Annotated in this window: 57 protein-coding genes and 1 pseudogene (1 of these 58 only partly in view); 27 read left to right on the top strand and 31 right to left on the bottom strand. The window is 66.5% G+C overall.

What is annotated here, in order from left to right:
* From JNJ68_RS12505 to JNJ68_RS12490, 4 genes are all read right to left on the bottom strand, one after another.
* Positions 1–97, bottom strand: the 5' portion of a protein-coding gene (locus JNJ68_RS12505) for an ABC transporter permease (protein WP_294982711.1). Its footprint begins 845 nt before the window's first position; the window shows 97 of its 942 coding nt (coding positions 1–97); the start codon lies at positions 95–97; the stop codon falls past the left edge of the window.
* A gap of 9 nt (positions 98–106) precedes the next feature.
* Complete coding sequence (locus tag JNJ68_RS12500) at positions 107–1,612, bottom strand: sugar ABC transporter ATP-binding protein (RefSeq protein ID WP_294982710.1); 1,506 nt, start codon at positions 1,610–1,612, stop codon at positions 107–109.
* Between the two features lie 11 nt (positions 1,613–1,623).
* Positions 1,624–2,589 (bottom strand): ABC transporter permease, encoded by a 966-nt coding sequence (locus JNJ68_RS12495; protein WP_294982709.1) that lies wholly within the window; start codon positions 2,587–2,589, stop codon positions 1,624–1,626.
* An 81-nt stretch (positions 2,590–2,670) separates the two neighbouring features.
* A complete protein-coding gene (locus tag JNJ68_RS12490) occupies positions 2,671–3,783 on the bottom strand; it encodes a sugar ABC transporter substrate-binding protein (RefSeq protein WP_294982708.1) in 1,113 nt (370 codons plus the stop codon).
* A gap of 137 nt (positions 3,784–3,920) precedes the next feature.
* Between JNJ68_RS12490 and JNJ68_RS12485 the strand changes: the two genes are divergently transcribed.
* The gene (locus tag JNJ68_RS12485) at positions 3,921–4,682 is read left to right on the top strand and encodes a TetR family transcriptional regulator (RefSeq protein WP_294982707.1); all 762 of its coding nucleotides are present in this window, start codon (positions 3,921–3,923) and stop codon (positions 4,680–4,682) included.
* Between the two features lie 77 nt (positions 4,683–4,759).
* Here the strand turns inward: JNJ68_RS12485 and JNJ68_RS12480 are convergent, their stop codons facing one another.
* From JNJ68_RS12480 to JNJ68_RS12445, 8 genes are all read right to left on the bottom strand, one after another.
* Positions 4,760–5,593 carry a 3-methyl-2-oxobutanoate hydroxymethyltransferase gene (locus tag JNJ68_RS12480; RefSeq protein ID WP_294982706.1) on the bottom strand — a complete coding sequence of 278 codons (834 nt, stop codon included), beginning with the start codon at positions 5,591–5,593 and terminating at the stop codon, positions 4,760–4,762.
* 1 nt (position 5,594) lies between these two features.
* Positions 5,595–5,909 carry a MocE family 2Fe-2S type ferredoxin gene (locus JNJ68_RS12475; RefSeq protein ID WP_294982705.1) on the bottom strand — a complete coding sequence of 105 codons (315 nt, stop codon included), beginning with the start codon at positions 5,907–5,909 and terminating at the stop codon, positions 5,595–5,597.
* Positions 5,910–5,914: 5 nt separating this feature from the next.
* Positions 5,915–7,042 carry a fatty acid desaturase family protein gene (locus JNJ68_RS12470; RefSeq protein WP_294982704.1) on the bottom strand — a complete coding sequence of 376 codons (1,128 nt, stop codon included), beginning with the start codon at positions 7,040–7,042 and terminating at the stop codon, positions 5,915–5,917.
* A gap of 12 nt (positions 7,043–7,054) precedes the next feature.
* Complete coding sequence (locus tag JNJ68_RS12465) at positions 7,055–8,242, bottom strand: aldose 1-epimerase family protein (protein ID WP_294982703.1); 1,188 nt, start codon at positions 8,240–8,242, stop codon at positions 7,055–7,057.
* A 4-nt stretch (positions 8,243–8,246) separates the two neighbouring features.
* Entirely contained in the window at positions 8,247–9,275 is a 1,029-nt protein-coding gene (locus JNJ68_RS12460) for a hydroxyacid dehydrogenase (RefSeq protein WP_294982702.1), read from the bottom strand.
* Between the two features lie 47 nt (positions 9,276–9,322).
* The gene (locus JNJ68_RS12455) at positions 9,323–10,075 is read right to left on the bottom strand and encodes an ATP-binding cassette domain-containing protein (RefSeq protein WP_294982701.1); all 753 of its coding nucleotides are present in this window, start codon (positions 10,073–10,075) and stop codon (positions 9,323–9,325) included.
* A gap of 2 nt (positions 10,076–10,077) precedes the next feature.
* A complete protein-coding gene (locus JNJ68_RS12450; RefSeq protein WP_294982700.1) occupies positions 10,078–11,097 on the bottom strand; it encodes an ABC transporter permease in 1,020 nt (339 codons plus the stop codon).
* A gap of 93 nt (positions 11,098–11,190) precedes the next feature.
* Positions 11,191–12,120 carry a substrate-binding domain-containing protein gene (locus JNJ68_RS12445; RefSeq protein WP_294982699.1) on the bottom strand — a complete coding sequence of 310 codons (930 nt, stop codon included), beginning with the start codon at positions 12,118–12,120 and terminating at the stop codon, positions 11,191–11,193.
* A 316-nt stretch (positions 12,121–12,436) separates the two neighbouring features.
* Here JNJ68_RS12445 and JNJ68_RS12440 point away from each other — a divergent pair, with 316 nt between their 5' ends.
* Both JNJ68_RS12440 and JNJ68_RS12435 read left to right on the top strand, forming a co-directional pair.
* The gene (locus JNJ68_RS12440; protein ID WP_294982698.1) at positions 12,437–13,462 is read left to right on the top strand and encodes a LacI family DNA-binding transcriptional regulator; all 1,026 of its coding nucleotides are present in this window, start codon (positions 12,437–12,439) and stop codon (positions 13,460–13,462) included.
* A gap of 163 nt (positions 13,463–13,625) precedes the next feature.
* The gene (locus JNJ68_RS12435) at positions 13,626–14,144 is read left to right on the top strand and encodes a pyridoxamine 5'-phosphate oxidase family protein (RefSeq protein ID WP_294982697.1); all 519 of its coding nucleotides are present in this window, start codon (positions 13,626–13,628) and stop codon (positions 14,142–14,144) included.
* A gap of 103 nt (positions 14,145–14,247) precedes the next feature.
* On the opposite strand, the gene JNJ68_RS12430 is transcribed toward JNJ68_RS12435, so the two are convergent.
* Positions 14,248–14,565: a hypothetical protein gene (locus JNJ68_RS12430; protein ID WP_294982696.1), complete on the bottom strand. Its 318-nt coding sequence runs from the start codon at positions 14,563–14,565 to the stop codon at positions 14,248–14,250.
* A gap of 72 nt (positions 14,566–14,637) precedes the next feature.
* Positions 14,638–15,495: an SDR family oxidoreductase gene (locus JNJ68_RS12425; protein ID WP_294982695.1), complete on the bottom strand. Its 858-nt coding sequence runs from the start codon at positions 15,493–15,495 to the stop codon at positions 14,638–14,640.
* On the opposite strand from JNJ68_RS12425, the gene JNJ68_RS12420 reads away from it, so the two are divergent.
* Positions 15,484–15,666, top strand: a complete 183-nt coding sequence (locus JNJ68_RS12420) for a hypothetical protein (protein WP_294982694.1) — start codon at positions 15,484–15,486, stop codon at positions 15,664–15,666. The genes JNJ68_RS12425 and JNJ68_RS12420 overlap by 12 nt on opposite strands.
* 126 nt (positions 15,667–15,792) lie before the next feature.
* On the opposite strand, the gene JNJ68_RS12415 is transcribed toward JNJ68_RS12420, so the two are convergent.
* Both JNJ68_RS12415 and JNJ68_RS12410 read right to left on the bottom strand, forming a co-directional pair.
* Positions 15,793–16,290, bottom strand: a complete 498-nt coding sequence (locus tag JNJ68_RS12415) for a ferritin-like domain-containing protein (RefSeq protein WP_294982693.1) — start codon at positions 16,288–16,290, stop codon at positions 15,793–15,795.
* Between the two features lie 69 nt (positions 16,291–16,359).
* The gene (locus JNJ68_RS12410; protein WP_294982692.1) at positions 16,360–16,833 is read right to left on the bottom strand and encodes a sigma-70 family RNA polymerase sigma factor; all 474 of its coding nucleotides are present in this window, start codon (positions 16,831–16,833) and stop codon (positions 16,360–16,362) included.
* 192 nt (positions 16,834–17,025) lie between these two features.
* Here JNJ68_RS12410 and JNJ68_RS12405 point away from each other — a divergent pair, with 192 nt between their 5' ends.
* Entirely contained in the window at positions 17,026–17,847 is an 822-nt protein-coding gene (locus JNJ68_RS12405) for a Ku protein (RefSeq protein WP_294982691.1), read from the top strand.
* A 1-nt stretch (position 17,848) separates the two neighbouring features.
* Positions 17,849–20,308 (top strand): DNA ligase D, encoded by a 2,460-nt coding sequence (ligD, locus tag JNJ68_RS12400; RefSeq protein ID WP_294982690.1) that lies wholly within the window; start codon positions 17,849–17,851, stop codon positions 20,306–20,308.
* Here ligD and JNJ68_RS12395 read toward each other — a convergent pair.
* On the bottom strand, positions 20,305–21,114 hold the full coding sequence (locus JNJ68_RS12395) for a Ku protein (RefSeq protein WP_294982689.1): 810 nt from the start codon (positions 21,112–21,114) through the stop codon (positions 20,305–20,307). The genes ligD and JNJ68_RS12395 overlap by 4 nt on opposite strands.
* Before the next feature lie 113 nt (positions 21,115–21,227).
* On the opposite strand from JNJ68_RS12395, the gene JNJ68_RS12390 reads away from it, so the two are divergent.
* On the top strand, positions 21,228–21,401 hold the full coding sequence (locus JNJ68_RS12390) for a hypothetical protein (protein ID WP_294982688.1): 174 nt from the start codon (positions 21,228–21,230) through the stop codon (positions 21,399–21,401).
* Between the two features lie 149 nt (positions 21,402–21,550).
* On the opposite strand, the gene JNJ68_RS12385 is transcribed toward JNJ68_RS12390, so the two are convergent.
* Both JNJ68_RS12385 and JNJ68_RS12380 read right to left on the bottom strand, forming a co-directional pair.
* Positions 21,551–21,772, bottom strand: a complete 222-nt coding sequence (locus JNJ68_RS12385; protein ID WP_294982687.1) for a hypothetical protein — start codon at positions 21,770–21,772, stop codon at positions 21,551–21,553.
* Positions 21,773–21,850: 78 nt separating this feature from the next.
* Positions 21,851–22,192 carry a hypothetical protein gene (locus tag JNJ68_RS12380; protein ID WP_294982686.1) on the bottom strand — a complete coding sequence of 114 codons (342 nt, stop codon included), beginning with the start codon at positions 22,190–22,192 and terminating at the stop codon, positions 21,851–21,853.
* Positions 22,193–22,203: 11 nt separating this feature from the next.
* Here JNJ68_RS12380 and JNJ68_RS12375 point away from each other — a divergent pair, with 11 nt between their 5' ends.
* The 4 genes from JNJ68_RS12375 (at position 22,204) to JNJ68_RS12360 (ending at position 23,803) form a co-directional block, all read left to right on the top strand.
* A complete protein-coding gene (locus tag JNJ68_RS12375) occupies positions 22,204–22,743 on the top strand; it encodes a DNA-3-methyladenine glycosylase (RefSeq protein ID WP_294982685.1) in 540 nt (179 codons plus the stop codon).
* Between the two features lie 226 nt (positions 22,744–22,969).
* Positions 22,970–23,155: a DUF3008 family protein gene (locus JNJ68_RS12370; protein ID WP_294982684.1), complete on the top strand. Its 186-nt coding sequence runs from the start codon at positions 22,970–22,972 to the stop codon at positions 23,153–23,155.
* A 92-nt stretch (positions 23,156–23,247) separates the two neighbouring features.
* Positions 23,248–23,547 (top strand): PRC-barrel domain-containing protein, encoded by a 300-nt coding sequence (locus JNJ68_RS12365; RefSeq protein ID WP_294982683.1) that lies wholly within the window; start codon positions 23,248–23,250, stop codon positions 23,545–23,547.
* Between the two features lie 67 nt (positions 23,548–23,614).
* Positions 23,615–23,803, top strand: a complete 189-nt coding sequence (locus JNJ68_RS12360) for a hypothetical protein (RefSeq protein ID WP_294982682.1) — start codon at positions 23,615–23,617, stop codon at positions 23,801–23,803.
* Between the two features lie 3 nt (positions 23,804–23,806).
* Here JNJ68_RS12360 and JNJ68_RS12355 read toward each other — a convergent pair whose 3' ends face one another.
* Positions 23,807–23,971: a hypothetical protein gene (locus tag JNJ68_RS12355; RefSeq protein ID WP_294982681.1), complete on the bottom strand. Its 165-nt coding sequence runs from the start codon at positions 23,969–23,971 to the stop codon at positions 23,807–23,809.
* Positions 23,972–24,223: 252 nt separating this feature from the next.
* On the opposite strand from JNJ68_RS12355, the gene JNJ68_RS12350 reads away from it, so the two are divergent.
* Positions 24,224–24,673: a hypothetical protein gene (locus JNJ68_RS12350; protein ID WP_294982680.1), complete on the top strand. Its 450-nt coding sequence runs from the start codon at positions 24,224–24,226 to the stop codon at positions 24,671–24,673.
* A gap of 242 nt (positions 24,674–24,915) precedes the next feature.
* Positions 24,916–25,527, top strand: a complete 612-nt coding sequence (locus tag JNJ68_RS12345; protein WP_294982679.1) for a hypothetical protein — start codon at positions 24,916–24,918, stop codon at positions 25,525–25,527.
* Positions 25,528–25,980: 453 nt separating this feature from the next.
* Here the strand turns inward: JNJ68_RS12345 and JNJ68_RS12340 are convergent, their stop codons facing one another.
* From JNJ68_RS12340 to JNJ68_RS12330, 3 genes are read right to left on the bottom strand one after another with little or no spacing between them, the layout of a single operon-like run.
* Complete coding sequence (locus JNJ68_RS12340; RefSeq protein ID WP_294982678.1) at positions 25,981–29,373, bottom strand: error-prone DNA polymerase; 3,393 nt, start codon at positions 29,371–29,373, stop codon at positions 25,981–25,983.
* Positions 29,370–30,851 (bottom strand): DNA polymerase Y family protein, encoded by a 1,482-nt coding sequence (locus JNJ68_RS12335; protein ID WP_294982677.1) that lies wholly within the window; start codon positions 30,849–30,851, stop codon positions 29,370–29,372. Before JNJ68_RS12335 ends, JNJ68_RS12340 begins: the two co-directional genes overlap by 4 nt.
* Positions 30,766–31,356, bottom strand: a complete 591-nt coding sequence (locus JNJ68_RS12330) for a hypothetical protein (protein WP_294982676.1) — start codon at positions 31,354–31,356, stop codon at positions 30,766–30,768. The genes JNJ68_RS12335 and JNJ68_RS12330 overlap by 86 nt, the downstream gene beginning before the upstream one ends.
* 212 nt (positions 31,357–31,568) lie before the next feature.
* Here JNJ68_RS12330 and JNJ68_RS12325 point away from each other — a divergent pair, with 212 nt between their 5' ends.
* The 7 genes from JNJ68_RS12325 to JNJ68_RS12295 are packed head-to-tail and all read left to right on the top strand — an operon-like array spanning position 31,569 to position 40,172.
* Positions 31,569–33,752, top strand: coding sequence for a NosR/NirI family protein (locus tag JNJ68_RS12325; RefSeq protein ID WP_294982675.1), 2,184 nt, complete (start codon positions 31,569–31,571; stop codon positions 33,750–33,752).
* A gap of 12 nt (positions 33,753–33,764) precedes the next feature.
* Complete coding sequence (gene nosZ, locus JNJ68_RS12320; RefSeq protein ID WP_294982674.1) at positions 33,765–35,717, top strand: TAT-dependent nitrous-oxide reductase; 1,953 nt, start codon at positions 33,765–33,767, stop codon at positions 35,715–35,717.
* A gap of 2 nt (positions 35,718–35,719) precedes the next feature.
* Positions 35,720–37,045: a nitrous oxide reductase family maturation protein NosD gene (locus JNJ68_RS12315; protein WP_294982726.1), complete on the top strand. Its 1,326-nt coding sequence runs from the start codon at positions 35,720–35,722 to the stop codon at positions 37,043–37,045.
* The gene (locus JNJ68_RS12310; protein WP_294982673.1) at positions 37,011–37,907 is read left to right on the top strand and encodes an ABC transporter ATP-binding protein; all 897 of its coding nucleotides are present in this window, start codon (positions 37,011–37,013) and stop codon (positions 37,905–37,907) included. The genes JNJ68_RS12315 and JNJ68_RS12310 overlap by 35 nt, the downstream gene beginning before the upstream one ends.
* Complete coding sequence (locus JNJ68_RS12305) at positions 37,904–38,725, top strand: ABC transporter permease subunit (protein WP_294982672.1); 822 nt, start codon at positions 37,904–37,906, stop codon at positions 38,723–38,725. The genes JNJ68_RS12310 and JNJ68_RS12305 overlap by 4 nt, the downstream gene beginning before the upstream one ends.
* On the top strand, positions 38,722–39,273 hold the full coding sequence (locus JNJ68_RS12300; RefSeq protein WP_294982671.1) for a nitrous oxide reductase accessory protein NosL: 552 nt from the start codon (positions 38,722–38,724) through the stop codon (positions 39,271–39,273). Before JNJ68_RS12305 ends, JNJ68_RS12300 begins: the two co-directional genes overlap by 4 nt.
* 2 nt (positions 39,274–39,275) lie before the next feature.
* On the top strand, positions 39,276–40,172 hold the full coding sequence (locus JNJ68_RS12295; RefSeq protein ID WP_294982670.1) for an FAD:protein FMN transferase: 897 nt from the start codon (positions 39,276–39,278) through the stop codon (positions 40,170–40,172).
* 179 nt (positions 40,173–40,351) lie between these two features.
* Here JNJ68_RS12295 and JNJ68_RS12290 read toward each other — a convergent pair whose 3' ends face one another.
* From JNJ68_RS12290 to JNJ68_RS12270, 5 genes are all read right to left on the bottom strand, one after another.
* Complete coding sequence (locus JNJ68_RS12290) at positions 40,352–41,443, bottom strand: flagellar basal body P-ring protein FlgI (RefSeq protein ID WP_294982669.1); 1,092 nt, start codon at positions 41,441–41,443, stop codon at positions 40,352–40,354.
* Complete coding sequence (locus JNJ68_RS12285; protein ID WP_294982668.1) at positions 41,440–42,438, bottom strand: flagellin; 999 nt, start codon at positions 42,436–42,438, stop codon at positions 41,440–41,442. The genes JNJ68_RS12290 and JNJ68_RS12285 overlap by 4 nt, the downstream gene beginning before the upstream one ends.
* Positions 42,435–43,898, bottom strand: coding sequence for a flagellar hook-associated protein FlgK (gene flgK, locus JNJ68_RS12280; RefSeq protein WP_294982667.1), 1,464 nt, complete (start codon positions 43,896–43,898; stop codon positions 42,435–42,437). Before flgK ends, JNJ68_RS12285 begins: the two co-directional genes overlap by 4 nt.
* A 6-nt stretch (positions 43,899–43,904) precedes the next feature.
* A complete protein-coding gene (locus JNJ68_RS12275) occupies positions 43,905–45,212 on the bottom strand; it encodes a flagellar hook-basal body complex protein (RefSeq protein ID WP_294982666.1) in 1,308 nt (435 codons plus the stop codon).
* A 90-nt stretch (positions 45,213–45,302) separates the two neighbouring features.
* Positions 45,303–46,148, bottom strand: a complete 846-nt coding sequence (locus JNJ68_RS12270; RefSeq protein WP_294982665.1) for a flagellar motor protein MotB — start codon at positions 46,146–46,148, stop codon at positions 45,303–45,305.
* Between the two features lie 251 nt (positions 46,149–46,399).
* Between JNJ68_RS12270 and JNJ68_RS12265 the strand changes: the two genes are divergently transcribed.
* The 7 genes from JNJ68_RS12265 to JNJ68_RS12235 all read left to right on the top strand — a co-directional run bounded on the left by JNJ68_RS12265 (position 46,400) and on the right by JNJ68_RS12235 (position 51,116).
* A complete protein-coding gene (locus tag JNJ68_RS12265; RefSeq protein ID WP_294982664.1) occupies positions 46,400–47,014 on the top strand; it encodes a ribonuclease H-like domain-containing protein in 615 nt (204 codons plus the stop codon).
* A complete protein-coding gene (locus JNJ68_RS12260) occupies positions 46,995–47,957 on the top strand; it encodes a KpsF/GutQ family sugar-phosphate isomerase (protein ID WP_294982663.1) in 963 nt (320 codons plus the stop codon). The genes JNJ68_RS12265 and JNJ68_RS12260 overlap by 20 nt, the downstream gene beginning before the upstream one ends.
* Before the next feature lie 2 nt (positions 47,958–47,959).
* Complete coding sequence (gene lptC / locus JNJ68_RS12255) at positions 47,960–48,562, top strand: LPS export ABC transporter periplasmic protein LptC (protein WP_294982725.1); 603 nt, start codon at positions 47,960–47,962, stop codon at positions 48,560–48,562.
* A 22-nt stretch (positions 48,563–48,584) separates the two neighbouring features.
* Complete coding sequence (locus JNJ68_RS12250) at positions 48,585–49,070, top strand: LptA/OstA family protein (protein ID WP_294982662.1); 486 nt, start codon at positions 48,585–48,587, stop codon at positions 49,068–49,070.
* Positions 49,070–49,828, top strand: coding sequence for an LPS export ABC transporter ATP-binding protein (gene lptB, locus JNJ68_RS12245; protein ID WP_294982661.1), 759 nt, complete (start codon positions 49,070–49,072; stop codon positions 49,826–49,828). The genes JNJ68_RS12250 and lptB overlap by 1 nt, the downstream gene beginning before the upstream one ends.
* Positions 49,829–50,044: 216 nt before the next feature.
* On the top strand, positions 50,045–50,620 hold the full coding sequence (gene raiA / locus JNJ68_RS12240) for a ribosome-associated translation inhibitor RaiA (protein WP_294982660.1): 576 nt from the start codon (positions 50,045–50,047) through the stop codon (positions 50,618–50,620).
* A gap of 31 nt (positions 50,621–50,651) precedes the next feature.
* Positions 50,652–51,116: a PTS sugar transporter subunit IIA gene (locus JNJ68_RS12235; RefSeq protein WP_294982659.1), complete on the top strand. Its 465-nt coding sequence runs from the start codon at positions 50,652–50,654 to the stop codon at positions 51,114–51,116.
* A gap of 159 nt (positions 51,117–51,275) precedes the next feature.
* Here the strand turns inward: JNJ68_RS12235 and JNJ68_RS12230 are convergent, their stop codons facing one another.
* The 3 genes and pseudogenes from JNJ68_RS12230 to JNJ68_RS12220 form a co-directional block, all read right to left on the bottom strand.
* Positions 51,276–52,664, bottom strand: coding sequence for a nodulation protein NodH (locus JNJ68_RS12230; RefSeq protein WP_294982658.1), 1,389 nt, complete (start codon positions 52,662–52,664; stop codon positions 51,276–51,278).
* Positions 52,664–54,334 (bottom strand): beta-1,6-N-acetylglucosaminyltransferase, encoded by a 1,671-nt coding sequence (locus tag JNJ68_RS12225; RefSeq protein WP_294982724.1) that lies wholly within the window; start codon positions 54,332–54,334, stop codon positions 52,664–52,666. Before JNJ68_RS12225 ends, JNJ68_RS12230 begins: the two co-directional genes overlap by 1 nt.
* A gap of 29 nt (positions 54,335–54,363) precedes the next feature.
* Positions 54,364–54,501, bottom strand: a pseudogene (locus JNJ68_RS12220) (glycosyltransferase family 2 protein); the annotation flags it as partial.

Below are 54,501 nucleotides of genomic sequence, written 5' to 3'. Positions count from 1 at the left end.
CCGGTTTCAGGAAGTTCGGGTCATTCAGGCCGACGAAGATCACCAGGACCAGCAAGGTGATCCAGGGAAAATGCGGTTTCAGTCGCTGGATATCCATCTCTGTCCCTCAGATCATCGCGTGCAGGAGATCGTAAAGCGAAGGCTTCTTGCCCGGCTCGCAGTCAAAGCGTTTCTGGATGCGGCCGTCCTTGAGGACGATGATCGTGTGAGAAAGCCCGATCGCCTCTTCCAGCGTGTCGGCGACCAGGATGACACCCACTCCGTCGTCGCACATGTCGCGGATCATCTCGTAGACGTCTTCCTTGGCGCCGATGTCGAGGCCGCGCGTCGGGTGATCCAGAAGCATGATGTCCGACCCGCCGGATCGCCACTTTGCCAGTACCACCTTCTGCTGGTTCCCGCCTGAAAGGTTGCCACAATCGGCGTATTCGGAATGCGCCTTGATCGACAGCTTTCCGATCCAGTCGCGCGCCAGCTTGCGCTCTTCGCCGACACGCAGAACGCCGGCGTTCGAGAAATGACCCATCTGCGACAGCGTCATGTTCTCGTAAACGTTCATCCCCGCGACGATGCCCTCGACCTTGCGTTCGCGCGGGACATAGCCGACGCCCTTCGCGACCGCCGCCTGCGGGGTGAAGCGTTCGATCCGCGCGCCCTTCATCGTGACATGCCCGGTCACGGGGGTCCGCATCCCGTAGATCGTGCGCAGGATCGCCTCGCGGCCCGAGCCTTCGGTACCAACCAGACACAATACCTCGCCCGGATGCAGGGTCAGCGAGATGTCGCTGATCCGACCCGGCAGGCCAACGTCCTCCAGCTTCACCAGCTGGCGGCTGTCATCATAGGGTTTCTGGCGCTGCTCACGGTAATATTCCCGGTCGACGTTGCGGCCCACCATCTTGTGCTGGATCTGCTCGACCGTGGCGCCGCCCCGGTTGACCACATCGACCACCGCCCCGTCTTTCATCACATAGATTCGGTCGGAAAGCTCCATCACCTCGTCCATGCGGTGACTGACAAAGATGAAGCTCGCCCGTGCCGTCAGGTCGCGAACGATGCGGAACAGCATCTTGACCTCGTCCTCGGCCAGAACACTGGTGGGCTCGTCCAGAAGGATGACCAGGTCGCCGTCGACCCGCTCCTCAAGCGTGAGCACCTTGGCCAACTCGACCAGCTGGCGCTGCGCAAAGGACAGGCTGGCCGTCACCGTGGCCGGATCGATGTCGAGCTTCACCTTGGCCAGTTGCTTTCGCGCAGCCTCGGCCATGGCCTTCCAGTTGATCACGCCCAGACGCACGAACTGCGCTTCATAACCCAGGAAGATGTTCTCCATGACCGTCAGGTTGGAAATCAGCGACTGTTCCTGGAACACCATGCCGATGCCCTTTTCCATCGCCTGACGCGGGTTCTGGAAGCGCACGGTCTTGCCGTCGATGGTAATGGTGCCGCCGTCGGGCTGATAGGCGCCGTAGATCACCTTCATCAGGGTGGACTTGCCGGCACCGTTCTCGCCGACAAGGCCGACGATCTCACCGCGCTTGACCTGGAAATCCACTGCCTTCAGCGCATGGACACCGGGAAACTTCTTGTCGACCGCCTTGAGTTCGTACATCGCCCGCCCCCCTATTTCACGAAGCTGATGTTGCGCCGGTCGGTCGAGAGGACCACTGCCAGGATCACCAGAAGCCCCAGCATGCCGTCCTGCACATAGTCGGGCAGTCCGATCACGACCATGCCGTTGTTGATGACGTTCACGATCAGCACGCCGACGACCGTGTTCCAGACCCCGCCGATGCCACCCCAGAGCGCGACACCCCCGACCACGACCGAGGTGATCGAGATGAACATGAAATTCGCGCCAGTGACCGATTCCGCCTGGCCCAGCTTGGCGACCTGCAGCATCCCGGCGATGGCATAGAACACGCCCGCGAGCACGAAACCGGTGATCCGAACCCGCCGAACGTTCAGCCCCGAGGCGTGGGCAAGCTCCTCGCCGCCACCCACGGCATAGAAGTTCCGACCCAGCGTGGTGTGGTTCTGGATGAACCAGGCCAGGAAGGCCAGAATGACCACGACATAGACCATCAGCGGAAAGCCCGCGATGCGCCAGGTCAGAAGCGCCCGGAAAGTGTCGTCCTCGATCCGCACGATATCGCCGCCGGTGATCAGCACGGCGGCACCCGTCCCGACAAACCCCATTGCCAGGCTTGCCATGAAGGAGGGGATGCGCAGCTTGACATGAACGAGCCCGTTGATCAGCCCGATCAGTCCTCCGACGATCAGGGCAAGCGGGATGGCCAGCCACCCCCCTGCCGCCAACGTGCCCCCCAGCCACAGGAAGGCGAAGCAGAACAGCACCGCCGTCAGCGAAACCGCGCCCTCCATCGACAGGTCGATCGAGCCCATGACGATGATGAAGGTCACGCCGATCGCCACCATCAGGGCGGGCGCCGCGGCAATCGCAATGCGGGCAAAGTTCCGCTGCGCGAAGAAATCCGGATTGATCGCCGTGAACAGGATCACCAGCGCGATCAGCACCAGCAGGGGCGCCCAGCGGATGGCGGCTTCCCGGGTCAGAAATCGTGTCACGCCACCCTCCCTTGGCGACAGCCCCGCAGGGGCAAAAGGCTGGGGGACCGGACTTGCGCCCGGTTCCCCGTTGGTCAGGCCTTACTTGTAGACAATACCGCCCGCCGACAGGCCCCAACGATCAGTCCAGTCATAGGTCGGGGTCGCGTCCAGGTAGGTCTTCTTGAACTCTTCGGCATCTGCCTGAGTGACAAGGATCGACGGCCCATAGAACTCGCGATGCTCGTTGGGCTCCTCCGAGGGCTTGAAGGCCCCGATGGCGGCCTGGTGCGCCAGGGCCAGCGCGATGCCGCCACCCCAATGCGGGTTGGTGAAGACGGTAGCCAGAAGCTCGCCCTTCATCACCAGATCCACCGCTTCCGGGTTGCCGTCGAAGGCGGTGATCGGCATGCCGGTAATACCTTCCGCCTTCAGCGCCTCGATGACCCCGTAGGCCATGTTGTCGTTGGCGCAGTGCACGCCCTTGATCTTGTCGCCATAGCGGGTCAGGTAGCTCGACATCAGCTCGGCGGCCTTGTTGGTGTCCCAGTCGGCGGACTGTTCGTCCAGAAGCTCGATGTTCGGGAAATCCTTCAGAGCGTTCTTCAGGCCGTTCAGGCGCTCGACCGCCGGGATGTTGGCCGGAATGCCGCCCAGATGGACGACGCCGCCTTCTCCACCCATCTTCTCGAACAGCAGGCGCGCGGCGTCCTCCGAGGGCTTTTCGCCCGACCAGGACAGGTGCGCGACATAGTTGTCGCCGATGTCCCAGGGATGCAGGTCATCGGTCTTGTTCCAGATCGTCGAGACATAGCCGCCAGCGTCCCGCACCGCCTCCACGACCGGACGTGCGTTCGGGCTGTCGTTCGGATCGCTGGCAATGGCGCCCTTGCCGGCATTCTTGGCAAGGAAGGCCTTGATGTCGGCGAGCGACTTTTCGGACGACCCCTCGTTGATCAGGTTCGTCATGTCTTCCTTGGTCAAGCCAAGGCTCTCGACATAGGCCTCACCACCCGAAACGATGGCGTTCCAGTAGGCCGAGGCTCGGTCACGATAGCTCCAGGCCAGCGACCAGCCACCCGCGTCGGCAAACGCCGCGCCGCGACCGAGGATGCCCGGAACTGCCGTGGCCGTCAGGCCGGCAGCCGAGGCGAACAGGAAGTTCCGACGGTTGATCTTCTCGCGTTCGACGAAGTCCTTGATGAACGTGGACATGGATTCCCTCCCTTTTTCCACTCCAATGCCACGGAAGCGTGGCCCTGCCTTCGGCGGGGGCGGACACCTGCGTCATCAGCGCACGCCTCTCCGTTAATGCACTAACTGGTTACTTGACAGCTGACCCCCGAGTCAAGATGTTTGTTGCAACCTGCAACAGTGCGGGCTTTGGTCGCAGGCAGGGGATCAGCGCCGCAGGCGGCAAAAACCGATGCCCTGGGAGTGGATTGATGGACGCCAGTGAGAACACAGCCCAAGGGAAGGCGAAGCCTGCCCAGAAACCGCGCATCCGGGATGCAGAGGCGACAAAGGCCCGCATCCTGGAGGCCGCGAAGCGCGAATTTGCAAAGAGCGGCCTGGGCGGCGCGCGGGTGGACGTGATCGCCGAGAAGGCGCGCGCAAACAAACGGATGATCTATCACTACTTCGATTCGAAAGAACGCTTGTTCCAGACCGTGCTGGAAAACGCTTATCTCGATATCCGCATCGCGGAGCAGAAGCTGAATCTCGACCATCTGGACCCGCGCGAGGCCCTGGAACGCCTGGTCCGATTCACCTGGGACTATTACCTGAAGAACCCGGAATTCATCACACTGGTGAACAGCGAGAACCTGCACCGCGCCAAGCATCTGAAGAAGTCGGAAACGGTGAAGGACTACAGCCGCCGATTCGTCTCGATGGTTCAGTCGATCCTCGAACGCGGTGTTGCCGCGGGCGTCTTCCGCAAGGGCGTCGACCCGGTGCAGTTGAACATCACGGTCGCCGCCATCGGCTATTACTATCTGACGAACCGTTTCACCGGATCCATCGTGTTCGAGCGCGACCTCATGACCAAGGAGGCGCTGGAGGAGCGGCTCCACTTCAACATCGATACGATATTGCGGCTGGTCGCGGCCTGAGCCGACAGAAGCCATATGCGACGCAGCTGAGCATCGGATATGCGGACGAGAAGGTCGTCTCTCCCGCGACGCAAGAGTCAGGTTTCGCCGGTGCTTTCCGCCCCGATACCCTCTTGCTCCAGCGCCGAACTGAACCTTGCCAGTTCCTCGGGCACCATGTGCAGCGTGAAGCGGGCCTCCGGGAAGCGGCCGGTCTCAACATCCGTGCGGAATTCGGTGAAGGCCGCCACCCTCTCGCGCTGGAGGCGGTCGTACTCCGCCGCAAAGTCGCGGTAAACTTTGGAGTGACGGGGCATCTTTCCCCGATGCTCACCCAGGATATCCATGGCAAACAGGTATTGCGCATCGCAGCCTGCCCCGGACCCCATCGACCACAGAAGCAGTTGCTTCATCCGGTGGCTGATTTCGGTTGCGACTTCTTCGGGCACGACCTCGATCTCGACCGCGAACGCACCGGCTGCCTCATAGGCCAGACATTCCCTATAAAGCGCCAGCGCCTGATCCGCCGTCTTGCCCACAGCGCGGAAGCCGCCGGTCCAGGTGGCGCGGCTGGGGACAAGGCCGACATGGCCGACCACCGGGATATGCTCGGACGCCAGATAGCGCACGGTGTCGATGCTGGCCGAGCAATACATCGCGTCGGCCCCGGCGGAGAGCAGCTTGCCGCAAAGCCGCAGGTAATCCTCCCGCGTGCCCGCACCAAGGTGATCCATGCCCGACATCGAGAAGAGCGTGGGTGCAACCTTGCGGTATTCCGGATCCAGCACGAGATCCGGCGGAATCGAGACCAGGTCGATCCCGGCCTCTTCGGCGGCGGCGGCCTCGTCGAGGGTGAAGAGGCGCAGCATGGTCAGCTGCCGCTTGCCCTTCCAGGCGCGCAGGTCGGCAACGGTCGGGCGGGTACGTGCCATGTCAGTCCTCCAGCCCGATCTCGATCATCTCGCCCACCACACGCGCCGGATGGGTCCTGAGCGTGGTCACGCAAGGCAGTCGTTCGGCCTCGCCGGTCTTGTAGTTGAAGCGACCGTTGTGCTTGGGGCATTCGATCTCGTCGCCCATCACCAGCCCGTCGCAGAGATGCACCTGCTCATGCGTGCAAAGCCCATCGGTGGCGAAGACAGCGCCATCCTCATCGCGGTAGATCGCATAGGTCCTGCCGCCGTGGTCGAAGCGGACCAGGTCCTCGGGGTCGATGTCGTCCAGGGCGCAGGCGGAAACCCATTGCATCGCGGTCACTCCTTCAGTCCGTCACGGTGGGGGATGGTCTGGTGCAGCTCCTCGCGGTAGGCGCGCGCGGTCGGCGGCAGGGTCTTTTTCAGGAAATATCCCTTCTCGCGCCGCTGGCGCAGGATCGCGGGCACCATCTCGGCAAAGGCCGCCGGGATCGAGCGGGTCGGCGCAGGCAGGTCGTTCCTGATGACCTCATGCAGGCGCGGCAGCGCATGGTAAGGCACCATCGGGAACATATGATGCTCCACATGGTAGTTCATATTCCAGTAGATCCAGCGGCTGACCGGGTTCATCAGGCAGGTGCGGCTGTTCAGCCGGTGGTCGAGCACATCCTCTGCCAGCCCGCCATGCTGGATCATGCCCGTCATGAACATGTGCCACGCGCCATAGATACGCGGCCCGCCGATCAGCATGAAGGGCAGGATCGTGCGCCAGTAGATCGCCGCCGCCAGGGTCAGGGCATAGATGGCCACATGCACCCGGGCCCAGAAGATCGCCTTGCCGACTTCGGCCTCGGGGATGTAGTCGCGCTCGTCCGGGGTGAGGTGGCCTGCGGCGTTGCGGACCAGCACCTTCATCCACTGCCAGATGTCCACAATCCCGATGAAATGCAGGATGTTCAGCAGGATCGAGGCCGGATGCATGAAGGCGATCTCGGCATCGCGGCCGACGATGATCGTGTCGGTGTGGTGGCGGGCGTGGCTCCAGCGCCAGGACACCGGGTTGCGCATCACCATGAAGCTGGCGATCTGGTAGACCGCATCGTTCATCCAGGGCGTGCGGAAGGCGGTGCCATGGCCGCATTCGTGCCAGCGGCTGTCGCAGGCTGATCCGTACAGCACGCCATAGACTGCCCAGAACGGCACGCACCACCAGCTGCCCCAGAAATATATGCCGCCCGCAGCCGTCAGGGCCAGAAGACCCAGCCAGATCAGCGTGTCGCGGATCGCCGGTCCGTCGCGGCGCTGCATCAACTCTTTCATTACCTTGCGCGGCACATCGGAATGATACCATTCGGCCGAGGCTAGCCCCCGTTCGATCGCCAGCGCCGCGCTTGGCCCGGTCAGCGAATAGTCGCGCCGCTCGACAAGGGGTTCGGGCCGGTCGGCAAGAGTCTGGTCAGTTGGCATGGGTGTCTCCGGTCATCGGATCGTCGCAGGAACGGTCAGCGGGCGGAAATTGCCCGATGGGGTGGGATAAGGATCGTCGGGCTGCCCGATGATGGCGCGGATGCGGGCCTCGGCCTTGCCCAGCGTCGCCGCTCCGTCCAGAACGGTGAAACGGGCGTCGTAGCGGCGCTCCTCGCCCGCTTTCAGCCAGGTCATCTCTCCTCGCTCTCGCGCGGCGTTGTCTCCAAGGACATGGTGGGTCGAGGGTTCGATGCCAAAGCCGTAGGCCCCGGCCTGGAAATGCTGCCATTCGTACAGGCAGGGCAGTTGGTCCTTGCGGGTCGTGACCTGAAGGCCCAGCCCCAGCCGGTCGTTCATCAGCGCCACCGGCACCTCGCCCCCCGCGTCCGGCGCGGTTTCGTGCTGCCAGACCTGCTCCACGAACCGGTCCTGCGGGGCCGGGACCACCGCATAGCCGGTGCCCTGGTCGCGATAGCGCGCCGCATGGGCGGCCCAGACCACATCGGCAATCGGCGCAACATAGCGCGCGCCCTCGGCCAAGAGCGGCGCGCCGAGGTTGACGTGGTAAAAGAACATATGCGGTGTCGGCGCAAAGCCTTCGTTTGTCACACGATCCGTCAGCCGGATTTCGCTGCCATCCAGCTCTGCCTCGATCCGCCGGGTCAGAACGAGGTATTCGCCGAAGGTCGTCGCCTGCCGCACGACGCCCTCGGCCCAGAGGATGCAGCGGTCGCCGTCCCATCTTTCGCCATAGCCGGTCAGCCGGGCCGGGATGTTGGCGATCCGGCCATGCAGCCCGTGCCGCTTGGTCCGGATACCAGGATAGCCGTAATGGCTGGCCTCCACCTCTTCCGGGCCAAGGATATGGTCCAGCCCGCAGGTAACAAGGAAGCCGGTGAAGCTGCGCGCCCAGCCGAAGCCGCCTTCGCCTTCCGGTTCGTGCAGGGCCGCCGACCGCAGCCCCGAAGGCCCGTGCCAGCCCAGCGAGGCACCGCGCCAATCCACCTCGGCAATATCCATCGCACGGTCGACCAGCACCGTGAAGCGCAGGCCCGCCCCGGTGCGGAACTCCAGCAGCCGGATGCCGCGCTCGGTGCCATCGGCCAGCTCCATCAATCGCACGCCACCATAGGCCGCAAGCTGGCCCGACCGCCTCCGGATGTCGTCCCGCGTCAGGGATTCGCCGAACAGCTCCGCCATCGCCTCAGCCCTTTTCGTCTGGCGTGGCGGCGACGGGCATCGAGCGCATGCGGGCCACCGTCTCGGGCTCGGCACGGCGGCAGGCGACCGGCGGCAGGCCGCGGGCGATGAGGTCCATGTCCTCCAGCACCCGCGTCCCGATCTCGCGCAGGGCGAAGGTCAGCGCCCCGGCCCGGTGGGGCGAAAAGAGCATATTCGGCACGGCCCGGATCGGGTCGTCCTTGGGCAGCGGCTCGACCGGGAAGACGTCCGTCGCCACCCGGATGCGCCCCGAGGCAGCCGCTTCGGCCAACGCACCGAAATCGGCCGCTGCCGCGCGTGACATCAGCAGAAGCATTGCGCCGGGCTGCATCAGGCCCAGCGCCCGTGAGTCGATCATCCCGGCATTGTCGGTGGTGATCGTGGCCATGACGAAGACGAAGCGGTTGCCCGCCATCAGTGCATCGAAGCCGACCGGCTCCACCCCAAGCCGCTTCAGATGACCGTGCGGCAGCCAGGGGTCGAACACCTGCACCCGGCAGCCGAAGGGCGCGAGCAGGCGGTAAAGCGACCGGCCCAGATCACCAAAGCCGATGATCCCGACCGTTGATCCTGCCAGAAGCTCGGACTGCTTGTTGCCCTCGAACAACCACTTCTCCTGCCCCGTCAGGAAGGCCGCGTGTTCGCCGTGAATGTTCCGCGCCAGCGACAGCGCCATGCCAAGCGCCATCTCGGCCACCGGGGCGGCGAAGACCGCGCCGGGGGCAAGGACGTGGATGCCGCGCCGGAAGCATTCGGCATAGTCCACGTTCGGCAGGAAGTTTGTCTCGACGTTGAAGATCGCCCGCAGCTTCGGCGCCATTGCCAGCCGCCCCGACTCCATCGGCTGCTGCGAGATCAGGATTTCGGTCTTCGGCAAGTGCTCTGCATAGAAGGCCTCCCGATCCTCGCCCTGCCACTCCGTCACCTCGTAGCGCGACCGCAGAACGGCAAGCTCTTCGGGCGAGAAGATCTCGTCCGTCGCGCGGGGAGCAGGATCGTAGAGCGCGCGCATGTCTTCTCCTTTCCGCTGGCGGACCACCTCGGCCAATCAAAGCAATCTCAGACGAGGATATGGTCCCCGGTGATCACGTCCTCGACATCCTGGATCGAAGAGGTTTTCGGGCTCAGGTCATCCGCCACGACCGTCCCCCGCCGCATCACCACCATGCGGTCCACCACCTGGAAGACGTGGTGGATGTTGTGGGCGATGAAGATGCAGGAATGCCCGGTGTCCCGCGCCTCGCGGACGAAGCGGAGGACGCCCTGGGTCTCGGCCACACCCAGGTTGTTGGTCGGCTCGTCCAGGATGATCAGGTCGCTGTCGAAATACATTGCGCGGGCGATGGCCACCGCCTGCCGCTCGCCACCCGACAGCGAGCCGATGGGCGTGGTGGGCGGGATGTTCTTCGAGATGCCCACCCGCTTCAACAGGTCCGCCGCGACCTCATTCATCCGGTCGAGGTCCAGTCGCCCCAGATGGCCCGAGGTCAGCTCGCGCCCCAAGAACAGGTTCCGCGCGATGGAAAGCTGAGGCACCAGCGCCGAATCCTGGTAGATCGTCTCGATCCCCGCAGCAATGGCATCGTTGGTCGAGGTCATCCTGACCGGCTTGCCCTTGATGCGGATCTCACCCGACGTATAGGGCACCGCACCCGAAAGCACCTTGATCAGCGTGGATTTCCCGGCGCCGTTGTCGCCCAGAAGGCCGACGATCTCGCCCCTCCGGATCGTCAGGTTCACGTCGCGCAAGGCATGGACGCGGCCATAGGACTTTTCGATATGCCGCATCTCGACAAGAGATTCGTCGCTCATGCTCAGGTCCCCGCGTTGTGCCGGCGTTCCAGCGCGGCATGAAGCGCCATCATCCCCAGGATGATCGCACCGATGAAGATGTTGTAGGCCAGCCCGGGAACCCCGATCAGGACGATGCCATTGCGCATCAGCCTCAGGATCAGCACCCCCAGAACCGTGCCGATGATCGTGCCGCGCCCGCCGGTCAGCACCGTGCCGCCGATCACCACCATGGCGATGACCTCCAGCTCGTAGCCGGTGCCGGAGTTCGGGTTCGCCGCCGAGACCCGGATGGACGAGATGATCCCGGCCAGCGCCGCCATGGCCGAGGAGAGCATGAACAGGATCACCTTGACCCGCTGGATCGGCACGCCCCGGTTGCGCGCAGCACCAGGATTGCCGCCCGTCGCCTGGGTCCAGTTGCCGAACCTGGTGCGGGTCAGGACGTAGTGGAAGATCACCGCCAGGACGATGAACCAGATCAGGCTCATGTAGATGCGCAGACCGCCCACGTAGAAGTCACCGACCAGAAGCTTGGCAAGCCACTGGTCGCCCGCGTCCCAGGTGCGCTGCGGGAAGCCCGAGGTCAGCCAAAGGGCCGCGCCGCGCACGACCAGCAGCATCCCCAGCGTAACGAGGAAGGACGGAATGCCCAGCCGGGTGACGAAGAGGCCGGAGAAAAGCCCGATCCCCAGCGCGATCAGCATGGCCACCAGAAAGGCTGCGGGCAGGGGCATCAGCCCGGCGTTGAAGAAGGCCCACATCACCACCGGCGCAAATCCGAAGACCGACCCAACCGACAGGTCGAATTCGCCCGCCGTCATCAGAAGCGTCATCGCCAGCGCGATCAGCCCCAGCTCGACGGTGAAGGTCAGGGCGTTGCCGATGTTGTTCAGTGACATGAACGTCGGGTTGATCGCGGTGAAGACGACAACCATCGCCACCAGAAGCACAAGCGGCCCGAACTCCGGCTTGGCGATGAAGCGCTTCAGGATACCCGGCTCGGCGGGATGGACGGCTGAAACCGTTGACGGGTTGGACATTCTGGTTCCTCGGGGAAAGGGATGCCGGGGCCGCCCGCAATCGCTGCGGGCGGTTTCGGCAAGGTCACGGTCCGACTGTGCAGGAACCCTGCGTCAGTTGCCGCCCATGATCTTGGAATAGACCGGCGCCGTATCCTTTTCGTAGAGCGCGCCAGTGATGATGTTGAAGCCAAGCGGAATGCCGTCGCCTTCCATCTGCAGCGCCGAAAGGCAGAGATACGATGTGGCCTGCGGATCCTGCCACATGCCGGCATTTACATAGCCGTCCATCACCTCTTGCGTGGTGTCGAGCGAGTTGCCCCAGCCGACCACCGGGATTTCACCGGGCTGCACGCCCGCCTGATCCCAGACCCGCTTGACCGATCCGGTCACCATGTCGCCAAGGCCGATCATCGCCTTGATCTTGTCGCGGTTGGCGGTGACGTAGTCGGTCATCCGGGTGATCACCTCGGCCTGGTCCAGCGTCGCGTCGGTGACTTCCCAGGTGATGCCCAGAGGCTCGAAGACCTCCTTGATCCCGGCTTCCTCCTCAACGCCGTAGGAGGCGCCCGGTACTTCGACCGGCATCCAGACGAAGTCGCCAGCCTTCACCAGCTCATGATCCACCAGATACTGCGCCCAGGCCTTGCCCACGGCCTTCAGGTCGCCGCCCACATAGGCATTCCAGTTCGGCGCAGAATCCGAGGTGTTGAAGTTGATGATCGGGATACCCGCAGCCCGGGCCTCGGCCACCACATCGACCATCGAGCCCGGGTCGGGGCTGGTCGAGCAGATGCCGTCGGCCCCTGCCGCGATGGCCGCGCGCACGGCTTCCTGCTGGCTCGGGACATCGCCCGAGTGGAAGGAGGTGTTGACGGTGTTGCCGGAGGTCTTGGCATAGGCCTCGGCGCCTTGCAGGAAATAGGTCCAGACCGGGTCGGCCGGGCCGCCATGCGACACCCAGTAAAAGGTCTTGCCCTCGGCCGCGGCGAGACCGGCGGTCAGGGCAAGCGCAGCGGCGGCGCCAAGCAACGTCTTGATCATCGTGGGTTTCCTCCTTGTGACCCTTGGGTCGTCTGACCCGGTTTCCGGCCAGGCCGGTCGTTCTCTCAGCGGCACGACAGCTTGCCACCCATCGGGGCCGCAGCGAAATTCGCGTCGCAGTCTCGTTCTTGCTCTGGTCGGGCAGTCGGCCTGCATCCCTCCTGAAGCAGCCGCTTTCCGGTGCGGCCCGTCTGAACGAGGCCACGCCGGATGGGGTCAGCTTGGGCGATGCGACAGATTGCCGCAACCGCAGTTCACATCAGATTCCATCAGCAATGCCGTGACAGCCCGCCCATCCGGCTCTAGGCTGCCGCGCATGGGCCGGTCCACCATCGTCGACATCGCCAGACGCGCCGGGGTTTCGACCGCGACGGTCGACCGGGTGCTGAACGGTCGCGCCGGAGTGGCCGCGGCCAATCGCCATCGTGTGATGCAGGCGGCGCGCGACCTTGGCTACCTTCCCGTCGAGGGAATGGTCACGCTGCCGTCGCGTCCCGTGCATCTCGAATTCTTCATTCCGATGGTGCAGAACGGCTTCATGGGCGAACTGGTCAACGGCATCCGGCGCTTTGCGGCGACGGTCCCGCTGGTCGCCTCGTGCAATATTCGCACGCTGGACGGGTTCGGGCCGGAATCCCTGCTGCCCGCGCTGGAAACGGTTGGCCTGCGCACCAGCGGCATCGGTCTCGTCGCCGCCGACCACCCAAGATCGCGTGAAGCGATCCGCCGCGTCTGCGAGGCCGGAGTGCGGGTCGTGACGATTGCCTCCGACGTCCCGGACTCGGGCCGCTCGGCCTACGTGGGCGTCGACAACACCGTCGCGGGACGCACGGCGGCGCTGCTGATGGGGCGTATGGCAGGCAGCGCTGGCGGAGCCATCGGGCTTTTCATGGGGTCGCGCGCCTATGATGGCCATCAGGGCCGCGAGACCGGATTTCGCGCCGTCCTGGAACGCGATTTCCCCTCGCTGTCCTTGTTGCCTCCCATCGAGACAGGCGAGCGCAGTGACCGTACCCGCGTGGCGATGACCCAGCTCTTGCGCGGCACCCCAGACCTTGCGGGCGTCTATTGCGTGGGCGCCGGACGCACGGGGATCGTCGCCGCGCTGGAGGAGGTCCGGCCCCCGCGCCGCCCTGTTGTCGTCATGCACGACTTGACCGACCGCACCCATGCCTGGCTTGCAGACGGAGTGATCGATGTGGTCATCGACCAGAATGTGCAGCTGGTGGGCGAACAAGCGGTCATCCGCCTTTTGGGAGCGATCGCCACCACCGCCCCGCATCTTCTGCTGAAGAACATCGAGCCACGGATCATCCTTCGTGAAAACATCCCTCAACGCTGATGGATCGAACCCTTCCCCGCGCAAGGGTCTCAGACGAGCCGGGCTGAAATGATCACGTGACATACAAGACGGGGTCGGCAACGAGCCGGGAACCGAAACCCGCTACCGGACGTTTGACTGGGCGATTCACTGCCGCTGCGGTGGCACAGCAAAGGACAGTTCAATGGCCCTTGTTTCAGACCACCCCGACACGCCGAATCCCTCGCCAGTGCAGACAATTCCTGCCGAAAGGGTATGGGAGATGCTGAAGGCGATCGACATCGCCATGCTGGTGACCGGCTCGGCAGAAGGGCTGCGAGGTCGACCGATGTCGACCATTCCCGCGCTGGACAAAGGTGTCATCTACATCCTGACCGAAGCGAACTCCTCTGCAGCACGAGAGATAGAGGCCGAGGCCTCGGTCTTCCTGTCCTACCAGGGCAAGGGCGACCATCTGGCCTTGCAGGGCCGCGCGACGGTGAATCCGGACAAGGAGCTGGTCAAGGATCTGTGGAATCCGGGGGCCGAGGTCTTCTGGCCGAACGGTCCGGAGGCGCATGACGTGGTGACACTGGTCATAGACCCCGGCCATGTCGACATCTGGGATGGCCCCGGTCTCTTGGCCGGGCTTGCGAGCTTGGTCAAGGGCGCCGTTCGCAAACAGTCACCCGATCTCGGGACACGCGGCGAGGTCGATCTCTGACGCCAGGTTCAACGTCATGCCTAAGGGCGCACGCAGCGGAGAAACCACGGACAAAGGCCGTCCCGGGCAATGGGGCGGCCTTTGCGCGATTGTCAGGCGGGAGTTACGGCGCGGTCGTATCGGTGGCCGGAGCCGGAGTGGCTGGCGCGGTTTCCCCGCTCTCCGGCATCGGCGCTGGTTCGGTGCCCGTCCCGGCACCGGTCGCGGGGGCCGTTTCGGTGACGGCGGGAGTATCGGCGGCTGGTTCGATCACCGTCTGGTCGACCACGCTGCCGGAGCGGTTCATGCTGAAGACCACCGCGGCAATGATGACTGCCGCAAGAATCAGCAGGACGATCCACATGCTGGATTGCGAATAGCGCGTCTCCGGGACGCGGCGGCCATCGGTACCAGGCGTTGTCCTTGGGGGTAGATCGGTCATGGTAGAAGTCCTTTCTGTCGCAAGGGACGTGCAGACAGCTCAACCGGGAAGCGCGTCGATTGTTCCGATGCGTCAAAGCATCGGCGCGCCACCGGTGACGGCGATGGTCGCGCCGGAGACATAACTGGACATCGGCTCGGCAAGCATCACATAGGCCGAGGCCAGCTCGACGGGCTGAGCTGGGCGTTTCATCGGGCTGTCCTGGCCAAACTTCGCCACCTTCTCGCCAGTCATGCTGGACGGGATCAGCGGGGTCCAGACCGGGCCGGGGGCCACGCAATTCACGCGGATCTCGCGGTCTGCCAGAAGCTGGGCGAGGCCTGCGGTGAAATTCTGGATCGCACCCTTCGTCGTGGCATAGGCCAGAAGCGTGGGGTTCGGCTTGTCGGCATTGATCGAAGCGGTGTTGATGATCGAGCTTCCGGCGCCCATGTGCGGCACGGCGGCCTGCGACAGGTGGAAGACCGCGTCGATGTTGATGGCAAAGGTCTTGTCCCATTCCGCCGCCGAGAGATCCTCGAAGCTTTCGCAGACGGTCTGATGCGCGGCGTTGTTCACCAGGATGTCGATCCGGCCCCAGGTATTGACGGCCTCCTGCACGACGCGGCGGCATTCGGCGGAGTCGGACAGGTCGGCCGCTATCTTCACGCAGCTCTGGCCTTCGTCCTCAATCAGCCTCGCGGTATCGGCGGCGTCTTCGGTTTCGTTCAGGAAGCAGAGCGCGATGTCCGCCCCTTCCCGCGCGAAGGCGATGGCGACGGCGCGGCCGATGCCGCTGTCCGCCCCGGTGATCAGCGCGACGCGGCCTTGCAGGCGTCCGGCGCCGACCCAGGTCGTCTCGCCATGATCGGGGCGGGGCTGCATCGGGGCAAAGCTGCCAGGGGCGTCCTGGGTCTGTTCGGGAAAGGGGGGCTTGGGATGATCGGTCACGATGTCGGATCCTTCTGGCCTGGTTCTATCCTTTGGACGCCGCCGCCCGGCCGCCTGCGGTTGCTGTCGGGACGGGTGTTGTTGTCCCGCCGGGTCAATCTGCTGCCGGCGCTGGTTGACGAGATGCCATTCCGGCTGATGAAGCCGCTCATTGGCAGGTGGGCCTGGTGAATGTTCATATCTTGGCCAGGCATCGGTCACCTCGGTGAAACGGGAAACGGGCGGCTCCGGGGGAAGCGGAACCGCCCGCCGACTGCGCCTTGTGGAAAGGGAGCAACTCCAGAGCGCAGCCGGAGGTCAGGCCGCTTGCAGCGCCGTCTGGTTGACCGACCCGTCCGCGATCCGGGTCAGCACCTCGTCGGTCATGCTTTCCTCTTGCAGGGTCTGCTCCAGAAGCTTCGCGGCGTCCTTCAGGCCCATGACCTGCGCCCAGCGGCATAGGGTGCCGTAGCGGGCGATCTCGTAATGCTCGACCGCCTGGGCCGCGGCGACAAGGCTGGCATCAAGCGCCGGGGTGTCAGCGAAGGCCTGAAGCGCCTCTTCGCCCTCTTCGATGATGCCGTCGATGGCCGGACAGGTCTTGCCGCGCGCCGGTTTGCCGATCAGATCGAAGACCTGCTGGAGGCGCTCGACATGGCCCTGGGTTTCCTCTTCGTGCTTCTCGAAGGCCGCGCGCAGTTCCGGGGACTGCGCCCCGCGCGCCATTTTCGGCAACGCGCGCAGGATCTTCCGCTCGGCGTAGTAGATGTCCTTCAGCGTCTCGTGGAACAGCACTTCGAGGGTCTTGGTCTTCATCTTCGTCTCCTGTGGTTTTGCGGGGCTTCGCTGCCACAAACCCACCGCGCCGGGGAATGTTCCAAGGCCTCAGACCTCTTCGCCGAGCGCGACCTGAAGCAGCTTCCGTCCCCGGCTGATCCGGCTTTTGATCGTGCCGATGTCCACCTCCAGAATGTCCGCGGCGGACTGGTAGCTTTCGCCCGTAACCAGCACCAGCATCACCGCCTCGCGGTAGGCCTGCGGCAGCGCCATCAGCGCCGCCTCGACCTCGCGGCCGCGCAGGTGCCAGTACTGGCTGTCAGGCGTCGATGGAGTGTCGGAGACGCAGGTCTCGGCCCCCGGCTGTTCGCGGTTCAGCTTCACGCGGTTGTTGTAGAAGCAGTTGCGCATGATGGTGAACAACCAGGCCCGCATGTTGGTCCCCGCGGAATAGGAGGCGGCGCTGGCAATCGCGCGGACAAGGGTGTCCTGCACCAGATCATCCGCATCACCGTAGCGCCCCGTGAGCGACCGGGCAAAGAGGCGCAGGGCGGGGATATGGCTTAGCACGTCGTCGGACATCGGGCCTCTCCATCGGGCATGCCGGGGTCAATGCCGGGCGGCAGATGCGGTTCCGCCCCAAGTGGCTCTGCGGCCACACGCCGGCGGCAATCAGCCCAGATCGGCGAATGGCAAGGGAACCGAACCGCACACCCGGCGGTTCACGACTCCGTCGGACCCGCGTGCTTTGCGGTCGGGAATGGAGACGGGCAGATGGCGCCACGGGCAAGCTGGAAGGGCCGGATGCGCCTGGGCGAGATCGCCTTCGGCGTGAAGCTCTATACTGCGGCCGCCACCTCCGACCGCGTCGCCCTGTACATGGTCAACCGCCGCACCGGCAACCGGCTGCGCAACGAGATGGTCGATTCCGAAACCGGCAAACCCGTGGCGGACGAGGACGAGGCCATGGGCTACGAGGTCGACAGCGGTGACTACGTGCTTCTGGAGGCCGGGGAAATCGCCGCCACCATCCCCGACTCCGACAAGAGCCTGCCCATCGAAAGCTTCCTGTCCTGCGCCGAGATCGATACGCTCTACTTCGACCGGCCCTATTACCTTGCCCCCGCCGATCCCGCCTCGGTCGAGGCCTTCGCGCTCTTGCGCGAGGGGATGGAGCGCAAGCAGGTCGCGGCGCTCGCCCGCACCGTGCTTTTCCGCCGTCTCCGCACGCTGCTGATCCGGCCGCAGGGGGCAGGCTTCATCGCCAACACCCTGAACTTCGACTACCAGGTCCGCTCGGCCGAGAAGGCCTTCGCCGACATTCCGAAGATCGAGATCCAGGGCGAGATGCTGGACCTGGCCGAGCATATAATCGGCACCAAGCTGGGCGACTTCGATCCCTCCTCCTTCGACGACCGCTACGATGCCGCCCTGGCCGATCTGGTGAAGGCCAAGCTGGAAGGCCGCCCGCCGCCGCGCCGGAAAGAGCCACAGCGCGAAAAGGTGGTCGACCTTATGGCGGCGCTGCGCGAAAGCGCGAAGGCGGCGAAGGGCCGGCAGCCTGTTTCGAAGGCGCCGAAGCGGAAGGCGGGATAGGATGGTGCTGGAGACCTACCAGTCGATGCGCGACTTCGATGCGACGCCCGAGCCGAAGGGCCGCAAGCGCAAGTCGGCGGGCGATCCGGTCTTCGTCATCCAGAAGCACGATGCGACGCGGCTGCACTATGACCTGCGGCTGGAGGTGGACGGGGTGCTGAAAAGCTGGGCGGTGACGCGCGGGCCCAGCCTCGTGCCGGGCGAAAAGCGCCTTGCGGTCCATGTCGAGGATCACCCGATGGACTACGGCAGCTTCGAGGGCACGATCCCCGCGGGCCAGTATGGCGCAGGCACGGTGATCGTCTGGGACCGCGGCACCTGGACGCCGGTCTTCGACGCCGCGAAGGGCTTTGCCAAGGGTCATCTGGAATTCGAGCTGAAGGGCGAAAAGCTGACGGGCCGCTGGCACCTGATCCGGATGCGCAGCAAGCCCAGGGAAAAGCGCGAGAACTGGCTCTTGATCAAGGGCGAGGATGCCAGCGCACGCGACGAAAGCGCCCCCGACATCCTGGAGGAACGCCCGGAGTCGGTGAAGACGGGACGGCTGATCGAGGAGGTCGCGGGCAAACCCGCCCGGAAACCTCGCAGCAGGAGATCCCCGCCCTCACCCGCCGCTACGATGCCGGACTTCCTGCCGCCGATGCTGGCGACCCTGGTCAAGGCGACCCCCGGCGACGACCGCTGGCTGCACGAGATCAAGTTCGATGGCTACCGCATCCAGGCGCATCTGATGGACGGCAAGGTCCGCCTCTTCACCCGGTCGGGCCGCGACTGGACCGGGCGGTTCGGAGAGGCGTTGGCCAGGGCGCTGGCAGGGCTCCCCGCCGAACAGGCGATCCTTGACGGCGAGGTGGTGGTGGAAGTGGCGGGGCGGTCATCGGACTTCTCGGCCTTGCAGGCCGACCTCTCCGAGGGGCGCAGCGACCGGATGCTCTACTACGTCTTCGACCTCCTCCACCTGAACGGCCACGACCTGACCCCGTTGCCGCTGGTCGAACGCAAGCGCCTGCTCGCCACGCTGGTCGCCAAGGCCGCCGACCCGATCCGGCTCAGCGACCATCTGGATGACCGGGGCGAGATCGTGCTGCGCCATGCCTGCCGGATGGGGCTGGAAGGCGTCGTCTCGAAGCTGCGCGACAGCCCCTATCGGGCAGGGCGGGGGCAGGCTTGGGTCAAGTCGAAATGCTCGGCCCGGCAGGAGTTCGTGATCGGCGGCTTCGTGCCCTCGGCCGCTTCACCCCGCGCCATCGGGTCTCTGGTGATGGGCGTGTTCCGGGGCGACAAGCTGCACCATGTCGGCCGGGTCGGCACAGGCTTCTCCGCCGCCGTGGCGGAAGGGCTGATGACAAGGCTCAAGGCGCTGGAGACCGGGGAATCGCCCTTCGACCCGCTGCTCAAGGGCGTGGAGAAACGCGGAGTGCGCTATGTCCGGCCGGAATTGGTGGCCGAGGTGGATTTCCGAGCCTGGACCGCCGACGGCAACCTGCGCCACGCCGCCTTTCGGGGCCTGCGCGAGGACAAGGAGGCCAGCGAGGTGACGGGCGAAGGACGGCCCTCCCCAGCGCCAGAGGACGCGGAAGCCACGCCCACCGACCCGCCTCCCGCCCGGCGGATCAAGCTGACCCATCCCGATCGCGTCTACTGGCCCAAGGAGGGGATCACCAAGGCCGAGCTTGCGGATTACTACACGGCGGTCTGGTCCTGGATCGCCCCGCATGTCATCGGTCGCCCGCTGGCGCTCTTGCGCTGCCCGGACGGGATCGGCGGGCAGCAGTTCTTCCAGAAACACGAATGGAAGGGGATGAACGCCGCCATCCTGCGGGTACAGGACCCTGCCGAGCCGAAGGATGCGCCGTCGCTGGCGATTGCGACCCTCGACGGGCTGATCGCGCTGGTGCAATCGGCGGCACTGGAGATCCACCCCTGGGGCGGCACGCTGAAGGACTGGGAGAGGCCGGACCGCATCGTGATCGACCTCGACCCCGGTGAGGGGATCGCATGGGCGGACCTGGTGGCGGCGGCGACGGACGTCCGGCAAAGGCTGGAAGCGGTTGGCCTTGCGGCCTTCGCCAAGACCTCGGGCGGCAAGGGGCTGCATGTCGTGGCGCCCTTGCAGCCCAGGGCGGACTGGCCTGCCGTCAAGACCTTCTGCCGCGACCTTGCGCAGGCAATGGCCTCGGAGGATCCGTCCCGCTATGTGGCGACGATCACCAAATCGAAGCGGCGGGGGAAGATTCTGGTCGACTACCTGCGGAACCAGAGGGGCGCGACGGCGGTGGCGGCCTATTCGACACGCGCCCGGCCCGGCGCGCAGGTGTCGGCCCCCGTGACCTGGGACGAGCTTGCCGCCGGGGCAGGGCCTGCGGATTTCACGGTGCGGACCATGCCCGTCCGCCTGCAATCGCTGCGCCGCGACCCCTGGGAGGGTTTCGCCGAGGCAGCGCGGTCTCTGCCCGCCTAGCGCTTGCGCGACGGGGCCTTCTCGGCGGCGATGCTGCGTTTCAGGGCGTCGATGATGCTGACCACCTTGCCGCTCTCCGCCGGAGCCTCCGGCTTGGCCCTGGCCGCCCGCTTGCTGCCCTTCCGCTTCGACTCGATCAGTTTCAGCAGCCGGTCCTGAACCGGGTCCTCGACCAGGCTCGGGTCCCAGTCCGCGGTCCGGCTTTCGATCAACCGGCTGACCAGCTTCAGCGCTTCGCCATCGGGCTTCGATGCTTCCGCCTCGGCGAAATACTCCGCCTCGTCCCGCACCTCGTCGCCATAGCGGAGGGTCCACAGGATGATCCCCTTGCCGCGCGGGGTCAGCATCACCGCCCGCTCGCGGCGGTAGAGGACCAGCCGCGCGATGCCGACGGTATCGGTGGACCGCATGGCGTCGCGGATGACCGAGAAGGCCTCTTCGGCAATCCTGTCATCGGGGACCAGAAAATGCGGGCGGTCATACCAGATCCAGCCGATGCGGCCGGAGGGGACGAACTCCTCGATGTCGATGGTCCGGGTGCTTTCCAGGGCGACGGCGTCAAGCTCGGCTTCCTCCAGGATCACATGGCCGTCTTCCCCGCGCGGGTAGCCGCGGGCCTGGTCTTCGTCCGCCACCCGTTTCCCGGTCACCGCGTCGACATACTGCCGCTGCACCCGGTTGCCGGTCCGGCGGTTGAGGGTGTGGAAGCGCAGGCGGCCGCTGTCGCTGGTGGCGGGCTGCATCGCCACAGGGCAGGTGACGAGCGAGAGCTTGAGGTAGCCCTTCCAGAAGGCGCCAGCGGGCATCGGGGTCTCCATCCGGTGAATGTGCTCAACCCGGGGGGAGGACGACGGTTCCCGGGAACAATGCGGCGGAACGGCGGTTCTTTCTGCATTGCCAGCCGAAAAGGAGAGAAACGATGGCGAACCAGCAGCAGAACCCGCAGCAGGACCAACAGAAGCAGCAAGGCCAGGACAACCAGGGCGGCCAGCACAAGCCGCAGCAAGGTGGTCAGGGCCAGGCCGACCAAAGGCAGGCGGGCCAAGGCCAGCAGAAAGGCCAGCAGGACCAGAACCGGCCTCAGCAGCGCTGAGGCGGGTGCGGGCTGTCCACAGTGGACAATCCGCGAGAATGGTTTCAGATCAAGGGGTTGCTTGTGGAAATTAGGACTTTCTAAACCTTTGCCCCCCGTCCTGAAATGCGAAGCCCGGCCTTGCGGCCGGGCTTTCATCTTGCCGGGCTTCACTCGATCGGAGCGGGCGTCACGGGCGGGTTGGTGGCATCGTTCGGGCGGGCATCCGGGCTGTCGGTCACGTCCGTGCCCGGAGAGTCACCCCGCGCGGCCTCTTCGAACTGCCAGAAGAGGATCAGGCCGACCCCGAAGATCACGACCAGCGCCATGCCGATCAGCGGGACGATGTGCCGACGTCTTTGGGTTTCGAGGTTGGTTTTGGGGGCGGACATGGCAGTCTCCGGGTGGTTTGGACATCCTGAAGGAACCTGCGGCAGGGGCGAAATGTTCCCCGGCTGCCGAACGACGGATCAGTCGGGCTCCAGACTGGCGCAGAGACGCTTCAGAAGCCGGAATTCGTCGGCGCGGGCAAGCTCCAGCGCGATCCCCTCGCCCGGAACGGCGCCGGGATCTTCCTGACCGTCCCGATAGAGGGCGCGGTCATCGAGCCAGTCCATCAACTCGGCCCGGCGGGCATCGGGCAGGGATCGCACAAGCTCGACCAGGAGCCGACGGTGAGCGAGGAGCCGACCTTCGAGCGCAAGGTTGAAGGGTTGAACGGGTGGCTTCTGGCGCGACATGCCGGGTTCCCTGTGGCTATAGGTGGAAACGCGGATCGGGGGCGTGGCGTTCCAGAGCGGGGAAAGTTTCATGCGAGAGGCGGATGCTGATCTTTGACCAGGAGATCACCGGCCTGGCCCGCGACCTGATCGGGGCGCGGCTTCTGGTGCGCGGCGTGGGCGGGACCGTTCTGGAGACCGAGGCGTATGGGCGGGACGACCCGGCCTCGCACAGTTTTCGCGGACTGACGGCGCGGAATGCGGCGATGTTCGGCCCGGCGGGCAGCGTCTATGTCTATCTGTCCTACGGCTGCCATCTGTGCCTGAACGTGGTGGGGCGGCCGGGCGAGGCGGTGCTGATCCGCGCGATCCGGCCGGAGTTCGGCATCGAGGCGATGCGGGAGCGCCGGGGCGGGGCGGGACTGCTGGCGGCGGGGCCTGGCCGGGTGGGCCAGGCGCTGGGGATCGGGCTTTCCGATGGCGGGACCTTGTTCGGTGCCGAGGGGTTCGCGCTGGAGGGCGGCGGGCGGGCGACGGAATTGCTGGTCGGCCCGCGGATCGGGATCACGCGCGCCGTCGAGCGTCCGTGGCGGTTCGGCATGGCGGGTGCGCCGGGGCTGAGCCATCCGTTTCCGGCCCGGTAGCGGCAGACGGCGAGGCCGGAGAAGAAGCGGATCTCGTCCGGTGATGGCCGGTCCCGAAGGATCCGCGACCGGGAGAAAGGCTCCCGATTCCGTGATGCGGACGTTGGGGAACAATCCGCGCAGGCCGGGGCTTGGTATGGCCTGACCGGCTGGAGGCCCCGATGGTGGACACTCCCGAAGCTGACGCACGCCCGAAGCCGGGGAAACCTGACACGGAGGAATGATCATGCCAGCCAGATCGAAGGCACAGCAGAAGGCGGCGGGGGCGGCCCTGGCCGCAAAGCGCGGCGAGACGAGCAAGGACAAGCTTTTCGGCGCGTCGAAGGACATGGCCAAGTCCATGACGGAGCGCGAGCTGGAAGAACTGGCGGCCACCCCGCGCAAGGGCTTGCCAGAGCGCAAGGAGGATTGACGCCTTCGGCAGGGGAACAATCCCGGCGGGTTGCCGGTTGCATCCTCTGATCGGCCGGAACCGTCCGGCCTGGAACAGAGGAGCGATCTGCGATGGACCATAGCACGCATACCCGACTGAGCGCCGCCGAGTTGACCGAGTCGAACCTGGTCAGCGCCCCGATCTACGGGGCGGAGGACGAGAAGGTGGGCACGATCTCGCATCTGCACGGGGCGGGCGGAGATACAGCGCAGGCGGTCATCGACGTGGGCGGGTTCCTCGGGATCGGCTCGAAGCCGGTTCTGGTGGCCTTGGACAAGCTGAACATGATGCGCGACGAGAACGGCAACGTCCATGGCATGACGTCCTGGACCAAGGACCAGCTGAAGGCCCTGCCCGAGCATCGCGACTGACGAGAGGAGCGGATCGCGCGTTGCGGTCCGGCCCTCCCCCTGCCGACCTGCAACAGGAGCACTTCAGATGATGCCTCATGCTTTCGGTCGCCCCGAAGGTCCGGATCTGCCGCCCGCTGAACCCGAGCTTCCGGTTCCCGGCGATCCTGTCGAGCCGGATGTCTTTCCGGACCCGATGCCAGACCCGCAACCCGTACCGCCCCAGGACCCGCAACAGCCGCCGCCGGGGAAGGTGATCCCGCCGGTGCATGGCTGAGATCTAGCGAGGCTTTTGCGGCTTCCGCTTCGCGGCGAGCACGCCCTCCAGCTTTTCCGCAAGTTCGATGATCTTGCCGGGAACGGGTTCCGCCTTGGCATTGTCCAGAACCTGACGCAGGTCAGCATCCGTCTCGGGGCCGGCTTTCGGGTCGGTTTCCTGCGGCATGGGTTCCCTCCCTGCGACGCAGCGCAAACCCGGTTTGTTCAAGGTTATCGCAAACGACGAAAAGTAAAGACCTTTTCTGCGGATCATCGGCGGATTGCGGCCCGACCGTTGCATCCCGGCGTTCCTCTAGAGAAGCACGTGCACCGGGAACAAATCCTTGTCCCGATGGTTCTGAGGACTGGCGACTTCAGACCATAGGCGGGCGCACAAGCTGCTCCGCGCGACATCCTGCAATGATTGAAAGGACGAGCCATGAAACGCGTCATCCTTGCCCTGCCCGTGACGATTCTGCTTTCAGCGGAAGCGACTGCCCAGAGCGATGCCACCGCCATCGGGAACGCCACGCCCGAAGCCGCCACAGCGGGCGAGTTCGGGACCAACTGGCCGCTTTCGGTCGGGACCACCTTCTTCACCGATGCCGACAGCGCGACGCTGCGCAGCAGGGAGGAGCTGACGAAGGGCTGGCAATCGCTGAGCCCGGAAGACCAGACGATGATCAAGGCCGATTGCCAGGCCTTCCTTACCGCGCATGGCGATGCGGGAACGGACGGCTCGGCCGCCGCCGCGGACACCTCTGCGGATACGGCGGCAAGCGACGGGGCAGCGACCGGCACGACATCGACCGATCCAGCGACCACCGCCCCGACCGGCTATGACCTGGCCGAGATGAAGGCGATCTGCGAAGCGGTCGGCACGCTGTGACGGACCCGCGACAGCCCTGATCGCGGGACGACTGGCGGGTCGATCTCTTCGGCCTGCCGGGGCCGGTGGTTGTGCGCGAAAGCGGTGCGGCCACCGGTTTTTCATGTCCCACTGCCGGCTTTCGCGAGAGCCCGTGAACCGCGGGTGATCCCCTGACTGGGTCTGGAACAATCGGATGCGGCCCCGGTTGAACAGACAGCCGCAAGGGGGGCGCCCCCGCGGGCAAGCAACTGGAGAGAGACATGGCACAAAGATATGAAGACGACGACCATCGCGGCAGTTCGTATCGCGGCGACCGGGCCGGGCCGTCCGGTCGCGCCTATGCCGAGGACGACCGCTACAACCGCCGCGGTGCGTCGGGGTCGTCGCGCTGGTCCGAGGAAGACGAAGATTACGGCTCGGGCCGCGGCGAGGGGTCGGACTACGGTCGGACCTACGGCTCGCGCAGGCAGTCGGGCGGCATGTACGATGACCAGCGCAGCCGGGGCTACGGCGAAGCGGGCGGCGGGATGTATTCCGATCAGAGCGGTTATGGCGATCGGCAGGGCTATGGCTATGCGCAAGGCGGCTATGGTGACTATCAGTCCGGCTACGGCCAGGGCGGGCAGGGCCAGCCGGGCCGCCGCATGAGCCAGGACCAGCATTACCACAACTGGCGCGAGCGGCAGATGCAGGCCCATGACGAGGACTTCAAGGCATTCAACGACGAGCGCCAGAAGAAATTCGACAGCGAGTTCGAGGACTGGCGCAAGAACCGCAAGTCCGGCTCGGGCGTGCACGGCAGCAGCGGGTCGGGTATGGGCGGCAGCTCGGGCTCGGGTGAGAGCAGCGGAAGTTCCCCGAAGAAGAACTGACGCTACGAAAGCGGCGTCGGCTGGATTCTCGGCCGACGTTTCCCCTTGAAGCTGACCGGGATGGGAGGGGGAACAACCCTTCCTTTCCGGTTCAAATGGCAGCGGGCGGCACGTCCGCCGCAACATCAGGAACGGTGATCCAGACGAACAGGAACGCGAATTCCCGCGAGCGTGACGAATAGGGGCGCTTCACCAGCGACGAAGACCGCCGGGATCGGTTCTTCGGCGGGGTTCGGCGGCGGGCGGTCGATGTCGTCGCGTTTCGGGGATGACCGGGGCCAGGGATGGTCCGGAGATTCCGAGGGTCATGCCGAAGCCGCCCATCGCGACTGGCGCAACCGCTGACCCCGAAAGACGAGGACCCCGGCAGGTCGCGCTGCCGGGGTCCGTTTCATGCCTGGGGAGGCCCCGTTGCGAGCCTCTGGCCCGAAATCGGGGGTTTGGCGGCCTGTCTCAATGGAAATCCCGGCTGGGGAACAGCTTTTTCGCCTGTTCCCGCGGATGGTGCGCCCGGGCCGGATGAGGACGCGGGGGGCGGGGGGCATCGTCGGCCTGCGGCTGGGTCAGGCCCACGGCAGCTTCCAGCGGATGACCGAGATCGGCAAGCCGGGGCGACAGGTCCTCGATCCGTTCGGCGATCAGATGGGTGACGATGCCCTCGCGCTCCAGCCGCCCGGTGACGCGCAAGAGCCGCCCGCCCATCACGATCCGGCGGAAGCGCTCATAGACCTTCGGCCAGACGACGACGTTGCAGACCCCGGTTTCATCCTCCAGCGTCAGGAAGATCACGCCCGAGGCGGTGCCGGGGCGCTGGCGGGTGATCACCAGCCCGCAGACCGACAGGCGGCGGAGGGGGACATGGGCCAGCTCGGCATGAGGCGTCAGGCCGGGGATTGCGGGGCGCAAGAGTTCCATCGGATGCGCGCGCAAGGTCAGGCGCAGGGCGACATAGTCTTCGACCACCTCCTCGCCCAGATGCATGGCGGGCAGCGTGACGGGCGGTTCGCGCAGCCCTTCGCCATCCAGCGGATTGGCGAAGAGCGGCAGCGGCGCAGGCGCCCGGATCGCCCGCACGGCCCAGAGCGCATCGCGGCGGGTCAGGCCCTGGCCGGAAAAGGCATCGGCTTCGGCCAGGCGCTCCAGCACGGGAGACATCAGGCCAGCCCGCAGCCAGAGGCCTTCGGGATCGGGATAGCCGTTGCCGCGCGCGGTGACGATCCCGTCCGCATCCGCCTCGCTGAAGCCCTTGATCTGGCGGAACCCCAGCCGCAGGGCAAGATGCCCGTCGGGACGCCGTTCCAGCCGGTTGTCCCAGGTGCTGTGGTTCACGCAGACGGGGCGGATCTCCACCCCGTGCTCGCGGGCGTCGCGCACGATCTGGGCGGGGGCATAGAAGCCCATCGGCTGCGCGTTCAGAAGCGCGCAGGCAAAGATCGCCGGATGGTGGCACTTCAGCCAGGAGGAGACATAGGTCAGCATGGCGAAGGCTGCGGCATGGCTTTCGGGAAAGCCATAGTCGGCGAAACCCTCGATCTGGCCGAAGCAGCGTTCCGCGACCTCGGGGTCGTAGCCGTTGGCCAGCATCCCGCCGATGAACTTCTGCTTGTGCTGGGCGATGGTGCCCATGCGTCGGAACGAGGCCAGCGAGCGGCGCAGCTGGTCGGCGTCTTCCGCCGTATAGCCCGCCCCGACCATGGCGATCTGCAACGCCTGCTCCTGAAACAGCGGCACCCCGAGCGTCCTGCGCGTCACCTCCTCCAGCGCCGGGCCGAAGGGTTCCGGCTTTTCCAGCCCCTGCCGCCGCTTGATATAGGGTTTGACCATGCCGCCCTGGATCGGGCCGGGGCGGACGATGGCGACCTCGATCACCAGATCGTAGAATTCGCGCGGCTTCATGCGGGGCAGGAAATTCATCTGCGCCCGGCTTTCGACCTGGAAGACGCCCACCGCATCGGCGCGGCAGAGCATGTCATAGGTTGCCCCGTCCTCTTGCGGAACCGAGGCGAGCGTGTGGCGGGTGTTCTCGTGCGTTTCCAGCAGATCGAAGGCTTTGCGGATGCAGGTCAGCATCCCGAGGCTAAGCACATCGACCTTGAGGATCTTCAGCGCGTCGATGTCGTCCTTGTCCCATTCGATGCAGGTGCGCGCCTCCATCGCCGCATTCTCGATCGGGCACAACTCGTCCAGCCTGCCCTTGGTGATGACGAAACCGCCGACATGCTGCGACAGGTGGCGCGGAAAGCCGATGATCTCTCTGATGAGCGCGATGGTGCGGGCAAGGCGGCGGTCGTCAGGGTTCAGGCCAAGTTCGCGAATCCGCGCCGGATCCGCACCGCCGTTTGACAGGCCCCAGACCTGCCCCGAGAGGCTGGCGGTCACGTCGGCGCTGAGGCCCATGACCTTGCCCACTTCGCGGATCGCGGCGCGGGAGCGGAAATGGATGACCGTCGCGCAAAGCCCGGCGCGGTGGCGGCCGTAGCGCTCATAGATCCACTGGATCACCTCCTCGCGCCGCTCGTGTTCGAAATCCACGTCGATGTCGGGTGGCTCGCCCCGATGGCGCGAGACGAAGCGTTCGAACACCATGCCGATCATGTCGGGCGAGACATCGGTGATGCCGAGGGCCCAGCAAATGATCGAATTGGCCGCCGATCCCCGGCCCTGACACAGGATGCCGCGCTTGCGGGCCTCGGACACGATGTCATGCACGGTCAGGAAATAGGCGGCATAGCCAAGCTCGCCGACCACACCCAGTTCTTTCGCCAGGAGGTCGTGGTAGCGGTCGGGAATGCCATCGGGGCAACGCCGGGCCAGACCCGCGCGGGTCAGCCGTTCCAGCCGGGCCTGGGGCGCTTCGCCATCGGCGATCTCGTCGGGATATTCGTAGCTGAGTTCGGACAGGTCGAAGCCGCAGCGCGCCGTGATCTCCAGCGTGCGGCGGATCGCGGCGGGATGACGGTGATAGAGCCGGGCCATGTCCCCGGCGCCTTTCAGCCGCCGCTCGGCGTTCATCAGGGCGCGGGTGCCGATCCGGTCGATGGTGAGGCCTTCGCGCATGCAGGTCAGCACATCGGCCAGCGGGCGGCGGGCGGCGCGGTGCATCAGCACGTCGCCCACCGCCACCATCGGACTGGACGCCTGTTGTGCAAGCCTGGCGCAGGTGTCGAACCAGGCCTGATCCGTCCCGTCATAGCGCGGCGCGGCGCCCAGGAAGACATGACCGGGATAGCGGCGCACCATGGCCCGGATCGGAGCAAGCGCCCGGTCCGGGTCCGACTGCGGCAGGTCAGAAGGGGGTAGCGCGATCAGGATCATTCCCCGGCAGCCGCCGTCAGGATCGGGAGCGGCCAGGTCGGCCTGCGTCAGGTGGCATTCCGCCTTTCCGGCCCGGCGCTTGCCCAGCGTCAGGAGGCGCGAGAGCCGATGGTATGCGCTGCGATCCGTGGGCAGAGCCAGCCATTCGACCGCGCTGTCCTGCAAGACAAGCCGCGCGCCAACGATCAGCCGGGGCAGCGCCGGACAGGCCGGATGGGCCAGATCCTGCGCGGGTCCGATTTCCTGCCGGGAGCTGGTGTCGATCCGGGTGGATGAGCGGATTCGCAGGCTGTTCGCTGCGTCTTGCCGCAAGGTCTTCAGCGCCGACCACGCCCGCACGACGCCGGCCAGGCTGTTGCGGTCGGTAATGGCGACGGCTTCCAGCCCCAGTTCGGCGGCGCGCAGCACCAGTTCCTCGGGATGCGAAGCGCCGGTGAGGAAGGTGAAATTCGTGGTGACGCACAGTTCGGCATAGCGATGGGAGCGGGCATTTTTCCCGTCATCCGCCGGTTCGAAAGCCGCATGGATCATGCGAATTCTCCCTGTACGAACCAGCCCGGTTTCTGCGGCATGTGGAACAGCCACAATCGCCGGCCCTGATGCGTCTCGATCCGCCAGTAATCGCGCAGCCCCGAACACGGGCCGTCGTCCTCGACCCACCATTCCGGGGCGATGCGTTCCGGCCCCGTGGCGCGGGCAGTGGTCAGGCGCATCCGCCGCCAGCGGAAACTGGTGGGTGGCAGGGTTCCTTGCGCGACGATGGGTTCGGGCGGAAACAGCAGCAGGGGGCGCGGACGAGGGCGGGGCACCTGCCAGTCGCCGCAGGTCTTCGTCCCTGCTGCGGGCATCATGACGAAGCTGCGTTCGGGGATATGGCTGTCCGCGGGCAGGAAGCGCCGGATGTTGTCCAGCCCGATCCGGGTGCCGATCCGGGTGATCAGGTTGTCGCGCCGGTCCGGGGCCTCTGCCGCCTGGCCGATCTGCTGCACGGGCAGGGGGTCGACCTGGGTCGCCTCCAGCCGCAGCTGGTCGATGCCGAACCCCGCGTCCACCTCCTCCACCCCTCGCGCGAAAAGCGGCAGGATCCGCGCCGGGTCGCGCATGGCAGAGGCGAGCCGCAACTCCACCTGGCAACTGGCCTGATCGACCCGGCGCAAGGTCAGGCGCAAGACACGCGCGCCTACCTCCTGCGCCTTGAGCCTGAGGCAAAGCTCCTGAAGCAGCCGCGCGGTGCCGGCCATGACATCAGACGTCAGCCCGATGGGGTCCGGCAAGGTCAGGCGGACCGCATGGCGGGGCGGGTCGGCAAGAGGGGTGACCGGCTCGGGCTGAAGGCCCGCCGCCTGGTCGAGCCGCAGGAGCAGACCCGCGCCAAACCGCCGGGCCAGGGGCGCGCGGGGCGCCGTGGCCAGCGCGCCGATGGTCCGCAGCCCCAGCCGCTTCAGAGCGATCACCGTCGCTTCGTCCAACCGCAGGCCCGCGACGGGCAAGCTTGCCAGCGCGGCCAGACCTGCGCCCGGCGCGGTGATCCCCCCACCGTGGCGGGCCAGCGCCCAGGCCGCCCCGCGCGTGTCGGCCAGCCCGATCCGAGCCTCGAACCCCGCCCGGTCCAGCCGCAGCTGCATGTCGGCCAGCATCGCCGGTTCGTCGCCCCACAAATGCGCTGCCCCGGTGATGTCCAGCACCAGCCCGTCCGCACCCTCCATCCCCACCCAGGGGCAATATTTCGTCGCCCACCGGCGCAAGGTTTCCAGCATGACGGCATCCCGGGCCGGGTCGGCCGGGGCGCCGCGCAAGGTGGGACAGAAGGCCCGGGCCTCGGAGAACGGCATGCCGCGATACAGCCCTTCGGCCTCGGCCTGCCGGTTCAGGCAATGGACCCGCTCGGTATTGTCCAGCCGCAGGGTCAGGGCAAAGGGGCCATCAACCGCCTGCCGCCGAAGAACCCGGTCGCTGGCCAACCGGGGAAACCACATCGAGACGATGCGCCGCTCTATTCCATCGAACATGCCAGGCCCCAATTGTTCCTGATTTGTTCTTGATAATTTCCCAGCGCATCAGAGTCGAGTCCGTCGGTTCGGCGGGGTCGAAGACCGGGGCGCAATGCCAGCGTGTCTCGGTGGCGGGGCTGCCCGCCCCCTCGGGGATCAGGCAGAGGCCCGTCGATCGCCCGGCCTTTGCAGCCAGTTGCAGCCGCCGCCCCTCGCGCAGGTCCAGCGGGCGGGTGATCTCGATCACCACCAGCGCGACCACGCCATCCCTCAGCGCCTCTTCGGCGGCGGCGAGCGTGTCGGTCTGGTTCTTCGTCCGCGCGACCAGGATTCGCGCGGGATCGCAGAACGCCGACAGGCCTGCGGGGTCAAGCATCCCGGCCTGCCAGTCCTCACGCAGCCAGAGCAGGTCTCCCTTGCCCTGCGCGCAGGCGACAGCCGCAAAGCCGGTCGCCGCCGGTCCGCAGACTTCATGAACGCGGGCAGGGAGCAGAGAAGGGGGAATGTTCGTTGTCGTGGACATGTGTTGGCATCATGCTACATGCGGAAAAGGTTGACAGGAACTCTTTCGTAAAGAGATCGTGGAATGCCGGATCAATCGGCTACCCTGCCAGACAGGAAATCCGCCTCGATGTTCTGCCGCCGGGTCCGTATCGCGTTTTTCGGAAGCTTGAGTTAGGTCAAGGCCCTTTCCGCAGATCCGGACTAAGCAAGCACCAGTTCCCCGGGGGGCCCATGCAAGCTCTTGTTCGATTTGTCGTTTCGCTCGCACTTCTGCTGCCCCTGCCGGCAGCGGCGGATTCGATCCTGGAGACCCTTCTGCCCAAGGTCACTGCGGCAGAACTGGTCGCGGGCGCCGAAGGGTTCGGTCCGCTGCGCGAGGATGCGCCTGCCGTTCCGGTCCTGAAAGGGGGCGAGACGGTCGGCTGGGCCTTCATCACCAGCGATTTCGTGTCGACCACCGGCTATTCCGGCAAGCCCATTCACACGATGGTCGCGGTCGACAAGGACGCCAGGATCATCGGCGTCAAGCTTCTGAAGCATTCCGAGCCCATCGTGCTGATTGGCATTCCCCAGGCCAAGATCGACGCGCTGGCGGCAAGCTATGTCGGCGTCGACCTTGTGGCCGAGGCGAAGTCGGGCGGCACCTCGCATGACCTCGACATCATCTCGGGTGCGACCGTGACGGTGATGGTGATCGACGATTCCATCGTGCGGGCCGGGCTTAAGGCCGCGCGGGCGATGGGGCTGGGGGGCCTCGCGCCCGAGACGGCCAGCACCGGTCCGGCCTTCGAGGTGAACCCCGATGCGACGGCGGCCCAGGACTGGAGGGCGCTGGAGGGCGACGGAACGCTGCGCCGGTTGTCGCTGGACGTGGGCCAGGTCAACGCGGCCTTCGCGGCGCTCGGCGATCCGCGCGCCACGGCCAGGGCGCTGACCGAGCCGCCGGAAACCACCTTCATCGAGATGCAGGCCGCCTTGGTATCCCACCCGGCGATCGCCAAGGTGATCCTGGGCGAGGGCGAGGCGGCGAACCTGGGCAACTGGCTGCAACCGGGCGAGAATGCCATCATCATCGTCGGGCGCGGGATCTACAGCTTCAAGGGCTCGGGCTATGTGCGGGGCGGCATCTTCGACCGGATCGTGCTGATCCAGGACGATGTCTCGGTCCGGTTCCACGACAAGATGCACAAGCGCGTGGTCGGGGTCGCGGCCCCGGGCGCACCCGAGTTCACCGAGGCTGATCTCTTCAAGATTCCCGCCGACGTGGGGTTCGATCCGACCAAGCCGTTCCGCATCCAGCTTCTGGTGCAGCGCGAGGTCGGGCCGATCGAGAAGCTCTACACCACCTTCGACCTGGGCTATCAGCTGCCCGAGAAATACCTACGTCCCGTCGCGGTGCCCGTCGCCGCCGAGGATACCGGTCCCGCCGAGGCAGTTGCCGCGCAGGAAGAGACGGCGGCGCAGCAGGCGCTGTGGAAGCGCATCTGGCAGGACAAGCAGGTTGAAATCGCGATCACCGCCGGGATGCTGGCGGTGCTGACGCTGGTCTTCTTCTTCCAAGGCTTCGCCACCCGGAACGAGCGCCGCTTCTGGTGGTTCCGCATGGGTTATCTGACCGTGACGCTGGTTTTCCTCGGTTGGTATGCCAATGCGCAGCTTTCGGTGGTCAACCTGATGGCGCTGTTCGGGGCGCTGATCAGCGGGTTCAGTTGGCAGGCCTTCCTTCTGGATCCGTTGACCTTCATCCTGTGGTTCAGCGTGGCGGCCTCGTTGATCTTCTGGGGCCGGGGCGCCTATTGCGGCTGGCTCTGCCCCTTTGGCGCTCTGCAAGAGCTGACCAACCAGATCGCCCGCAAGCTGCGCATCCCGCAATGGACTTTGCCCTGGGGCCTGCATGAACGGCTGTGGCCGATCAAGTACATGATCTTCCTGGGCCTCTTCGGCGTTTCCCTCATGAGCATCGAGCAGGCCGAGCATCTGGCCGAGGTAGAGCCGTTCAAGACCGCCATCGTGCTGAAATTCGTCCGGGCCTGGCCCTTCGTGGCCTATGCGCTGGCGCTGCTGGCGGCGGGGCTCTTCGTGGAACGCTTCTACTGCCGCTATCTCTGCCCGCTGGGCGCGGCGCTGGCGATCCCCGCGCGGATGCGGATGTTCGACTGGCTGAAGCGCTACAAGGAATGCGGCAACCCCTGCCAGACCTGCGCCATCGAATGCCCGGTCCAGTCGATCCACCCCACGGGCGAGATCAACCCGAACGAATGCATCGACTGTCTGCATTGCCAGGTCCTGTACCAGTCCAAGACCAAGTGTCCGGTCGTGATCAAGAAGCTGAAGCGGCGCGAGACTGCCGCCGCTTCGCCAGCCCGGAACATCTCGGGCCATCCGAACTCACCCAAACCCCAACCTGCTGAATGAAAGGGACAGATCATGTCTGAACGACCCACCTCTGGCATCTCCCGCCGCGGCCTTCTGGGAGCCACAGCCGGTGGCGCGGCGCTGGCCGGCGCGCTTGGCGGCCGCCTGGCGCTTGGCACCGGCGCCGGCGTCGGCGCGTTGGCGCTTGGCACCTCGGCCGCCGTGGCCCAGGCGGCGGAAGGCTTCGAAGTCGCGCCCGGCCAGCTGGACACGCATTACGGCTTCTGGTCCTCGGGCCAGACCGGCGAGATGCGCATCCTCGGCCTGCCATCGATGCGCGAGCTGATGCGGGTGCCGGTTTTCAACCGCTGCTCGGCCACCGGCTGGGGCGAGACCAATGAATCGGTCCGCATCCACCAGCGCACGATGACCGAGAAGACCAAGAAGCAGCTCGCCGCCAACGGCAAGAAGGTGCATGACAACGGCGATTTGCACCACGTCCATATGTCGTTCACCGACGGCAAGTACGACGGCAAGTACCTGTTCATGAACGACAAGGCCAACACCCGCGTCGCCCGGGTCCGCGCAGACGTGATGAAATGCGATGCGATCCTGGAAATCCCCAACGCCAAGGCGATCCACGGGATGCGGCCGCAGAAGTTCCCCGGCACGAAATACGTCTTCTGCAACGGCGAGGACGAGGCTCCGCTGGTCAACGACGGCTCGACGATGCAGGACGTGTCGACCTATGTGAACATCTTCACCGCGGTGGACGCCGAAGCGATGCTGCCCGCCTGGCAGGTGATGGTCTCGGGCAACCTCGACAACTGCGATGCGGATTATGAGGGCAAGTGGGCCTTCTCCACGTCCTACAACTCGGAAATGGGCATGACGCTGGCCGACATGACCGCCGCCGAGGCCGACCATGTCGTCGTCTTCAACATCGCCGCGATCGAGGCCGCCGTCGCGGCGGGCGAGGGGGAAGAGCTGAACGGGGTCAGGGTGCTGGACGGGCGGAAGGACGCGAAGAGCAAGTTCACCCGCTATATCCCCATTCCGAACAACCCGCACGGCTGCAACATGGCGCCGGACAAAAAGCACCTCTGCATCGGCGGCAAGCTGTCGCCGACCGTCACCGTGCTGGATGTGACCAGGTTCGACGCGCTCTTCGACGGCGATGCCGATCCGTCCACGACCATCGTCGCGCAGCCGGAACTGGGCCTCGGCCCCTTGCACACCGCCTTCGACGGACGTGGCTTCGCCTATACCTCGCTGTTCCTGGACAGCCAGGTGGTGAAGTGGTCCATCGAGGACGCGATCAAGGCTTATGCCGGCGAACAGGTCGACCCGATCAAGGACAAGGTCGACGTGCAGTACCAGCCCGGTCACCTTAAGACCGTGATGGGCGAGACGCTGGAGGCCGAGAACAACTGGCTGGTCTGCCTGTGCAAGTTCTCGAAGGACCGCTTCCTGAACGTCGGCCCGCTGAAGCCCGAGAACGACCAGCTGATCGACATCTCGGGCGACAAGATGGTGGTGGTGCACGACGGCCCGAACTTCGCCGAACCGCATGACGCCATCGGCGTGGCGGCAAGCAAGGTGAACCCGCTGTCGGTCTGGAACCGGCAGGACAAGATGTGGGCAGAGACCCGTACCCAGGCCGAAGCGGACGGGGTGAACCTGGACGACTGGCAGGACATGGTGATCCGCGACAAGAATGACCCGAAGAAGGTCCGCGTCTACATCTCCAGCCAGGCGCCCAGCTTCGCGCTGGAAAGCTTCACGGTGAAGGAAGGTGATGAGGTCACGGTGATCGTCACCAACCTCGACGACATCGACGACCTGACCCACGGCTTCACCATGGGCAACCACGGCGTCGCGATGGAGATCGGGCCGCAGGCGACCAGTTCCGTCACCTTCACGGCGGCGAATGCCGGGGTCTACTGGTACTATTGCCAGTGGTTCTGCCACGCGCTGCACATGGAGATGCGGGGCCGGATGTTCGTGGAGCCGACCGGGGCCTGATGATGCTGCGTGTCCTTGCCCTTCTCATGCTGCTCTCCTCGCCGCTTCTGGCGGCAGAGACGCATGTCATGCCGGGTGAGGGCACGCTGGCCGAAGCCATCGCCGGGGCTGCCCCCGGCGACGTGCTCATTCTCTCTGGCGGGGCCTATCTGGGGCCCATCACCATCGACCGGACCCTGACCCTGCAAGGTGACGGCAGCGCAGTGGTCGACGGGCAGCGCAGGGGAACCGTGATCACCGTGACCGGGGATGGCGTGGTCCTGACCGGGCTGGAAGTCATCGGATCGGGCGACGACAACCAGTCCATCGATTCCGCGATCAAGGTGGTCAAGGGCGCCGACGGCACGCGGATCGAGGGCAACCGGCTGGTCGAGAACATGCATGGCGTCGATGTCCATGGCGGGCTCGACACGCTGGTCCGGAACAACGTGATCCTGGGCCGACAGAACCTGCGCATGAATGAACGCGGCAACGGTGTCTACATCTGGAACAGCCCCGGCACGGTGATCGAGGGCAACGATATCCGCTGGGGCCGTGACGGCATCTTCTCGAACGCCTCGAAGAAGGGCACCTACCGCAACAACCTGTTCCGTGACCTGCGCTTCGCGGTCCACTACATGTATACCCACGACAGCGAGGTGTCGGGCAACATCTCGATCGGCAACCACCTGGGCTTCGCGATCATGTTCAGCGACCGGGTGGTGGTGACGAACAACCTCTCGCTCGGCGACCGCGAGCATGGGGTGATGCTGAACTTCGCCAACAACGCGGATGTGGCGGGCAACCTGGTGCGGGGCGGCACCAGGAAATGCCTCTTCATCTACAACGCCCACAAGAACCTGATCGCGAACAACCGCTTCGAGGGCTGTGGCATCGGCATCCACTTCACCGCGGGGTCCGAGCGCAACATGCTGACCGGCAACGCTTTCGTCGGCAACCAGGAGCAGGTGAAATACGTCGGCACCCGGTTCATGGAGTGGAGCTTCGAGGGCCGCGGCAACTATTGGTCGGACCACCCGGCCTTCGACCTGAACGGCGACGGGATCGCCGACGGGGTCTACCGCCCGAACGACCTGATGGACCATATCCTGTGGTCGCAACCCTCGGCCGCCCTGCTCACCGGCTCTCCCGCCGTGCAGCTGGTGCGCTGGTCGCAGTCCTCGTTCCCGGCGATCCTGCCGGGCGGCGTGACCGACAGCCACCCCTTGATGCAGCCGATCACCATACCCGTCCCCGACGATATCGCCGCCATGGAAGCCGCGGTTGCCGGGCGTTGGAGCAAAGGCACCTACGATGACATCGACACTGACGATCTCGGATCTCACTAAGCGCTTCGGCGAGGTCGCCGCGCTGACCGGGGTCAGCCTGTCCGTGGCCCCGGGCGAGCGCGTCGCGCTTCTCGGCCACAACGGCGCGGGCAAATCGACGCTGATGAAGATCATCCTCGGCCTGATCCCGGCCACCAGCGGCGCGGTCACGATCTGCGATGCCACGCCCGGCTCGGCTGCCGCCCGCCGCGCCGTGGCCTATCTGCCCGAGAACGCCGCCTTCCACCCGGCGCTGACCGGGCTGGAACAGACCCGCCACTATCTCGCCTTGCGCGGGGAAGACCAGTCGCAGGCGATGGCGCTGCTGGAAAAGGTCGGCCTCGCCCAAGCCGCGCGCCGCCGGATCGGCACCTATTCCAAGGGGATGCGCCAGCGCGTCGGCCTGGCGCAGGCGCTGATCGGCCATCCCCGCCTGCTGGTGCTGGACGAGCCGACCTCCGGCCTTGATCCGGTGTCGCGGCGGGAGTTCTACGCACTGCTCGACGATCTGGCGGCGAAGGGGGCGTCGATCCTCCTCTCCTCGCACGCCCTGACCGAGGTCGAGGCGCGGACCGACCGCATCGTGATCCTGTCGAAGGGCCGGATGGTTGCCGAGGGCTCGCTTCCCGACCTCCGTCGCCGGGCCGACCTGCCGGTGGCGCTTCACGTCACCGCCCGCAACGGCTACGCCCCCGACATCGCCCGCGCCCTGCCCGGGGCGATCCTGGTCGACGGGGCGTTGCACCTGACCTGCCCGCAGGCCGAGAAGCTGGAAACGCTGGGCCGCATCGCCGGGCTGGGCGACAAGGTGGCCGACCTCGAAGTCCTGCCCCCCAGCCTGGAAGACCTCTACGCCCATTTCAGCCAGGGGGGCCTGCAATGATCCGCATCCTCTCCACCGCCCGGACCGAATTCCGCATCGCGCTCCGCAACCGCTGGGTCGCCATCGCGCTGGCCCTGATGGCGGTCTTCTCGCTGGTCCTCGCGCTGGCCGGCTCCGCCCCGACCGGCGGGCTGGGCGTCGACCGGCTGTCGGTCACGGTCGCCTCGCTCACCTCGCTCTCGGTCTACCTGATCCCGCTCCTCGCCCTCCTGATGAGCTTCGACGCCATCGCCGGGGAAACCGAACGCGGCACGCTGCCGCTGCTCCTCGCCTATCCCATCGCGCGGTGGGAAATCCTGCTCGGCAAGCTCCTCGCCCATCTCGCCATCCTGACGCTCGCCGTCCTCCTTGGCCACGGCCTCGCCGCCGCCGTGACCCTCTGGTCCGACCCGACCGCAGTGCAGGGCCTGCCCGCGCTCTGGCGGCTCTCCTGGTCCTCAATCCTCCTCGGCGCCACCTTCCTCGGCGTGGGCTATGCGCTGTCGTCACTGTCGCGCCGCCCGTCCGGCGCCGCGGGCCTTGCCGTCGGGCTCTGGCTCGGCCTCGTCGTCCTCTACGACCTTGCCCTGCTGTCGGCCATCGTCGCAGACAACGGCGGCTGGTTCACGACCGATGCTTTCCCCGTCGCCCTTCTCGCCAACCCGGCCGATGCCTTCCGGCTGTTCAACCTCACCGCCTCGGGCGCAACCGCCGCCGCTGCCGGGGTGGGCGGGGCCGCCGATGCCATACCGCTGTGGCAGTCACTCGCCTCGGTCCTGCTCTGGCCCCTGGCCGCGCTGGCCTTGGCCGCCGCTGCCTTCCGAAAGGTCACGCCATGAAACGTGCGCTGTTGTTTGCCCTTGCCCTTGGCGCCTGCAACGAAGAGGTGGCGCAGAACACCGACCCGCTTCCGCTCGCGCCGGAAACCCTGGGCTATTTCTGCCAGATGAACCTCCTGGAGCATGAAGGGCCGAAGGGGCAGGTCCATCTTGAAGGCCTGCCGGGCGCGCCGCTGTTCTTCAGCCAGGTCACCGACCTTGTGACCTACCTGCGCCTGCCCGAGCAGAGCAACAGGGTGCTTGCGATCTATGTCAGCGACATGGGGGCAGAAGGGGCGACCTGGGACCAGCCGGGGGCGACGAACTGGACCGATGCGACGACTGCGACATATGTTGTCGGGGCCGATGTCACCGGTGGCATGGGCGCGCCGGAGCTGGCGCCCTTCGCCGATGCTGACAAGGCCCGTGCCTTCGCCGCTCTGCACGGCGGTTCGGTCATGGCGCTGGCAGCGATCCCCGACAGCGCGCTTGCGCCCCTGACACCCGATCTCACCGGGGGCGACGAGGGCTATTCCGACCGTCTGAAATCCCTGTCCACCGGAGGCTGACCATGCTGACCCGCCGCCGCTTCATCGCCATTTCCGCCGCCCTCGCCCCGTCGATGGCGCTCGCCCAGCGGCCCGACCTGCACGTCGAAACTGGGGTTGCGCTTGGCGCGAAGGTCACGCTGCGGCTCCAGCATCCGCAGGCACCGCAGCTCGCCGCGCTCGCCATGGCCGAAATCCGGCGGCTGGAGCGGGTCTTCTCGCTGTATCTGCCCGACAGCGCCCTGGTCCGGCTGAACCGTGACGGCACATTGCCCGAACCGCCCTTCGAGCTGCTGGAATGCCTCGCCATCGCCGGTTCCGTCCATGCCGCGAGCGAGGGCCGCTTCGACCCGACGGTCCAGCCGCTGTGGCGGGCCGAAGCGGCGGCGCGCGAGGCCGGGACGCCGCCTTCCGATGCCGACCGGGCGCGGGCCGGCGCGCTGATCGGCTGGGCCGCGGTCCGGCTGGAACCCGAGGCGATCGCGCTTCGCCCCGGCATGGGGCTGACGCTGAACGGCATCGCGCAGGGCTACATCGCTGACCGAGTGGCAGCGCTTCTGGCCGGGCATGGCCTGACCCGCGCGCTGATCGACACCGGCGAGATGGTGGCGCTGCCCGAAGGCGACTGGCCGGTTCAGCTGGAGGCCGGGGGCAGCCTTGCCTTGCGCAACCGGGCGCTCGCCACATCGGCGCCCCTCGGGATGACCTTCGGCGGCGACGGCGTGAGCAGCCACATCCTCGACCCCCGCACCGCCCGGCCCGTCCTGTCGCCCTGGCGCTCCGTCTCGGTGTCCGCACCCTCCGCCGCGCTGGCGGACGCCCTGTCGACTGCCGCCTGCCTGAGCGAGAACCGGGAGACGATCACGAAGATCTGCCGCTCCTTCCCCTCGGCGACCCTCGAAAGCGCCGTGCCGGTTTGACCGGCGAGGGCAGGTCGCCCTGCCCAACCCGCACTGTGTGCCCGCACGCCCCACCATCCGCCCTGGAGACATCATTTGCTGCACCCGACGGCAGCGCCATTCCTTGCCAGATCCTTACTGTCCACGCGCAACCCGTTGATTCCAGATGTCTCTAATTTCTGCCACCGTGGACAACCGCGTCAGTTGACCACGAACTCCGCATGCAGGGCCCCCGCCGCGTTGATGCTTTTCAGGATGTCGATCATGTCATGCGGGGCCACCCCCAGCGCGTTCAGCCCGGCCACCACCTCGGCCAGATCTGTCCCCCCCTGCACTTCCGCAAGCCCCGTCCCTTCCTTCCCGATCGAGGCGCTGGTCCGGGGCACCACCACCGTCTCACCCTCGGTGAAGGGGTTGGGCTGGACGACAAGCGGGCTCTCCTCGACCCGCAGCGTCAGGTTCCCCTGCGCCACCGCGACCCGGCTGATCCGCACGTCCGCCCCCATCACGATGGTCCCCGACCGCTGGTCCACCACCACCCGCGCCCGGGTCTCGGGCTCGACCAGGATGCCCTCGATCCGGGCCAGCACATGCGCGGGCGAGAGCATCCCCGTCGCGCCGATGTCCACTGCCACCGTCCCCGCATCCTGCATCTCGGCCACCCGCGCGCCGAATTCGGCGTTCACCGCCTGCTCGATCCGTGCGGCGGTGGTGAAGTCCGCCGCCTTCAGCGCCAGCCGCAGCACCGGCAGGCCCGCGAAGTCGAACTCCACCTCCCGCTCCACCCGCGCACCGGAGGGGATGACCCCCGCCGTGGGCACGCCCTGCGTGACCCGCGCCGCATCGCCTTCGGCCGACACGCCGCCCGCGATGATCGTCCCCTGCGCCACCGCATAGATCTGCCCGTCCGCGCCATTGAGCGGCGTCATCACCAGCGTCCCGCCGAGAAGGCTCTTCGCGTCCCCGATGGCCGAGACCGTCACGTCGATCCGCCCCCCGGCGCGGGCGAAGGGTGGCAGCTGCGCAGTCACGAAGACGGCGGCCACGTTCTTCGGCCGGAATTCCTCGCCCGTCACGTTGGCCCCCAGCCGCTCCAGCAGGTTGGCCATGATCTCCTCGGTGAAGGGTGCGTTCCGCAGCCCGTCGCCGGTGCCGTTCAGGCCCACCACCAGCCCGTAGCCGACCAGGTCGTTGCCGCGCACCCCATCGAACTCCACCAGGTCCTTGATCCGGATCGGCTCGGCCAGCGCTGCGCTGGCGAAAAGGCACAGGGCCAGCAGGAAACGGATCATCTCACATACTCCGCAAGGCTCAGCCGCGAGACGCGGGCGGTGACGAGGTAGAGCGATTCCAGTTGCGACTGGATCGCCTCCAGCCGGGTGCCGGCCTCGTAGGGATCGACCGAGCCAATGTCCGATCGCAGGATGCCCAGCGAGGTTTCCTCCGCCGAATTCCGGGTCCGCGCGGCTTCGATCCGCGCCTCGACCGTGCCGATCCGCGCCTGTAAGCTGGTCCGCGCATCCTCGGTCGAGACCAGTTGCTGACCGGCCGCTTGAGCGAGTCGCCCGCGTTCGGTCGCATCACCGGCAAGGATACCCCGGTCGATCAGCGCCGCCATCGCAAAGCCTGCAAGCGAATCGCGCAGGGCCGGGTCCATCGCTGTGGTCGAGACCTCCGCCGCCTCGCCCTGCGCGATGGGGGTAGGGGAGAGCGGGCTGCCGCCCTGGTAGAAGGCACCGAAGCCCAGCGGGTCGGAGAACCAGCCGGTCACGGCCGCCGTCACCTGCCCCGCGGTGGCGGCCCCCGCAGCGGCGGTTTGCAGGGCGGTGAGCATGTCCTCGACCGGGCCGAGCGGGACCGTATCCGTCGCCACCCCGGAAAACATCGCGCGACCGGAGGCCTGTGTGTTCAGCAGCCCGATGGCCGAGGCGAGACGCCCCTTGGCGTCAGCCGCCAGCGTGTCGATCTGCGCGGGCGTGGCGTTCTTTGCGCCCAGCAGGGTGGTCGAAATGCCCGAGGCCAGGTCCGACAGCCCGCTGATCGCGCTTTGCTGGGCCGCTGTCTGGAAGGCCGCATCGGCGGTGTTCGACTTGTAGGCCGACAGCCCTGCGAGGCTCGCGTCGATGGCGAGGAGCGGCGAGAAGTCCCCGCGCAGGGCGGCGCCGAGGTCGGAATGCCTGCCGGTCGCTACCTCTTGCGAGGCGCGCTGCACCTGACCGCGCAGATCGGCGCTCTGCCGCGCCAGGATGTTCGTGAGGCTCGCGTCGCCAACCGAGATCCGGGTCATCCGTCCAGCCTTATCAACGTGTCGATCATGTCGGCCACCGCCTGGATCACCTTTGCGTTGGCGGCGTAGTTCTTCTCGATCACCAGCAGATCCTGCATCTCCTGGTCGGTATCAATGCCGTTCTGCGCTTCGAGGTCGGTCAGTGCGATCAGCTTTGCCGAGGCGAAGCTCTGCTCGGACTGCGCCGAGAGCCGCAGTGCCGAAGTATCGCTCATCAGGTCGCCGGTCAGGGTGGCGAAGCTGCGGTTCCCAGTGGCGAAGCCGGTCGAGGACAGGGGCCGGGCCTCGGTCAGCGCGGCGTGGAGAGCGGTGATCAGCGTGCCATTGCCCGGCGGGCCTTCGGTTGCGGCCCCCAGCCCATCGCGCAGGCGGAAAAGCGCGCCGCCCCGGTCGGGGTCGGCGGCGGCATTGAGGGAGAGGCGTCTCGCAAGGCCCGCCTCGTTCAGCGGGTCGAAGGTGGCGCCCGCATCGGTGAAGAGGCCCGCCGCGCCCGGAGCAAGCGTGGGGTCGACGGAGGGCGAGGCGAAACGTTCGACCAGATCGCGCGCGACCGCGTCCAGCTTGCCCTGGGCACTGACCGCAAGCTCGTCGCGCACCGCGAAGAGCGCGCCCAGGCTGCCCCCCAGGATCGGGCTGGCCGAGCCTGCGGTATCATAGGGCCTTCCGTTGATGGTGATGCCCGAGAGCCCGCCCGAGGCCTGCGTCATCTCGGCTGTGATGGTATGGGTGGTCGAAAAGCCGATGACGGCAGCCGAGCCTTCCAGGAGCGGCGCGCCGCCGGTAGTGAACAGCGCGATCTGGTTGAGATCGCGGGGAATCTCGCGGACGGGTACGATGGCAGAGATCTGGTCGACCAGCTGCTGCCGCTTGTCCAGGAGCGCCGAGATGTCGCGCCCTGCCCCGGTGAAGGACCGCAACTCGACGTTCAGCTCCTGCAACTGGGCGAGGGTGGCGTTCAGCTTGCCGACTTCTTCGCCGATCTGGCGGTCGGCGGTGGTGCGGGCGGTCTGGATGTCATCGCTGGCCGCAGCCAACCCGTCGATCAGCGACTTCGCGGCGGTGGCAATGCCGGTCAGCCGCGCCTGCGACTCCGGGCGGCCCGCCGCTTCCACCAGCGCCTGATCGAAAGCTGCAAGCCGTGCGGCGAGCGAGCCCTGGCTGTCTGGCGTGCCGAGCGCCTGTTCCACCCGGGCCAGAAACGCGGCCCGCACGTCGCGGTCGGCACCCCCGGCCTGAGCGATCCGCCGCTCGCCCAGAAGCTGCCGGTCGACATCGCGCGTGATGCCCAGGACCTGCACTCCCTGGCCATGGCCCGCGAGCACTGCCGAGCCGAGGCTGACCTGGCGGCGGGCATAGCCGGGCGTGGTGGCATTGGCCACGTTCGACGACAGGATCTCGGCCTGGCGCGAGGTGGCCGACAGGCCCGACAGGGCTCCGGCAAGGGCGGAGGTGACGCTCATCGCCTGTTACCGCTTGATGTTGGTGGTTTCCTGCAGCATCTCGTCCACCGTCTGGATCACCTTGGCGTTCGAGGAATAGGCGCGCTGGGTCTGGATCAGGCTGGTCAGTTCCGCCGCGACATCGGTCTTCGACCCCTCGCGCGAATAACCCTGGATCGAGCCGGTCGGGCCGGAGCCTGCGTCCCACAGGAAGAACGAGCCGGAATCGGGCGAGACCTGGTAGGTCTGGTTCGACAAGGACAGAAGGCCGTTCGGGTTGGGCACGTCGACCAGCGGAATCTGGTACAGCCGCCGGGTGAAGCCGGTGTCGTAGGTGGCGTTGACATAGCCCTTCTCGTCGACCTCGATGGTGGTCAGGTTGCCGACGGGCGAGCCGTTCTTGGTGATCGAGACCGGGGCAAAGTTGTCGGACAGCTGGGTCAGGCCATTCGGGTCGCCCAACCGGCCGATCCCGACGGTCATCGGACCACCGGCGACGTTCAGCGCCAAGGTGCCGTCCGCCGGGTTGTAGGCCCCGCCGGAAACCACTGTCACCGAGGCGAGCGTGCCGCCTGCGCCCCGTGAATCATCGAAGGTGAGATTGTATTCGCCGATCAGCGCGCCCCCGCCCGCGCTGTCGCGGATCTGCATCGTCCACTGGTTCGACGATCCGGTGGCCGGAACGACGGGAACGAAGGTGACCTCCAGCGCTTCCGAGGTGCCGAGGTTGCCGAAGTACTCGACCGACAGCGGCGGCGGCGTAGCGGTAGACCCGGCGACAGTATAGGTCGCGGGCAGGTTCACGCCGAGGTTCATCGTCGTGGTCGGATCGCCCGCCGTCTGGTTCGTGTTGATCACGATCGGCACCAGTCCCGAGATCGTGTCGCGCGGGTTCGAGGGGATGGTGCCGTCGGCATTGGCGGGCCAACCCAGCAGCACGAGGCCAGAATCGGTCTTCAGCACGCCGTCGGCATCGGTGCGGAAGCTGCCGGTCCGGGTCATGAGCAAGGGCGTGTCCGACAGGGCATTGCCCAGCGACACCTCGTTGATCACCGGCAACATGCCGCGCCCGGCGATCGCCAGGTCCAGCGGGTTGCCGGTGCCGACGAGGTCGCCGCGTTCGTCGATCAACCGCACGGTGGAAGCCCGCACACCCCCCGCGGAATAGGTGCCCGACCCGCGCGAGGAGGTGATCACCATGCTGGTGAAATCCGTCGACGCGCGCTTGTAGCCATAGGTGCCCGAGTTCGCGATGTTGTCGGAGATCGAGGCCAGCCGGGTGGCATTCGCGTTCAAACCGGCCACGCCTGCGGAAAGCGAGGAGGAAATCGTCATGGTAAGCGCCTTTCTGCAGCTTCGACTCCTGTAGCGCCGACCCTGCATCCGCGTCGCTTAACACCGGCCTAACGGGTAAAATTCGACCCATTATCGGTTCCGGCGCAGAAGGATCACCTCGATCCGGTTGTTGCGCTCGGCCGCCGGGTCCGAGACCGCCGGTTTCCGGTCGGCATAGCCCGAGATCCGCTGCATCCGCGCGGGGTCGAGCCCGGCCTCTTCCAACTGCTCGCGCGCCGTCTGCGCCCTGAGCGCCGACAGGTCCCAGACCGGGTTGTCGATCAGCGTCACCGGAAGCGCCCGCAGATGGCCCGCGACCGCAATCTCGTTCGTGGTGAGGTTCAGCACCTCGGACAGCAGGCCGGACAGCGCCAGAAGCACCGGCGAGGGTTCGGCCGTTTCCCCCACGAAAAGGGGCGCATCGGGAAGATCGAACAGCTCGATCACCAGGCCTTCGTCGGTCACCCGCGTCACGACATGGCGCAGAAGCCGCTCCATCGTGTTGCTTTCGCCGCCCCGCGCCATCAGGGCCTTTTCGACATCTTCCAGCTCGGACATGGCCTTGCCCTCGCCCGCCGCCCCCTTGCCGGCACCGTCCCCACTGGCGGCGGTCGCGCTGGCGGCGGTCTTGCGGTCGACCGCTCCGGTACCGTCATGCGCCATCGTCTCTTCGGCGAAGACGCTGTCGCCCCCGAAGGCGCCGTCGCCGCCGCCCGAGATCCGGTTCACCGGGATCGTCGGATTGAAATAGTCCGATATTCCCTTGCGTTGCTTTTCCGTCGTCGCGTTCAACAGCCACATCAACAGGAAGAACGCCATCATGGCGGTCACGAAGTCGGCGTAGGCCACTTTCCAGGCCCCGCCATGGTGGCCCCCGCCACCGACAACCTTCTTCCGTTTGATGATGACCGGCGCCGCATTGCCTTGCGCAGCCATCCACATCACCCAAGTCTTCTACCCGGAACAAGTGATAGCAGACGCAGGCTTTACGGCGCCTTAACCTGTCGGATTTTAGCGAGTTTCCGGGCATGAACCGGGCGGTCGATCTGCGGTGGCCCCGGAAAGAATCGTCAGCGCCGCGAAGCATTGCAAGCGGTGCAAAGTCCCCATGTTCCAACCCGCCGCTGCGGTTGACCCTTCAGGGCCACGGGCGTAATCCGGGGGCTGATCCAGCAAAGAGCATTCCCTTGGCCATCCACCTGCACCAATCCGACCTTCCCGACCGCCTGACCCTTGGCCCCGTCGTCGCCATCGACACCGAGACCATGGGTCTTGACCCCCGGCGCGACCGACTTTGCGTGGTGCAGCTGTCGGACGGCGCGGGCGACGCGCATCTGGTGCAGATCGCCAAGGGCCAGACCCGGGCGCCGAACCTGGAACGGCTGCTGGCCGACCCCGCCACGCTGAAGCTTTTTCACTATGGCCGCTTCGACATCGCGGTAATGAAGAAGGCCTTCGGCGTCACCACCGCCCCGGTCTGGTGCACCAAGATCGCCTCAAAGCTGATCCGCACCTTCACCGACCGGCACGGGCTGAAATATCTGCTGGCCGATCTGGTCGGCGTCGATGTCTCGAAACAGCAGCAGACAAGCGACTGGGGTGCCGAAACCCTGACCGAGGCGCAGAGGGACTATGCCGCGTCAGATGTGCTTTACCTGCACGCGCTCAAGGCCGAACTGGAGGCACGGCTGATCCGCGAGGACCGGATGGAGCTGGCCGAGCGCCTGTTCGCCTTCCTGCCGACCCGGGCCGAGCTGGACCTTCTGGGCTGGGAAGACGCCAATGACATCTTCCTCCACTGACCTCCTCGCCACCGGGCAAAGGGTGATCCGCCGCGAGGCGGGGGCGCTTGCCACGCTGGCCGAGGGGCTGGACGACAGCTTCGCCAAGGCCGTCACCCTGCTGATGGCGGCGAAGGGGCGGGTCATCGTCTCGGGCATGGGAAAGTCTGGCCATATCGCCCGCAAGATCGCCGCCACCTTCGCCAGCACGGGAACGCCCGCGCATTTCGTCCACCCGGCGGAGGCGAGCCACGGCGACCTTGGCATGGTGGCCGAAGGCGACGTGCTGATCGTGCTGTCGAACTCGGGCGAGACGCCCGAACTGGCCGATATCCTTGCCCATGCCAAGCGCTTCGGCATTCCACTGATCGGGGTGGCCAGTCGCGAGGGCTCCACCCTGATGCGGCAGGCGACGGTGGGTATCCTGCTGCCGCAGGTGCCGGAGGCCTGCGAAACCGGGATCGTGCCCACCACCTCCACCACGATGACGCTGGCCTTGGGCGATGCGCTGGCCATCGCTCTGATGGAACATCGCGCCTTCACGCCGGAACATTTCCGCATGTTCCACCCCGGCGGCAAGCTAGGGGCGCGGCTTCTGAAGGTGGCCGATCTGATGCATGACGACCCGCCGCTGGTGGCCGACACGCTGCCGATGGGCGAGACCCTGCTGGAGATCACCCGGCGCGGTTTCGGCGTCGTGGGGGTGACGGATGCCAAGGGCGACCTGGCCGGGATCATCACCGACGGCGACCTGCGGCGGCATCTGGAGGGCCTGATGCTGCACCGGGCGGGCGAGGTGATGACTCCCAACCCGCGCACCATCGGCCCCGAGGCGCTGGCGGGCGAGGCGCTGGCCCTGATGAACGACCGCAAGATCACCTGCCTCCTGGTCACCGCGCCGGACAGCCGCAGGGCCATCGGCATCCTGCATGTGCATGACTGCCTGCGCGCGGGCGTGGTGTGACCATGGCACGGGTCGACCGGCATACGCGGCTGGTGGGCTGGCTGAAGGTGGCACTGCCGCTGACCGCGCTGGCGATCCTGTCGACGTTGTTCCTGGTCGCGCGCCGGATCGACCCCGAGGCCGCGCTGCCCTATGCCGAGGTCGATGTCGAGGATCTGGCGCGCGAACCCCGGATGACCGCACCCAACTATGCCGGGACGACCGAGGACGGCGCCGCGCTGACGCTTTCGGCGGCCGAGGCGCGGCCCGAGGCGGAGGGCAGCCCAGCCACGGCTGAGGGGCTTCGGCTGGAGCTTGCCACCCCGGACGGCGGTCGCACGGAACTTCTTGCGGCGACCGCGACGATGGACGATGCCGCGCGGCAGGTGATCCTGTCCGGCGGCGTGATGCTGAGCACGGCCACCGGCTATCGGCTGGAGACGGCGGAAGTGGCGGCGAAGCTGGACCGGACGGGGCTGGAAAGCCGTGCTCCGGTGGTGGCGACGGGCCCGGCGGGGGAGATCCGCGCCGATGGCATGGTGCTAAGTCAGGACAACCGGACCCCCGGCGCCTATGTTCTGGTTTTCAAGGGCGGCGTCCGGCTGGTATACCAGCCCGGCGGCTGAGACGACGGCAGAGGTTCGAGGCATGGCATTTCGGCTTGGTTTTCTGGTCCTGACCCTGGCGCTGGCGGCGGCGAGCGCCGAGGCGCAGCAGAAGATCGCCTTTGGAGACCTGAACCAGGACACCTCGCTTCCGGTGCAGGTGCAGGCCGACCAGCTGGCGGTGAACAACGCCGATGGCTCGGCGGTGTTCAGCGGCAATGTGGTGGTGACGCAGGGCGAAATGAAGCTGGCGGCGGGCGAGGTGAAGGTCAGCTACGGCCCGGACCAGAAGAACATTCAGGAGCTGGTGGCCTCGGGCGGGGTGGTGGTCACGAACCTGGGCGATGCCGCCGAGGCGCGGGAAGCGCTCTACACCATCGACTCCGGCGTGATCGTGCTGTCGGGCGATGTGCTACTGACGCAGGGGCCCTCGGCGATGGCCGGGCAGAAGCTGACCATCAACCTCAAGGACGGGACTGGCGTGATGGAAGGCCGGGTGACGACGACCTTCGTGCCGGGGGGCAACTGATGGCCCCGCCAGAACTGAAGGTGACGGCGGGCGAGGCCGGGCTGCAGATCCGCAGCTTGCGGAAAAGCTACAACAAGCGCCCGGTGATCCGCGATGTCAGCATGGACCTGCGCCGGGGCGAGGTGGTGGCGCTTCTGGGACCGAACGGGTCGGGCAAGACGACCTGCTTCTACTCCATCGCCGGGCTGGTGATGCCGGAAGGCGGGCAGGTGCTGATCGACGGCAAGGACGTGACCGCCCTGCCGATGTATCGCCGGGCCCGTCTGGGGATCGGCTACCTGCCGCAGGAAGTGTCGATCTTCCGGGGCCTGTCGGCCGAGGACAACATCCTCGCGGTGCTGGAGATCGTGCAGCCCGACCGGCACAAGCGGCGCGAGCGGCTGGAGGAGCTGCTGTCCGAGTTCTCGATCACCCATCTGCGGCACACCCCCGCGCTGGCCCTGTCGGGGGGCGAACGGCGGCGGGTGGAGATCGCGCGCTGCCTGGCGGCGGACCCGAAATACCTGCTGCTAGACGAGCCCTTCGCGGGGGTCGACCCGATCGCGGTGGGGGAAATCCGCCATCTGGTCCATGATCTGAAGGTTCGCGGAATCGGGGTGCTGATCACCGACCACAACGTCCGCGAGACGCTGGAGATCGTCGACCGCGCCTATATCCTGCACGACGGCAAGGTGCTGATGTCGGGCACCACGGAAGAGGTCGTCCGCGACGAGAACGTGCGCCGGGTCTATCTCGGCGAGAACTTCCGCATCGTCTGAACCGGGGCCATCGATTCGGTTGACAAGCGGGGGGGCTTCGTCGCCAAATACCCTCAATGAGTGCGTTTGATGCCCATGTCCCGACCCCGATTTTCGCGGTGACTCCAACCGGCAGGTGCGGCGTGACGCAACGTTCTTTCCGCCTCTACCCAGAAGAACCGGACCGCACGGGCCGAGCGCCGTGGCCCAACCGGAAGCATGCGAAAAGGAGAGATCATGCGCTACCAGATCAGTGGAAAACAGATCGACGTTGGTGAGGCTCTTCAGACCCATGTGAAGGCGGAACTGGGCGAGGTGGTGGAGAAATACGCCCAGCGCCCGACCGAATGTGTCGTGGTTTTCTCGCGGTCCGCGCATGAGTTCGTCTGCGAGACGGTGATCCACCTGTCCACCGGGTTGACCGCGCAGGCCAAGGGGCACGCGGCGGAAATCTATGCGGCCTTCGAATCCTGCCGCGAGAAGATGGACAAGCAGCTGCGCCGTTACAAGCGGCGGATCCGCAACCACCACTCGAACCGCTCGGGCCCTGTTGAATTCGGCGGGGCGTCCTCGTATATCCTCGCCGCAACCGAGGATGCCGACGAAGCTGAGCCCGACAGCCTGCAGCCCGTGGTCATCGCCGAGATGGAGACGAAGATTCCTTCGATCACCGTCGGCGAGGCCGTGATGCAGATGGAATTGGCAGGGCAGAAGATGCTGGTGTTCCGGAACGAAGGACATGGGGGCGTGAACGTCGTGTATCGTCGGGAAGACGGGAACATCGGCTGGATCGACCCTCGCAACAGCAAGTAGAGCGTCCCCGACGCAGGATCATCGCCGACCCATGGAACTATCGAAGCTACTTACCCCGGGGGCCGTTCGGGTTGTCGGGCAATTCACCTCGAAGAAGCGGCTGTTCCAGGAGCTGGGCGAGATCGCGGCGCAGGCCTATGGCCTGAGCGGAGCGGCGGCGATCGACGGGCTGCAGGAGCGCGAGTCGCTGGGGCCGACCGGCGTGGGGCATGGCATCGCTTTGCCCCATGCCCGGCTGGAGGACCTGAAGGGGATCATCGGGGTCTTCCTGCGGCTGGAGAAACCCCTGGACTATGACAGCGTCGACCGGCAGCCGGTGGATCTGGTCTTCGGGCTGTTCGCGCCGAAGGATTCCGGGGTGGATCACCTGAAGGCGCTGGCGCTGGTCAGCCGGACGATGCGGGACGCGGCGGTGGTCGCCAAGCTGCGGGCGAATTCGGACCCGGCGAAGCTGTATGCGATCCTGACCGAGGCAAGGGCGCCGCAGGCGGCGTGATCCTGTCCACGGTGGACAATCTCTGATCCTTCAACTGAATCAATGCGTTGGTCGCGGGCGTTAGGGATTTCTTAACCCACTCCCGACGACCGCTCGTCGTCGACTTCGTCGCGCCTCGCTGCGCTGCGACGAGAAGCCGAAGGCGCGGCGCAGGAGCGGTTACTTGCGCCAGCGGGTGAAGCCAAAGCCCATGTAGTCGCGCTGGTAGGCCTCGGAGGCGGCGGCTTCCAGGGTTTCGTCCCAGATCGACAGGAGCGCGGCTTCGGCGGGGTCGGGCGTGATCGCGGCGGGTGGGGCGCCCACCTCGGCGGCGAGGGCGGCGAGGCCTTCGGCAAGGCGATCTTCCCGCAACAGGTGGTCGAGCGGCTGGAAGCTGGCGAAGCCCTGCACCAGGGCGGTCTGGCTGGCGAGGCCGGGATCGACGCGCGCGCCGGTCTGCCCGCCGGTTGCAAGGCGACAATAGTTCAGGAAGATCAGGAAGGCAGCGCGTTCGGCCTCGACGCTGGCGAAGGGCTCGCCGGGGGGCTGCAGTTCGGCGAGGAAGCCGTTGATCAGGATGCGCCGCAAATCCTGCGCTTCGCCCTGAACGATCTTTTGCCGGAAGGCGGCATGGGCGCGCAGGAGCGGGTGGCGCAGCACGGTGAAGCTGCGGTGGCCGGGATGCTTGCGCTTCCACTGGCGGAGCGACTTCTGCTCGAAGCCGTCGGTCACGGGGCCCAGAGACGCGAACCATTCGCGGATCGTGGCTTCGGGGCCGGAGCGGATGGGGAAGAAGAGAAGGCCCGCGTCGGAGGCGAGAGCGGTCGGCACCCCGGCAGCGCGGCGGGGCTCGAAGCTGGGGGTGCGGCCGAGGTTGAACACGTCCACCGCAGCGAGGGCTTCCGCCAAAGCCTCGGGGTTTTCCAGCTTGTCCTCCAGCGGGCCGGGGTTCTGCTTCTTCAGAGTATCGTCCAGCGCCCTCAGCCGACCCTCCACCCCCAGGAAGGCGGCGAGGCCGTTCAGCACCTCGACCGAGCCCAAGTCTTCGTAGTCGAGATAGAAAGCGGTCTGTCCGGTGGTCTGCAAGCTGTGCAGCAGGAGAAGCTGGAAGGCCTGGATGTCTTGCAGATGTTGCAGGAATTCCGCCACGTCGAAGCGGACCTTCGCGGTTTTCAGCCGCCGGGCATTGGTCAGTTTCCACTGGTCGGTCGCCTGGGCGATCTTCCAGCTGACGTAGCTTTCCAAGGGGTTGCGGGTCAGGATGATCTTGGCGCAACCCGGATCGGGCAGCACATCATCGAGGATGCGCAGATCGTGGTCGTGGAAGAAGCGGAAACCGGGCAGTCCCTCGGTCTCCTCGCGCAACTTGCGCAGCAGCGGGCGCGGGTCGCGGTCGCGATCCTCGATCGTGATGCCGAAAAGCTCGGTCCGGTCTTTCTTGCCGAGGATGTAGCGGTTGAAGACCTCGCCGTGGCTGGTGACGCCGGGCAGGGCGTTGAGGTTCGCCTCCAGGAGGTTCGACCCGGTGCGCATCTCGGCGAAGACGACGAAGGAGTGGAAGCGCGGCATTACCGGACGATCCGGGGGCGGAAGGGCTGGTCGGGCCGGGCAAGCTCGGCGTCCGAAGGGAAATCGCCCATCAGGACCGGGGCCATCCCCTGATTGCGCAGGTCTTGCAGGAAGCTGCCGAAGCCGGTGAGCGGGATCAGCTGCGGCAGGTCGGTCACGCGATGCGCGGCGCGGGGGTTCAGAAGGTCGACCAGTTGCTCCAGCGGCTCGGCGGGGTTCTCGATGAAATCGGCCAGCGACCAGATGCGGACATTGGCTTTGGTTTCCGGCCCGTTCAATTCGTGCAGGAAGTCGGATTCCACCTTCTGCAAGCGCGCGGCTTCCGGGCGGACCTCGGCGGCGCTGCGCCCCGATAGCCAGAGCGGTACGGCGAAGGCTCCGGTGACGGCGAAGATCGTGGCGTTGGGGTCGGAGGCGAGGAAGGGGGCGATGGCCTGTTCGTCGGCGGGGCCGAACTGGAAGCACTGGGTCTCGCCCCTTGTGTTCCAGATCAGGTTGGTCAGGAAGCTTTTCGGGTTGTAGTCGCGCAAGGTGGGGCTGTCAGAGAGGCCACCCTTGAAGACGCTTTCGCCACCGGCGAATTCGGCGCGGTCGAAGGCGAAGAGATGGCCGTGGACCCGGGCGTCCAGCGCGCGTTGAAGCCAGGGCTGGAAGTCGTGGAACAGCTCGGCGAAGCCGGAGAACACGCCGTAGGGCGCGGCGGAAAGGGTGCCGCCGCGGGCGCGGATCGGGAAACGGCTTTGCATGTAAAGGCCGGGGCGGCCCTTGACGCGGCGCTCGACCGCCTTGGCGAAGAGGCGGTTGATCTTGCCGGGGTTGGGCTCCAGCGTCCGGTCGCCGTCGGGCGTCAGGAAGGTGCGGTAGAGGAGGTCGGCCTGGGGCCAGATCTTGCGGGCGAGGAAGGCGTCGGTCTGGCGCAGAAGGTGCAGGTGGTCGTCGTAGAAGGTGTAGGGGCGGCCCTGGTAGTCGAATTTGGAGAGCGTGAGCGAGCGGCTTTCGATCCGGGTGGAAACCTGGCGGACGAGGCTTTGGAAGTAGCTTTCGTCGGGAATCCAGACACGGCGGAAGTAGCGGTCCAGCGCGGGGCGGTCAGGGTGGTTCAGGATGGCTTGCAGGGTGGGGCGGGTCAGGCACCACCATTGGCTGCCGAGATGCGGGACGAGGCCCTGCGGGATACGGCGGCGGAAGCGCAGCGTGCGTTGCAGGGTGACGTAGCCGTCGAAGAGCCTGCGCTGGCGTTTCCAGGAGAAGGGGAAGCGGAGGGTAAAGCGCTCTTCGTTGAGGCCGCCGACGGTCCAGCCGACGTCCGCCGTGGTAACGCTTTCGATGAAGTCGGTGTCGGGGTGCTGGGCGAGGTGGGCCTGTAGCGCGCGGACGGGCCGGATCGGCAGGCAGGAGCCGGAGGCAAGGAGGATGTGGGAAGTTTGCGGGAAGTCGGCCAGCATCTGTGCGCTGGCGTCGAGGGTGGCCTGGACGATGCCGAAGCTGCCCCATTCGCAGGGGGAGCGGGGGGAGAAGCGGATGTCGGGGAGGTCTTGCAGGGCGGTCTTCAGGCCGTCGAATTGCGCTTGCGGGGTGCGGCCGTCGACGTGGATCACCACCGGGCAGCCGTGCGAGGCCCAGTGCCGGGCCAGCTGCGCGGCGCGGTCAAGGGCGGCGTGGCACAGCATCACCACACCCATGGTGGCGTTTGGGGGCGTCACGCCCAGTTTCCTTTCGACATCAGGCCCAGCACCTCCAGCTGGCGCCAGTTGACATATTTCTCGCTCCAATTGCACCAGAGATCGCGCTCGCGGGCGATGCCTTCGCGGTAGGCGCGGTATTCGTGGCTTTCGGC

The sequence above is a fragment of the Tabrizicola sp. genome, assembly GCF_016793705.1.
Taxonomy (GTDB): domain Bacteria; phylum Pseudomonadota; class Alphaproteobacteria; order Rhodobacterales; family Rhodobacteraceae; genus Tabrizicola.
The sequence above is the reverse complement of the archived record's forward strand: the minus strand, read 5'-3'. Positions and strand labels throughout refer to the sequence as shown.

Coding starts and splice junctions, on each gene's coding strand:
- JNJ68_RS12500 (WP_294982710.1), bottom strand. CDS start 1,612: ATGTACGAACTCAAGGCGGTCGACAAGAAGTTTCCCGGTGTCCATGCG.
- JNJ68_RS12490 (WP_294982708.1), bottom strand. CDS start 3,783: ATGTCCACGTTCATCAAGGACTTCGTCGAACGCGAGAAGATCAACCGT.
- JNJ68_RS12485 (WP_294982707.1), top strand. CDS start 3,921: ATGTTTGTTGCAACCTGCAACAGTGCGGGCTTTGGTCGCAGGCAGGGG.
- JNJ68_RS12480 (WP_294982706.1), bottom strand. CDS start 5,593: ATGGCACGTACCCGCCCGACCGTTGCCGACCTGCGCGCCTGGAAGGGC.
- JNJ68_RS12475 (WP_294982705.1), bottom strand. CDS start 5,909: ATGCAATGGGTTTCCGCCTGCGCCCTGGACGACATCGACCCCGAGGAC.
- JNJ68_RS12470 (WP_294982704.1), bottom strand. CDS start 7,042: ATGCCAACTGACCAGACTCTTGCCGACCGGCCCGAACCCCTTGTCGAG.
- JNJ68_RS12465 (WP_294982703.1), bottom strand. CDS start 8,242: ATGGCGGAGCTGTTCGGCGAATCCCTGACGCGGGACGACATCCGGAGG.
- JNJ68_RS12460 (WP_294982702.1), bottom strand. CDS start 9,275: ATGCGCGCGCTCTACGATCCTGCTCCCCGCGCGACGGACGAGATCTTC.
- JNJ68_RS12455 (WP_294982701.1), bottom strand. CDS start 10,075: ATGAGCGACGAATCTCTTGTCGAGATGCGGCATATCGAAAAGTCCTAT.
- JNJ68_RS12450 (WP_294982700.1), bottom strand. CDS start 11,097: ATGTCCAACCCGTCAACGGTTTCAGCCGTCCATCCCGCCGAGCCGGGT.
- JNJ68_RS12445 (WP_294982699.1), bottom strand. CDS start 12,120: ATGATCAAGACGTTGCTTGGCGCCGCCGCTGCGCTTGCCCTGACCGCC.
- JNJ68_RS12440 (WP_294982698.1), top strand. CDS start 12,437: ATGGGCCGGTCCACCATCGTCGACATCGCCAGACGCGCCGGGGTTTCG.
- JNJ68_RS12435 (WP_294982697.1), top strand. CDS start 13,626: ATGGCCCTTGTTTCAGACCACCCCGACACGCCGAATCCCTCGCCAGTG.
- JNJ68_RS12430 (WP_294982696.1), bottom strand. CDS start 14,565: ATGACCGATCTACCCCCAAGGACAACGCCTGGTACCGATGGCCGCCGC.
- JNJ68_RS12420 (WP_294982694.1), top strand. CDS start 15,484: ATGATCGGTCACGATGTCGGATCCTTCTGGCCTGGTTCTATCCTTTGG.
- JNJ68_RS12415 (WP_294982693.1), bottom strand. CDS start 16,290: ATGAAGACCAAGACCCTCGAAGTGCTGTTCCACGAGACGCTGAAGGAC.
- JNJ68_RS12410 (WP_294982692.1), bottom strand. CDS start 16,833: ATGTCCGACGACGTGCTAAGCCATATCCCCGCCCTGCGCCTCTTTGCC.
- JNJ68_RS12405 (WP_294982691.1), top strand. CDS start 17,026: ATGGCGCCACGGGCAAGCTGGAAGGGCCGGATGCGCCTGGGCGAGATC.
- ligD (WP_294982690.1), top strand. CDS start 17,849: ATGGTGCTGGAGACCTACCAGTCGATGCGCGACTTCGATGCGACGCCC.
- JNJ68_RS12395 (WP_294982689.1), bottom strand. CDS start 21,114: ATGCCCGCTGGCGCCTTCTGGAAGGGCTACCTCAAGCTCTCGCTCGTC.
- JNJ68_RS12390 (WP_294982688.1), top strand. CDS start 21,228: ATGGCGAACCAGCAGCAGAACCCGCAGCAGGACCAACAGAAGCAGCAA.
- JNJ68_RS12385 (WP_294982687.1), bottom strand. CDS start 21,772: ATGTCCGCCCCCAAAACCAACCTCGAAACCCAAAGACGTCGGCACATC.
- JNJ68_RS12380 (WP_294982686.1), bottom strand. CDS start 22,192: ATGAAACTTTCCCCGCTCTGGAACGCCACGCCCCCGATCCGCGTTTCC.
- JNJ68_RS12375 (WP_294982685.1), top strand. CDS start 22,204: ATGCTGATCTTTGACCAGGAGATCACCGGCCTGGCCCGCGACCTGATC.
- JNJ68_RS12370 (WP_294982684.1), top strand. CDS start 22,970: ATGCCAGCCAGATCGAAGGCACAGCAGAAGGCGGCGGGGGCGGCCCTG.
- JNJ68_RS12365 (WP_294982683.1), top strand. CDS start 23,248: ATGGACCATAGCACGCATACCCGACTGAGCGCCGCCGAGTTGACCGAG.
- JNJ68_RS12360 (WP_294982682.1), top strand. CDS start 23,615: ATGATGCCTCATGCTTTCGGTCGCCCCGAAGGTCCGGATCTGCCGCCC.
- JNJ68_RS12355 (WP_294982681.1), bottom strand. CDS start 23,971: ATGCCGCAGGAAACCGACCCGAAAGCCGGCCCCGAGACGGATGCTGAC.
- JNJ68_RS12350 (WP_294982680.1), top strand. CDS start 24,224: ATGAAACGCGTCATCCTTGCCCTGCCCGTGACGATTCTGCTTTCAGCG.
- JNJ68_RS12345 (WP_294982679.1), top strand. CDS start 24,916: ATGGCACAAAGATATGAAGACGACGACCATCGCGGCAGTTCGTATCGC.
- JNJ68_RS12340 (WP_294982678.1), bottom strand. CDS start 29,373: ATGATCCATGCGGCTTTCGAACCGGCGGATGACGGGAAAAATGCCCGC.
- JNJ68_RS12335 (WP_294982677.1), bottom strand. CDS start 30,851: ATGTTCGATGGAATAGAGCGGCGCATCGTCTCGATGTGGTTTCCCCGG.
- JNJ68_RS12330 (WP_294982676.1), bottom strand. CDS start 31,356: ATGTCCACGACAACGAACATTCCCCCTTCTCTGCTCCCTGCCCGCGTT.
- JNJ68_RS12325 (WP_294982675.1), top strand. CDS start 31,569: ATGCAAGCTCTTGTTCGATTTGTCGTTTCGCTCGCACTTCTGCTGCCC.
- nosZ (WP_294982674.1), top strand. CDS start 33,765: ATGTCTGAACGACCCACCTCTGGCATCTCCCGCCGCGGCCTTCTGGGA.
- JNJ68_RS12315 (WP_294982726.1), top strand. CDS start 35,720: ATGCTGCGTGTCCTTGCCCTTCTCATGCTGCTCTCCTCGCCGCTTCTG.
- JNJ68_RS12310 (WP_294982673.1), top strand. CDS start 37,011: ATGACATCGACACTGACGATCTCGGATCTCACTAAGCGCTTCGGCGAG.
- JNJ68_RS12305 (WP_294982672.1), top strand. CDS start 37,904: ATGATCCGCATCCTCTCCACCGCCCGGACCGAATTCCGCATCGCGCTC.
- JNJ68_RS12300 (WP_294982671.1), top strand. CDS start 38,722: ATGAAACGTGCGCTGTTGTTTGCCCTTGCCCTTGGCGCCTGCAACGAA.
- JNJ68_RS12295 (WP_294982670.1), top strand. CDS start 39,276: ATGCTGACCCGCCGCCGCTTCATCGCCATTTCCGCCGCCCTCGCCCCG.
- JNJ68_RS12290 (WP_294982669.1), bottom strand. CDS start 41,443: ATGATCCGTTTCCTGCTGGCCCTGTGCCTTTTCGCCAGCGCAGCGCTG.
- JNJ68_RS12285 (WP_294982668.1), bottom strand. CDS start 42,438: ATGACCCGGATCTCGGTTGGCGACGCGAGCCTCACGAACATCCTGGCG.
- flgK (WP_294982667.1), bottom strand. CDS start 43,898: ATGAGCGTCACCTCCGCCCTTGCCGGAGCCCTGTCGGGCCTGTCGGCC.
- JNJ68_RS12275 (WP_294982666.1), bottom strand. CDS start 45,212: ATGACGATTTCCTCCTCGCTTTCCGCAGGCGTGGCCGGTTTGAACGCG.
- JNJ68_RS12270 (WP_294982665.1), bottom strand. CDS start 46,148: ATGGCTGCGCAAGGCAATGCGGCGCCGGTCATCATCAAACGGAAGAAG.
- JNJ68_RS12260 (WP_294982663.1), top strand. CDS start 46,995: ATGACATCTTCCTCCACTGACCTCCTCGCCACCGGGCAAAGGGTGATC.
- lptC (WP_294982725.1), top strand. CDS start 47,960: ATGGCACGGGTCGACCGGCATACGCGGCTGGTGGGCTGGCTGAAGGTG.
- JNJ68_RS12250 (WP_294982662.1), top strand. CDS start 48,585: ATGGCATTTCGGCTTGGTTTTCTGGTCCTGACCCTGGCGCTGGCGGCG.
- lptB (WP_294982661.1), top strand. CDS start 49,070: ATGGCCCCGCCAGAACTGAAGGTGACGGCGGGCGAGGCCGGGCTGCAG.
- raiA (WP_294982660.1), top strand. CDS start 50,045: ATGCGCTACCAGATCAGTGGAAAACAGATCGACGTTGGTGAGGCTCTT.
- JNJ68_RS12235 (WP_294982659.1), top strand. CDS start 50,652: ATGGAACTATCGAAGCTACTTACCCCGGGGGCCGTTCGGGTTGTCGGG.
- JNJ68_RS12230 (WP_294982658.1), bottom strand. CDS start 52,664: ATGCCGCGCTTCCACTCCTTCGTCGTCTTCGCCGAGATGCGCACCGGG.
- JNJ68_RS12225 (WP_294982724.1), bottom strand. CDS start 54,334: ATGCTGTGCCACGCCGCCCTTGACCGCGCCGCGCAGCTGGCCCGGCAC.